The sequence below is a fragment of the Streptomyces sp. NPDC045021 genome, assembly GCF_056432645.1.
Window position 1 is genome coordinate 289,694 of record NZ_JBWKIQ010000010.1, and the last position, 55,358, is coordinate 345,051.

At 68.7% G+C, this 55,358-nt stretch carries 52 protein-coding genes and 11 pseudogenes (2 of these 63 running past the window's edge); 29 read left to right on the plus strand and 34 right to left on the minus strand.

The features are described 5' to 3' along the window. Both AC07DC_RS28445 and AC07DC_RS28450 read left to right on the plus strand, forming a co-directional pair. Positions 1-46, plus strand: the 3' end of a protein-coding gene (locus tag AC07DC_RS28445) for an RICIN domain-containing protein (protein ID WP_478917332.1). It extends 1,751 nt beyond the left edge of the window; only the last 46 of its 1,797 coding nucleotides appear in the window; its start codon lies beyond the left edge, outside the window; its stop codon occupies positions 44-46. Positions 47-354: 308 nt separating this feature from the next. Then, a pseudogene (locus tag AC07DC_RS28450) lies at positions 355-519 on the plus strand (IS701 family transposase); the annotation flags it as partial. Positions 520-642: 123 nt separating this feature from the next. Here AC07DC_RS28450 and AC07DC_RS28455 read toward each other — a convergent pair. Beyond that, positions 643-1,056 (minus strand): annotated as a pseudogene (locus tag AC07DC_RS28455) (transposase family protein); the annotation flags it as partial. A 69-nt stretch (positions 1,057-1,125) separates the two neighbouring features. Further along, a complete protein-coding gene (locus tag AC07DC_RS28460) occupies positions 1,126-1,797 on the minus strand; it encodes a nitroreductase family protein (protein WP_478917333.1) in 672 nt (223 codons plus the stop codon). Positions 1,798-1,865: 68 nt separating this feature from the next. On the opposite strand from AC07DC_RS28460, the gene AC07DC_RS28465 reads away from it, so the two are divergent. Beyond that, positions 1,866-2,258, plus strand: coding sequence for a winged helix-turn-helix transcriptional regulator (locus AC07DC_RS28465; protein ID WP_478917334.1), 393 nt, complete (start codon positions 1,866-1,868; stop codon positions 2,256-2,258). 218 nt (positions 2,259-2,476) lie between these two features. On the opposite strand, the gene AC07DC_RS28470 is transcribed toward AC07DC_RS28465, so the two are convergent. From AC07DC_RS28470 to AC07DC_RS28495, 6 genes and pseudogenes are all read right to left on the minus strand, one after another. Further along, positions 2,477-2,902, minus strand: a complete 426-nt coding sequence (locus tag AC07DC_RS28470) for a DUF4267 domain-containing protein (RefSeq protein WP_478917335.1) — start codon at positions 2,900-2,902, stop codon at positions 2,477-2,479. Between the two features lie 333 nt (positions 2,903-3,235). Beyond that, a pseudogene (locus tag AC07DC_RS28475) lies at positions 3,236-3,439 on the minus strand (anthrone oxygenase family protein); the annotation flags it as partial. Beyond that, positions 3,439-3,754 (minus strand): annotated as a pseudogene (locus AC07DC_RS28480) (transposase); the annotation flags it as partial. The pseudogenes AC07DC_RS28475 and AC07DC_RS28480, both read right to left, overlap by 1 nt. Before the next feature lie 43 nt (positions 3,755-3,797). Further along, entirely contained in the window at positions 3,798-4,184 is a 387-nt protein-coding gene (locus AC07DC_RS28485; protein WP_478917337.1) for a VOC family protein, read from the minus strand. Between the two features lie 138 nt (positions 4,185-4,322). Then, on the minus strand, positions 4,323-4,673 hold the full coding sequence (locus AC07DC_RS28490) for an antibiotic biosynthesis monooxygenase family protein (RefSeq protein WP_478917338.1): 351 nt from the start codon (positions 4,671-4,673) through the stop codon (positions 4,323-4,325). 182 nt (positions 4,674-4,855) lie between these two features. Beyond that, complete coding sequence (locus AC07DC_RS28495) at positions 4,856-5,302, minus strand: anthrone oxygenase family protein (RefSeq protein ID WP_478917339.1); 447 nt, start codon at positions 5,300-5,302, stop codon at positions 4,856-4,858. 91 nt (positions 5,303-5,393) lie between these two features. Between AC07DC_RS28495 and AC07DC_RS28500 the strand changes: the two genes are divergently transcribed. From AC07DC_RS28500 to AC07DC_RS28515, 4 genes and pseudogenes are all read left to right on the plus strand, one after another. Continuing rightward, on the plus strand, positions 5,394-5,972 hold the full coding sequence (locus AC07DC_RS28500) for a TetR/AcrR family transcriptional regulator (RefSeq protein WP_478917340.1): 579 nt from the start codon (positions 5,394-5,396) through the stop codon (positions 5,970-5,972). Positions 5,973-6,340: 368 nt separating this feature from the next. Next, positions 6,341-7,582 carry a UDP-N-acetylglucosamine--N-acetylmuramyl-(pentapeptide) pyrophosphoryl-undecaprenol N-acetylglucosamine transferase gene (locus AC07DC_RS28505; RefSeq protein WP_478917341.1) on the plus strand — a complete coding sequence of 414 codons (1,242 nt, stop codon included), beginning with the start codon at positions 6,341-6,343 and terminating at the stop codon, positions 7,580-7,582. 258 nt (positions 7,583-7,840) lie between these two features. After that, positions 7,841-7,993, plus strand: coding sequence for a hypothetical protein (locus AC07DC_RS28510; protein WP_478917342.1), 153 nt, complete (start codon positions 7,841-7,843; stop codon positions 7,991-7,993). 638 nt (positions 7,994-8,631) lie between these two features. Then, positions 8,632-9,213, plus strand: a pseudogene (locus AC07DC_RS28515) (alkaline phosphatase family protein); the annotation flags it as partial. 75 nt (positions 9,214-9,288) lie between these two features. On the opposite strand, the pseudogene AC07DC_RS28520 reads toward AC07DC_RS28515, so the two are convergent. Together AC07DC_RS28520 and AC07DC_RS28525 are read right to left on the minus strand one after the other, a co-directional pair. After that, a pseudogene (locus AC07DC_RS28520) lies at positions 9,289-9,470 on the minus strand (alpha/beta fold hydrolase); the annotation flags it as partial. Between the two features lie 296 nt (positions 9,471-9,766). Then, positions 9,767-10,357 carry a TetR/AcrR family transcriptional regulator gene (locus tag AC07DC_RS28525; protein ID WP_478917343.1) on the minus strand — a complete coding sequence of 197 codons (591 nt, stop codon included), beginning with the start codon at positions 10,355-10,357 and terminating at the stop codon, positions 9,767-9,769. Between the two features lie 192 nt (positions 10,358-10,549). On the opposite strand from AC07DC_RS28525, the gene AC07DC_RS28530 reads away from it, so the two are divergent. Then, the gene (locus AC07DC_RS28530; RefSeq protein ID WP_478917344.1) at positions 10,550-11,692 is read left to right on the plus strand and encodes an FAD-dependent oxidoreductase; all 1,143 of its coding nucleotides are present in this window, start codon (positions 10,550-10,552) and stop codon (positions 11,690-11,692) included. 292 nt (positions 11,693-11,984) lie between these two features. Continuing rightward, the gene (locus AC07DC_RS28535) at positions 11,985-12,170 is read left to right on the plus strand and encodes a hypothetical protein (RefSeq protein WP_478917345.1); all 186 of its coding nucleotides are present in this window, start codon (positions 11,985-11,987) and stop codon (positions 12,168-12,170) included. Between the two features lie 520 nt (positions 12,171-12,690). Here AC07DC_RS28535 and AC07DC_RS28540 read toward each other — a convergent pair. Together AC07DC_RS28540 and AC07DC_RS28545 are read right to left on the minus strand one after the other, a co-directional pair. Then, complete coding sequence (locus AC07DC_RS28540) at positions 12,691-13,587, minus strand: aminoglycoside phosphotransferase family protein (RefSeq protein ID WP_478917434.1); 897 nt, start codon at positions 13,585-13,587, stop codon at positions 12,691-12,693. Positions 13,588-13,935: 348 nt separating this feature from the next. Beyond that, a pseudogene (locus tag AC07DC_RS28545) lies at positions 13,936-14,713 on the minus strand (SDR family oxidoreductase). 201 nt (positions 14,714-14,914) lie between these two features. Between AC07DC_RS28545 and AC07DC_RS28550 the strand changes: the two are divergent. Beyond that, the gene (locus tag AC07DC_RS28550; RefSeq protein WP_478917347.1) at positions 14,915-15,784 is read left to right on the plus strand and encodes a helix-turn-helix transcriptional regulator; all 870 of its coding nucleotides are present in this window, start codon (positions 14,915-14,917) and stop codon (positions 15,782-15,784) included. 12 nt (positions 15,785-15,796) lie between these two features. On the opposite strand, the gene AC07DC_RS28555 is transcribed toward AC07DC_RS28550, so the two are convergent. After that, complete coding sequence (locus AC07DC_RS28555) at positions 15,797-16,138, minus strand: hypothetical protein (protein ID WP_478917348.1); 342 nt, start codon at positions 16,136-16,138, stop codon at positions 15,797-15,799. 279 nt (positions 16,139-16,417) lie between these two features. Continuing rightward, positions 16,418-16,789: a winged helix-turn-helix transcriptional regulator gene (locus tag AC07DC_RS28560; protein WP_478917349.1), complete on the minus strand. Its 372-nt coding sequence runs from the start codon at positions 16,787-16,789 to the stop codon at positions 16,418-16,420. Between the two features lie 92 nt (positions 16,790-16,881). Between AC07DC_RS28560 and AC07DC_RS28565 the strand changes: the two genes are divergently transcribed. Beyond that, the gene (locus tag AC07DC_RS28565) at positions 16,882-17,721 is read left to right on the plus strand and encodes an SDR family oxidoreductase (RefSeq protein ID WP_478917350.1); all 840 of its coding nucleotides are present in this window, start codon (positions 16,882-16,884) and stop codon (positions 17,719-17,721) included. Positions 17,722-18,195: 474 nt separating this feature from the next. Here AC07DC_RS28565 and AC07DC_RS28570 read toward each other — a convergent pair whose 3' ends face one another. Continuing rightward, entirely contained in the window at positions 18,196-18,927 is a 732-nt protein-coding gene (locus AC07DC_RS28570) for an SDR family NAD(P)-dependent oxidoreductase (RefSeq protein WP_478917351.1), read from the minus strand. A gap of 95 nt (positions 18,928-19,022) precedes the next feature. Between AC07DC_RS28570 and AC07DC_RS28575 the strand changes: the two genes are divergently transcribed. After that, entirely contained in the window at positions 19,023-19,871 is an 849-nt protein-coding gene (locus AC07DC_RS28575) for a LysR family transcriptional regulator (protein WP_478917352.1), read from the plus strand. A gap of 384 nt (positions 19,872-20,255) precedes the next feature. Here AC07DC_RS28575 and AC07DC_RS28580 read toward each other — a convergent pair. The 3 genes and pseudogenes from AC07DC_RS28580 to AC07DC_RS28590 form a co-directional block, all read right to left on the minus strand. Then, a pseudogene (locus AC07DC_RS28580) lies at positions 20,256-20,426 on the minus strand (IS3-like element ISRhosp5 family transposase); the annotation flags it as partial. Beyond that, positions 20,396-20,524 (minus strand): hypothetical protein, encoded by a 129-nt coding sequence (locus tag AC07DC_RS28585; RefSeq protein ID WP_478917353.1) that lies wholly within the window; start codon positions 20,522-20,524, stop codon positions 20,396-20,398. The pseudogene AC07DC_RS28580 and the gene AC07DC_RS28585, both read right to left, overlap by 31 nt. Positions 20,525-20,889: 365 nt before the next feature. After that, entirely contained in the window at positions 20,890-21,747 is an 858-nt protein-coding gene (locus AC07DC_RS28590) for an alpha/beta fold hydrolase (protein ID WP_478917354.1), read from the minus strand. 100 nt (positions 21,748-21,847) lie between these two features. Between AC07DC_RS28590 and AC07DC_RS28595 the strand changes: the two genes are divergently transcribed. Then, a complete protein-coding gene (locus AC07DC_RS28595; protein ID WP_478917355.1) occupies positions 21,848-22,258 on the plus strand; it encodes a winged helix-turn-helix transcriptional regulator in 411 nt (136 codons plus the stop codon). A 365-nt stretch (positions 22,259-22,623) separates the two neighbouring features. Here AC07DC_RS28595 and AC07DC_RS28600 read toward each other — a convergent pair whose 3' ends face one another. Continuing rightward, positions 22,624-23,895, minus strand: a complete 1,272-nt coding sequence (locus AC07DC_RS28600) for an alpha/beta hydrolase (protein WP_478917356.1) — start codon at positions 23,893-23,895, stop codon at positions 22,624-22,626. Positions 23,896-23,948: 53 nt separating this feature from the next. Between AC07DC_RS28600 and AC07DC_RS28605 the strand changes: the two genes are divergently transcribed. Then, positions 23,949-24,536, plus strand: a complete 588-nt coding sequence (locus AC07DC_RS28605) for a helix-turn-helix domain-containing protein (protein ID WP_478917357.1) — start codon at positions 23,949-23,951, stop codon at positions 24,534-24,536. A gap of 161 nt (positions 24,537-24,697) precedes the next feature. Here AC07DC_RS28605 and AC07DC_RS28610 read toward each other — a convergent pair whose 3' ends face one another. From AC07DC_RS28610 to AC07DC_RS28620, 3 genes are all read right to left on the minus strand, one after another. Then, entirely contained in the window at positions 24,698-25,987 is a 1,290-nt protein-coding gene (locus AC07DC_RS28610; protein ID WP_478917358.1) for an FAD-dependent monooxygenase, read from the minus strand. 233 nt (positions 25,988-26,220) lie between these two features. Further along, a complete protein-coding gene (locus AC07DC_RS28615; protein WP_478917359.1) occupies positions 26,221-26,871 on the minus strand; it encodes a response regulator in 651 nt (216 codons plus the stop codon). Continuing rightward, positions 26,859-28,106: a sensor histidine kinase gene (locus AC07DC_RS28620; RefSeq protein ID WP_478917360.1), complete on the minus strand. Its 1,248-nt coding sequence runs from the start codon at positions 28,104-28,106 to the stop codon at positions 26,859-26,861. Before AC07DC_RS28620 ends, AC07DC_RS28615 begins: the two co-directional genes overlap by 13 nt. Positions 28,107-28,292: 186 nt before the next feature. On the opposite strand from AC07DC_RS28620, the gene AC07DC_RS28625 reads away from it, so the two are divergent. The 5 genes and pseudogenes from AC07DC_RS28625 to AC07DC_RS28645 all read left to right on the plus strand — a co-directional run. Continuing rightward, positions 28,293-28,730, plus strand: coding sequence for a hypothetical protein (locus AC07DC_RS28625; RefSeq protein WP_478917361.1), 438 nt, complete (start codon positions 28,293-28,295; stop codon positions 28,728-28,730). A 114-nt stretch (positions 28,731-28,844) separates the two neighbouring features. Further along, positions 28,845-29,656, plus strand: a pseudogene (locus tag AC07DC_RS28630) (IS701 family transposase); the annotation flags it as partial. Positions 29,657-29,748: 92 nt separating this feature from the next. After that, a complete protein-coding gene (locus AC07DC_RS28635; protein ID WP_478917362.1) occupies positions 29,749-30,114 on the plus strand; it encodes a hypothetical protein in 366 nt (121 codons plus the stop codon). Between the two features lie 260 nt (positions 30,115-30,374). Further along, positions 30,375-31,204, plus strand: a protein-coding gene (locus AC07DC_RS28640; protein WP_478917435.1) for an IS5 family transposase whose coding sequence is annotated in 2 segments (ribosomal slippage) — positions 30,375-30,711 and positions 30,711-31,204 — 831 coding nt in all. Because the reading frame shifts where the segments join, the coding sequence is not laid out codon by codon here. A 346-nt stretch (positions 31,205-31,550) separates the two neighbouring features. Continuing rightward, positions 31,551-32,243: pseudogene (locus tag AC07DC_RS28645) on the plus strand (IS110 family transposase); the annotation flags it as partial. A gap of 310 nt (positions 32,244-32,553) precedes the next feature. Here AC07DC_RS28645 and AC07DC_RS28650 read toward each other — a convergent pair. Next, positions 32,554-33,267: a TetR/AcrR family transcriptional regulator gene (locus tag AC07DC_RS28650; RefSeq protein ID WP_478917363.1), complete on the minus strand. Its 714-nt coding sequence runs from the start codon at positions 33,265-33,267 to the stop codon at positions 32,554-32,556. A gap of 95 nt (positions 33,268-33,362) precedes the next feature. Between AC07DC_RS28650 and AC07DC_RS28655 the strand changes: the two genes are divergently transcribed. Further along, entirely contained in the window at positions 33,363-34,850 is a 1,488-nt protein-coding gene (locus AC07DC_RS28655) for an MFS transporter (RefSeq protein ID WP_478917364.1), read from the plus strand. A gap of 300 nt (positions 34,851-35,150) precedes the next feature. Here the strand turns inward: AC07DC_RS28655 and AC07DC_RS28660 are convergent. Next, a pseudogene (locus AC07DC_RS28660) lies at positions 35,151-35,336 on the minus strand (hypothetical protein); the annotation flags it as partial. A 236-nt stretch (positions 35,337-35,572) separates the two neighbouring features. After that, the gene (locus AC07DC_RS28665) at positions 35,573-37,021 is read right to left on the minus strand and encodes a WGR domain-containing protein (RefSeq protein ID WP_478917365.1); all 1,449 of its coding nucleotides are present in this window, start codon (positions 37,019-37,021) and stop codon (positions 35,573-35,575) included. A 334-nt stretch (positions 37,022-37,355) separates the two neighbouring features. Here AC07DC_RS28665 and AC07DC_RS28670 point away from each other — a divergent pair, with 334 nt between their 5' ends. Further along, complete coding sequence (locus AC07DC_RS28670; RefSeq protein ID WP_478917366.1) at positions 37,356-37,556, plus strand: hypothetical protein; 201 nt, start codon at positions 37,356-37,358, stop codon at positions 37,554-37,556. 557 nt (positions 37,557-38,113) lie between these two features. Next, positions 38,114-38,329 (plus strand): DUF6243 family protein, encoded by a 216-nt coding sequence (locus AC07DC_RS28675; RefSeq protein ID WP_478917367.1) that lies wholly within the window; start codon positions 38,114-38,116, stop codon positions 38,327-38,329. Positions 38,330-38,470: 141 nt separating this feature from the next. Here the strand turns inward: AC07DC_RS28675 and AC07DC_RS28680 are convergent, their stop codons facing one another. The 3 genes from AC07DC_RS28680 to AC07DC_RS28690 form a co-directional block, all read right to left on the minus strand. Further along, a complete protein-coding gene (locus AC07DC_RS28680) occupies positions 38,471-38,608 on the minus strand; it encodes a hypothetical protein (RefSeq protein WP_478917368.1) in 138 nt (45 codons plus the stop codon). A 112-nt stretch (positions 38,609-38,720) separates the two neighbouring features. Beyond that, positions 38,721-39,563 carry a hypothetical protein gene (locus tag AC07DC_RS28685; protein WP_478917369.1) on the minus strand — a complete coding sequence of 281 codons (843 nt, stop codon included), beginning with the start codon at positions 39,561-39,563 and terminating at the stop codon, positions 38,721-38,723. A gap of 456 nt (positions 39,564-40,019) precedes the next feature. Continuing rightward, positions 40,020-40,547, minus strand: a complete 528-nt coding sequence (locus AC07DC_RS28690) for a winged helix-turn-helix transcriptional regulator (protein ID WP_478917370.1) — start codon at positions 40,545-40,547, stop codon at positions 40,020-40,022. A 101-nt stretch (positions 40,548-40,648) separates the two neighbouring features. Here AC07DC_RS28690 and AC07DC_RS28695 point away from each other — a divergent pair, with 101 nt between their 5' ends. After that, entirely contained in the window at positions 40,649-42,055 is a 1,407-nt protein-coding gene (locus tag AC07DC_RS28695; RefSeq protein WP_478917371.1) for an MFS transporter, read from the plus strand. A 276-nt stretch (positions 42,056-42,331) separates the two neighbouring features. Here AC07DC_RS28695 and AC07DC_RS28700 read toward each other — a convergent pair whose 3' ends face one another. Beyond that, a complete protein-coding gene (locus AC07DC_RS28700) occupies positions 42,332-43,024 on the minus strand; it encodes a hypothetical protein (RefSeq protein WP_478917372.1) in 693 nt (230 codons plus the stop codon). A 668-nt stretch (positions 43,025-43,692) separates the two neighbouring features. On the opposite strand from AC07DC_RS28700, the gene AC07DC_RS28705 reads away from it, so the two are divergent. Continuing rightward, the gene (locus AC07DC_RS28705) at positions 43,693-44,079 is read left to right on the plus strand and encodes a hypothetical protein (RefSeq protein WP_478917373.1); all 387 of its coding nucleotides are present in this window, start codon (positions 43,693-43,695) and stop codon (positions 44,077-44,079) included. 5 nt (positions 44,080-44,084) lie between these two features. On the opposite strand, the gene AC07DC_RS28710 is transcribed toward AC07DC_RS28705, so the two are convergent. From AC07DC_RS28710 to AC07DC_RS28720, 3 genes are all read right to left on the minus strand, one after another. Further along, positions 44,085-44,594, minus strand: a complete 510-nt coding sequence (locus tag AC07DC_RS28710) for a hypothetical protein (RefSeq protein WP_478917374.1) — start codon at positions 44,592-44,594, stop codon at positions 44,085-44,087. A 409-nt stretch (positions 44,595-45,003) separates the two neighbouring features. Continuing rightward, positions 45,004-45,537 carry a DUF4262 domain-containing protein gene (locus AC07DC_RS28715; RefSeq protein WP_478917375.1) on the minus strand — a complete coding sequence of 178 codons (534 nt, stop codon included), beginning with the start codon at positions 45,535-45,537 and terminating at the stop codon, positions 45,004-45,006. Between the two features lie 83 nt (positions 45,538-45,620). After that, positions 45,621-45,980 (minus strand): hypothetical protein, encoded by a 360-nt coding sequence (locus tag AC07DC_RS28720; RefSeq protein ID WP_478917376.1) that lies wholly within the window; start codon positions 45,978-45,980, stop codon positions 45,621-45,623. Positions 45,981-46,453: 473 nt separating this feature from the next. Between AC07DC_RS28720 and AC07DC_RS28725 the strand changes: the two genes are divergently transcribed. Continuing rightward, on the plus strand, positions 46,454-47,005 hold the full coding sequence (locus AC07DC_RS28725) for a GNAT family N-acetyltransferase (protein ID WP_478917377.1): 552 nt from the start codon (positions 46,454-46,456) through the stop codon (positions 47,003-47,005). Between the two features lie 929 nt (positions 47,006-47,934). Here the strand turns inward: AC07DC_RS28725 and AC07DC_RS28730 are convergent. After that, the gene (locus tag AC07DC_RS28730; protein WP_478917378.1) at positions 47,935-49,149 is read right to left on the minus strand and encodes an RNA-guided endonuclease InsQ/TnpB family protein; all 1,215 of its coding nucleotides are present in this window, start codon (positions 49,147-49,149) and stop codon (positions 47,935-47,937) included. 116 nt (positions 49,150-49,265) lie between these two features. Continuing rightward, positions 49,266-52,187: an AfsR/SARP family transcriptional regulator gene (locus tag AC07DC_RS28735; RefSeq protein ID WP_478917379.1), complete on the minus strand. Its 2,922-nt coding sequence runs from the start codon at positions 52,185-52,187 to the stop codon at positions 49,266-49,268. 339 nt (positions 52,188-52,526) lie between these two features. Between AC07DC_RS28735 and AC07DC_RS28740 the strand changes: the two genes are divergently transcribed. From AC07DC_RS28740 to AC07DC_RS28755, 4 genes are all read left to right on the plus strand, one after another. Then, positions 52,527-52,910 (plus strand): hypothetical protein, encoded by a 384-nt coding sequence (locus AC07DC_RS28740; RefSeq protein WP_478917380.1) that lies wholly within the window; start codon positions 52,527-52,529, stop codon positions 52,908-52,910. A gap of 337 nt (positions 52,911-53,247) precedes the next feature. Beyond that, positions 53,248-53,718, plus strand: coding sequence for a transposase (locus AC07DC_RS28745; RefSeq protein WP_478917436.1), 471 nt, complete (start codon positions 53,248-53,250; stop codon positions 53,716-53,718). Between the two features lie 13 nt (positions 53,719-53,731). Next, entirely contained in the window at positions 53,732-54,982 is a 1,251-nt protein-coding gene (locus tag AC07DC_RS28750) for a HEAT repeat domain-containing protein (RefSeq protein WP_478917381.1), read from the plus strand. Between the two features lie 168 nt (positions 54,983-55,150). Continuing rightward, on the plus strand, positions 55,151-55,358 hold the 5' portion of the coding sequence (locus AC07DC_RS28755; protein ID WP_478917382.1) for a hypothetical protein. It continues 5 nt past the right edge of the window; the window shows 208 of its 213 coding nt (coding positions 1-208); it begins with the start codon at positions 55,151-55,153; the stop codon falls past the right edge of the window.

Genomic DNA, 55,358 nt, shown 5'->3' on the forward strand with positions numbered 1-55,358 from the left:
GTGGACCTGCAACGGCGGCAGCAACCAGCACTGGACCCTCGGGTAGCCCACAACCTGACCCGACACGGCGGTCGCCCGTCATCGCTGATCCAAGGGGGCACGACGCGGCCGATCAGCCTGGATGGGGAGGCCGCCGCGCGCCAAGAGCGGCCGTGCCCTCCCGCTGCGGAGATCACAAGCCGCAGCGGGAGGGCACGGCTCCCGCCCGTCGCCCGCACGGCGATGGTCCGCGAACGGCCCTCCCCCGGCCGCGCGCGGCAGCCCCGGATCTGCCGGGCAGTCAGCCCACGTGCAGTTCCAAAGGCGTGCCCCCTGCGTCGGGGCGCGGAGACGGCGATCTCGAAGGGATGTCCCTGGCGGATCGAGCACGACTACCGAGAGCTCAAAACCTGCCTGGGCCTGGACCACTTCGAGGGCCGCTCGTTCACCGGCCGGCACCGGCACGTCACCCTCGTCACCGCCGCGCAATTGTTCCTCACCGAACAGCGGACGAGCCCAAAAGCCCTTGCCAGGGCCTGACGCTCGACCAGGCCCTGGACCTCCTCCAACACCTCATCGCCACCTGGAACGGCATCTGCCCCGCCTGCCAACAGACCATCCCATGGCAGCCCTTCGACACCACCTAACAAAGCACTACTAGACGAAGCGGGACTGAGAGGCGCAGTGACCGTATCCGGCCCAGCCGGCCAGGTCAGATCGCATCACTGTTGGCCGTGACATGCCGCGGGAAACGGACGTGGAATCCACGATCCAGTGGTTGTCGAACCAGAAGTCCGTATCGACGGCGAGCATTCGTATCGCTTTCTTGACCAGTGGCAACGCGGCCCGTAGCCGCTTGTTGCAGCCGGACTGCTGGGGCAGGTAGGGGAACATCGAGGCCTGGTGTGCGTGCGTGTGGCGCAGCCAGCGTGCCTCGAAGGTGAAGCCGAGCAGTGCCTGTGCGACCGCCAGGCAGACGAGTTCGGAGTCTGTCAACCGGGGTGGTCTGCCCATCCACCGGTCCGACCCCAGGTCGTCGTCAATCTTCACGTACAAGGCAGCCGGCAGGGTGTCCAGGTCATTTCTTCACAGGGCGATCCTTGACACCCTGCTTGCCGTCCCCGGAAGCGGAGTTGGGCACGATCCCTATTCCTGGCGCGCGGTGCTCTGTTGTGCAGTGTGCCGTTCGTAGAAGACGTTGCGTTCCAGGGGACGTCGGCCGGGATGGCGCCGCTCCTCCGCCGGATAGCCGACGGACACCAGCAGTGCGATGGCCAGGTCGTCGCGGTCGTCGATCCCGATCACCTTCTTCACCTTGTCCTCGTCCCAGCCGTTCATCGGCGACGTTGCCAGGCCCATCTCGGTCGCGGCGAGCATTACGAACGAGGCCGCGATCATTGCGTCCTTGACCGCGTACTCGCGGAGCAGGCCGCGCCTTCCGAGGTCTTCCTGGAACGTTGTTGATGCCGCGGAGAACATGGCGATGAAGTCGTCGTTCCATGCTCCGTCGCGCCGGGCCCGGTCGTAGATGTCGCTGTGGTCGTCACGCCAGGACTGCAGCTCCGCGACGAAGACCAGCACGAGGGGAGCTTCCTGCGGCTGCGGCTGTCCACCGGTGGCCCAGGCGAGCCTTTCGCGGCCCTCGTCGCTGGCGACCACGACGATCGACCGGTCCTGCAGATTCCAGCTGGTAGGCGCTTCGACGGCGAGTTCGAGCAACGATGCCAGGACGGCTTCCGGGATCGGATCGGGCTGATAGTGGCGCACCGTGCGGCGCGTGCGGATCGCGTCCGCGACAGAGAGCATGTGATTCGTCATGACACTCACTATTGGAGAGGGACTCTCCATAGGGAAGAGGGCACCTTTTGGTGCGCTACTCTCCCGGCATGAAGACCGTGGTGACATCCTCCGGACTACCGGCCGACGCCTACTCCGCGAAATGCCCGACGCGCCAGGTCCTCGACCACATCGCCGGCAAATGGACGATCCTGGTCGTCGATGCCCTCCTCGAAGGCACCATGCGCTACACCGACTTGAGCCGACGGATCGAGGGCGTCTCGCAGAAGATGCTCACCCAGACACTGCGCAGCCTAGAAGCTGACGGCTTCATCACCCGCACGGTGCACCCGACCATCCCGCCCCGGGTCGAGTACGACCTGACCAAGCTCGGCCAGAGCCTTGCTGAGCCCATCACCGCGCTCCGGCAATGGACGGAAGCCCACATCAACGAGATCGAAGCGGCCCGGGCCCGCGTCACCGCCGAAACCCCAACCCGGTGATCTGCTCCTCCAAACGCACGAGGCAGTGACACTACTCGCGCGCGGGCTCCAGCAGGAAGACGGGGATCACACGGTCGGTCTTCTCATGTCGGCGCGACCGCCGAACAGGCGACCGAGTACGAAACCGGACCGGGCCGCCGCCCACTGGAGGAAGATCGTGCGCCTCACTTTTCCCGGCAGGCGCTGACAGGCGAATACCGACACGCGCCAAGGTGGCGTTAGGCGGGCTGCGGGGCGGGCGTTGCCGGAGCGGCCGCGGCCTTGCGGGTCTCGCGCATTATCAGCAGGCCGTTGACCACCATCAGTGTCGCGGTCAGGCAGTGGACGCCGAGCGCGGTGGCCACGGAGCCGTGGTGGGCCAGCACGGTGGTCATGTCGCCGTACGCGGCGAGGGCCTCCACCAGCAGCACCCAGCCCAGCGCCCGGCGGTGGCCCGTCACCAGCAGGATGCCCAGGACCAGGGCCAAGACGACGTCGCGGATTCCCTTGATGATCAGGAAGCCGTCGCCGTCGCCGGACGGCCAGCTCGGCAGGCCGAAGCCCGGTGCCGTCGTCTGCGGGCTCAGGATGAACTCCGTCCCGAACCAGAGGATGAAGAGGATGAAGGCGGCGGCCAGGAAGGTGTTGATCTTCTTCAGCGACATTGTTCTTCTCCTTGCGAGTCTTCGTCAGCTTGGTGAGCTTCGTGGAGCTTGCTGAGTCGTGTGGGGCCTGATCAGGCCGCGCGGACGCGGCTGATCCAGGGGCGTAGTTTGTCGGGATCGCCGTTGTGGGTTTTGAGCGGCAGCTGCATTCGCGGATGTCGGGATTTCGGTGGCCAATTGCCGCCCGGGGATTGGGGATTGTGCGCGCCACCGGCGCCGCGTCGGCCCGCGGGGTCAGTAATCCGAAGCCCCGTCGGGCCCACCCCGACGGGGCGAAACCCGTCGACACAACGGGGCGAATCGGTGCATGTCGCGGCGGCTTTTGTATCGGGTGAGGGGGGCGACCGGCTGGTCGAAGGAGGCGATGATGACGGCGACGCGGACGTAGTGGAGGCGGTCCCAGCGGTTCATCCGCCGCTTCCAGCCGGCGGGCCGGTTGTCAGGGGTCGACGTCTTGCCCCGGTCGTTGATCGGGACCAGCAGCAGGATCGACATGATCACGCCGGGCAGCAGCGCGCCGGCGGTGACGACGAGGCCGGGATGAACTGGTCGCTGGAGCGCCCGTTACGCCCGTGGACGTGACAGAAGAGCCGCTCTGCCGAGCACGGCGGCTCCGAGCGCAGCCACAGTGACATGTCGACGGACAGGACCAGCCGGCCGGCCGGAGAGCGCGGCAGTGCCAGCCCGACCAGCAGCACAGGCAGCCGGTCGACGTCGATGCAGCCCCCGGTGGAGATCGCCGTACGGCCCGCCGTGCCCCCGTCGGTGTTCGGGCAGCAGCGTCAGGTCGAGCGGTGACGTCACCGGACCGTCCGCGCACGTCACCGCGTCGGTCGCGACGACGAACGCGATCCCGCCACCGGCGAAGCCATGATCCGCTGAGCCGCCATCGGCCTCACAACCCGGTGCCACCCGGGGTGAGGAGTTCCATGAGATGTCCGTCGGCGTCGCGGAAGTAGGTGCCCCTGCGGCCTTCGGTGTGCTTGCTGTGATAGATCTTCCCAATTTCTTGGCATGCGGGATCGCCGTAGTGGGTGATTCCGCCGTGATGGATGCGGGCGAGGGCGGCGTCGAACTCCTGCTCGCCGAGCATGAACGCGTAGTGGTGTGGCTCGAAGTCGTCCAGTTGGTCGTAGTCCAGGCTGACCTGGTTGGCCAGCGTGACCGGCGTGAAGTGCGCCACCGGCGGATCGACACTCAGGCCGAGGATTTCGGCCAGGAACTGCGCCGAGGCTTGCGGGTCACGGGCGGGGACGATCGTGTGATTCAGTTCCACGGTCATAGTGGCTCCTCTTCAGGGACGGGGCTACGCAGGGTGGGGTGCTCGGCGGCCTTGGCGACCCGGCACGGTGCATGGATGCGTGACTGCCCGGGGGGACAGGGCTTCTCCGGATGCCCTCCCCCGGCTACAGCTGCTACGTCATACGTCGATCTGCTCGAAGATGTGCGGGTACGACACGATGTCGTCGGGGAACTCGGCCGCCATGTGCTGGAACTTCGGGCTGCCGAACGCCGTGGCGAGCGCCTCGGTCGACTCCCAGACCGCGACGTTCATCAGAAGTTGACTGTCCGCCGTTCCCTTGTGCATCTGCAGGGAGACGAATCCCGGCTGAGCCTTCATGAACTCCGCCTGCCTCCGAAAGAGGGCCAGGAACGCTTCAGTCCTCTCCTTTGGAACGACGAAGGTGTTGGCCAGGACGATGGGCCCGGTCTTCTCCTTGAACTGCGCGAACATCGGCGTATTCGGGTCGAGACTCTGCAGCTTGGCCATTGTCGGCACTTCCTCTCGCTATCGGTCCGTGGGGTGTCGCCGGCGCCCGCGTCCTGCGGATACCAGCGGAGTTCGAGGGTGTTGGTGTCCGGGTCCTGGATGTAGATGGAGGTGGCGGTGCCACACTTCGGGCGCACGGCCGAGCGGTTGCGGCCGACGACCGGGCGGGTGAGCCCGCGGGCTCAGGTGAGGGCGGCGACCAGCAGGGCGAAGGCGGCGATGATGACGGCGACGCGGACGTAGTGGAAGCGGAGCCAGCGGTTCAACTGCTCCTTCCAGTCCTCGGGTCGGTTATCGGGGGTCCACGTCTTGTTCCGGTTGTTGATCGGGACGAGCAGCAGGAGCGACATGATCACGCTGAGGATCAGCAGCGCGCCGGCGGTGACGACGAGGCCGGTGCCGTGGTGATGCCATCCGGCGATGGCCCAGACAGCGACGAGGACGAGCGAGCCGATGTACCAGAACGGCATCACGGCGCCGAGCATCCGGCCCCCGTGGGCGTGGCCGAGTTGGCCACTGTCCTCGGGAAGGGCGTTGAGGATCGGGTTGATGACGAAGAGAACGGAGAACTCCACCCCCACCATCACACCGACGACCACGGTAGTGACGACCTCGAGTGCGTTGAGCATGATGACCCCTCCTGGGATCTAGCGCTGCTAGTTGATGAGGCAACGCTAGTACTTCTATTGCTCGCTTGTCTAGCAGTGCTAGGATCGGATCATGTCGGTACAGGAACGCAAGGAGCGCGAACGGGCGGAGCGCGAACGCCTCATCGTGGCCACAGCCCGCGAACTCGCCGAGCAGCAGGGCTGGGACGCGGTCACCACCCGCCGGCTCGCCGAGCGCATCGAATACAGCCAGCCCGTGCTCTACAGCCACTTCCGCGGCAAACGCGAGATCATCGGCGCGGTCGCCCTCCAGGGCGCCACCGAGCTGGCCGCGGCGGTGCGGGCCGCGACCGCCGCCGCGGACGGCCCGCGCGCCCGGGTGTACGCCCTCGCCCGTGCCTACCTCGACTTCGCCGAACGCAACCCGGCGGTCTACGACGCCATCTTCCAGCTCGACGGCGGCCTCGCGTACGCACAGGAGGAAACCCCGGAACCTCTCAAGGACGCTTTCGCCGCACTGCTGGAGAGCCTCGACGAGGTCGCCGGGGACGGCGTCGCCCCGGGGCTGTTCACCGAGGTGTTCTGGGCGTCCCTGCACGGTGTGGCGACCCTGACCCGGTCGGGACGGCTGCCGCCGGAGGAGACCGAGCCGAGGGTGGAGCTGTTGGTGGACCGGCTCGCCATCGTCTGACACACCATCCCGGCAGGCACGCAGCCGGGGCCCTCGGGCCCCGCCGCCGCCTGCCTGCCTGCCTGCCTGCCTGCCTGCCTGCCTGCGGCAACACTTCCGGTCACTCGCGTCCACACGGCGCAGCCGCAGATCACAAGCCCCTTACCCCAGACGGGCACCCGCCCCGGCAGCTGCGATGCTCATTGATCACGACCCGTACGCGCCCAACGCCGCGTCAAAGAAGCCCGCACCGAATTCGAGACAACCACCGAAACTCTCGAACCGTGAGCAGGCACGTGCCGTGCCCCAGCACACCGAAAGGGTGAACTCCAGCGCCGGGCACGGTGCCTGATATGGTCCGCAATGTCCGCCTCCGTCGGCCTGATCAGATGGGTAGCCGCCTTGTGAGCACCGACTCCAGCCGTCTTCCGGTGGGTCCCGCGAGGGATCTGCGCCTGATCGTCACCGGTGGTGGGACGGGCGGGCACACCTATCCCGCACTCACCGCGGTCCGGGCACTACAGAGCAGGCTCGCTGCTGCCGGCCGAACGTTGGAAGTCTTGTGGGTCGGAACAGCCGAAAGTCTCGAAGAACGTGTCGCCGCGGCTGAGGGCATCCGGTTCGCGTCGGTCGCGACGGGCAAGATCCGGCGCAGCAGCAACCCGCTGAAGATGGTCTCCCCGGCGAACGTCAAGGACATGGGCCGGGTGCCGCTCGGTGTATTGCAGGCCCGCAAGGTCCTGACCGGTTTCCGGCCGGACGTGGTGCTGGCCACGGGCGGCTACGTTGCCGTCCCGGTCGGCCTGGCCGCGAGAATGTGTCACTGCCCGCTGGTGGTGCATGAGCAGACCGTCCGGCTCGGCTTGGCCAACCGGTCGCTGGCCGGTCGGGCGACCTGCGTGGCGGTGTCGTCCGAATCCACCTTGGAGCTGCTGCCCGAGTCGGCCCGGGCCACCGCGGTCGTCACCGGTAACCCGGTGCGGCCCGAGATCCTGACCGGGCGGGCCGACAACGCCGTTCAGGCTCTGGGCCTGCACGGGTTCGTCCGCCGTCTGCCGACCGTGTACGTCACCGGCGGCGCCCAAGGGTCGCAGCAGATCAACTCCCTGGTCCGTGACGTTCTGCCCTGGCTGCTGCACCGGGCGAACGTGGTGCATCAGTGCGGCCCGGACAACCTCACCGACCTCCAGCAGCACACTGCCGCGCTGCCGGCTGACCTGGCGGCGCGCTATCTGCTGACCGGCTACGTCGGAGCGGAGCTGCCCGACGTTCTCGCGCTGGCCGACGTGGTGATCTCCCGCAGCGGCGCGGGCACCATCGCGGAACTCACCGCGCTCGGAAAAGCTGCCGTCTTCATCCCGCTGGCCACCTCCGCGGGCAACGAGCAGGCGCACAACGCCCGCCATCTGCAGGAGACCGGCGCCGCTATCGCCTTGCTCGGAGAAGCGACACCGGACACCCTGCAAGCCGCGGTCGAACCCCTGCTCGCGGACTCTCACCGTCGCACGGCCATGGCCGGACGCGCCCGTGCAGCCGGCCGCCCCGACGCGGCCGAACGGCTGGTCGATGTGGTGTTGGACGCCGCCGGTAGGGGAACTACGCGAGGTGCCGCCAGGCACCGCGCTCAATGACCTCCACGCACGCAGTGAATGCCCACTCGTCCTGTCCGAAAGGGTCGGCCACGTCGAGGCCGTCGAGGTGCAGGGCCAGGCATGTCCGCAACGGCGTCGTCGGCCGGCTCACACCAGGTGGCCGGCACCGAGCCGCCCACCAGGACGCTCCGCACCTGCCGTCAGCCCGGGACTTGCGAGCACCGACCATCGGCCCAAGTGTCCCGACGCGTCACCAGTTCGAGTGCGCTGCCGCCCGTGCAGTGCCATGGTGGTGTCATGAGCGAGACGTGCCAGGGCTGCCAGGGCCAACGGGTGACGACCCACACCACGGTGACGGTGGAGCTCGATGACCAGGGCAACCAGGTGTCGAAGACTCGCGAGTACACGGCGCCGTGTGGCACCTGCCACGGCAACGGCACGGTCGACTAGGAGGCTGGGATGCGATCCGCTTACTGCTGCGTGATCTGCGGCGTGCACTACCTGCCCCCCGAAGCCATGGAATATCCGGCCCTGCAACTGGAAGCCTCACCCGTGCACTGCGCCAAGCCAGAATGCGCAACCGCGGTAGCAGCTGGGGATGCAGGGCTACCGGTAGAGGTGCTGGCCATGCTCGCCAAACGGGCGGCAGACGCCCAAAGCGAGGCGCGGGAGACGGTACGCAGCGGCGGGAAAGCCCGCGGCAGGCGAGCTGGAGCAGCGCCCGGCGGTGGGCGATCCAAGCTGCGATAGCCGCAGGACAGACAGACCCTGCCTAGCTCGGGAGCATTCACCCCGGACAAGATCCCCCGGCTGTTTCCCGCGCAAGCGGGAGCGGTCCGCACCGCATTGCGCCGCCGGCCTCAGCCGAAGCCGTCCATCCTCCGCATACGGAGACAGCAAAACTGACGACACAACAGGTCCATCACCCAAGGCCAATCCCCCACAGGTGCGGGGAGCAGGGCTAAGGCGAGGTCATCGAGGTAGGTCACTTGCCCCACGTCACAGGCGGGGCACCGGAGTTCAGCGATGACACCCGTCAGGCTGTCGGGTTGAAGCTGGCTGGTCCGGCGGACGACACGGCCGCCGGAATGGTCGTATGCCACGAACCGCGCGTGAGGTGGAGAGCTCCATCCGGGTCCACCGTCGCGGTGGCGCCGTATACGGGTAGGGAGCCGTCTGTCAGCCAGTCCGTCAGCGTCGCGCAGAAGGACGCCGCGGGCGGCTACACCGACGGCGGCCGTGCTCCGAGCGCGGAACTGGCCGACGCCCTGGAGCACACCGACCGCTCCATCGGCACTCTGCTGGCCCGGCTCACGGCCCGTGGCCTGGACCGCAGCACCCAGGTGGTACTCACCGCCAAGCACGGCCAGTCGCCCACCGACCGGGCCAATTTGAAGCTGGTCGACAAGAAGCTGCTGACGGCCGTGGTCAATGGCGTCACCCCCGGCCTCGTCGCCCAGACCACCGCCGACGACGTCGCCCTGCTCTGGCTCACCGACCACAGCAAGGCCCAGGCCGCGGCCGCCGCGCTGCGCGCACACGCCGGCGAGCTCAGCATCGACCGGGTGCTGGTCGGCAAGGACATCACCCGCTGGTTCGGCAACCCGGCCAAGGACTCCAGGACCCCTGACGTGATGGTGCTTCCCCGGCCCGGGACCGTCTACGCCAAGCCCGGCGCGACGAAGATCGCCGAACACGGTGGCTTCAGCGCGGACGACACCCATGTCGCCCTGCTGCTCGCAGGCCCTGGAGTACGGCGAGGTGAATACGACCAGGCGCCGGACGAGGCCGGGTCGGCGCAGCGCGAGCAGGACGGCGGGGGCGGTGCCCGCGTCGATGCCGACCACCGCTGCCGAGGGCTCGCCGAGTGCGTCGAGCAGCCCTTCGGCGTCGGCGGCGAGGTGCCTGCGTCGTAACCCTCGATGGGTGTAGCTCTTCTGGAGGGAAGGGCTGAGCTGGGAGAATGCTGATCCAGCGGTGGCCGGGGGCGGTGTCTGTCTACCGTGGCATCCACCACCGAACTGACTGGCGCCCGTGGTACCCGCCGACCGCCCAGGGCGGCTGGGCCGACTGCCTCGCCCGCCAGAACACCGAAGAGCGCAGGCCCATTCGGGACGCCGGCAGGCAGATACGAAGGCACGAACAGCTCGCGATCAGCGGCATGAGCGGATGTTGAACGAGCGCGGCCCGTTCTGTACGGCAGCTGCCGGCAGCGTGCGAGGGTCAGCTCTGGTGGTGGCTGACGGCTTCCCATCCGTGTTCAAGGAGGTCGAAGGCGCGGGTGATGGCGGCCTCGGGATCGTCCCGGCCCCTGGCCAGTCCCGGCGCTTCCAGGGCGAAGCGGGCCAGGGCTGCGCACGCAACATCGTCCGGCGGAGCGCCGATGTCCGCCGCGATGGCGCCGGCGAGTGCGGTCTGGTGACGCATCCACATGCGGTCGCGGTAGTCGCTCAACACGGGGGTGCTCTCGACAAGCTCGACGAACTGGACGAAGCGGGGATCTTTGGAGTTCGACCGGATGCGGGCGTGCAGGATGTGGTCGCGCAGCGCCGCTGGGATCGACCAACCCTGGGGCCGTTCGCGTACGGCGGCGACCAGGGCCGTCTCCTGGCCGGCGTCCTGATCGAAGACCAGTGCCTCCTTGCCGCTGAAGTGCTTGAACAGGGTCGTGGTGGACACGTCCGCTGCCTCGGCGATGTCCCGGACGCTGACCTGCTCGTATCCGCGTTCGAGAAACAGCGCCAGCGCCGCGTCGGTCAGAGCTTGGCGGGTGGCGGCCTTCTTGCGCTCCCGGCGCCCCATCGTCTCCGTCATGCCCGCAGCCTACCCAATGGATTGACCGGCTAACAAAGTGTACTCGTTGCACTTTTATATTGAGTGTGCTTTTCTGTCGATGTCGGCGCTGCATATCGCCTCGGACGTTCGCCGACCCTGCCGTCCACCAAGCCGACGCCTCAGCACGACCTGCCACCAGCACCCAATGCCTCCACAGATCGGAGCACCACCATGAACACCCCCGCACCCCGCATCGCGATCATCGGGGCCGGACCTGGCGGCCTGACCTGCGCCCGCATCCTGCAGCAGCACGGCATTGCCGCAGCCGTCTACGATGCCGACACCTCCCACGCCGCCCGCGACCAAGGCGGCACCCTGGACATGCACGCCGACTCCGGCCAGGCCGCGCTGCGCAGCGCCGGGCTCCTGGACGACTTCCTGCGCCTGGCCCGCCCCGAGGGCCAGCAGATGCGCCTGCTCGGCTCCGACGCCGCCGTCCTATTCGACAAGGAACCCGAGGGCGAGCAGGACGACAACCCCGAGATCGACCGGGGCCAGCTGCGCGATCTCCTGCTGGACTCGCTGACCCCCAACACCGTGCGTTGGAGCCACAAGACCACGCATGTCGATCCGCTCGGCGACGGCGCCCACCGCCTGCACTTCGCACACGGCGCCACCGCGGACGCCGACCTCGTCATCGGCGCCGACGGCGCCTGGTCCCGCGTGCGCCGCCTCCTCTCGCCCGCCGCCCCCGCCTACACCGGCGTCACCTTCGTCGAAGCCGGCCTTAACGACGCCGACGCCCGCCACCCGGACCTGGCCGCTCTGACCGGCAACGGCACGATGATGGCCCTGGACGACAACAAGGGACTCATCGCCCAGCGCAACAGCAACCAGCACATCCGCGTCTACATCGGCCTGCGCACCGACCGGGACTGGCACGAGCAGGCTGGTATCGACCTCGCCGACACCGCCGCCGTCCAGAAGGCGCTGCTGAAGGAGTTCGCCGCCTGGAGCCCCGACCTGCTCGGCCTGATCACCGACACCGACAGCGGCTACATCAACCGGCCGCTGTACGCGTTGCCGGTCCCGCACACCTGGAAGCACACGCCGGGCGTCACCCTCCTCGGCGACGCAGCCCATCTCATGTCCCCGTTCTCCGGCATGGGCGCCAACCTCGCCATGCTCGATGCCGCAGACCTTGCACTGACCCTTGCCACCGAACACACGATCGGCCAGGCTATCCGCGCCTACGAGGCCATCATGCTGCCCCGCTCCGTCGGAGCCGCCGAAGGCTCAGCCGAAGGACTCGACAGTGCCTTCGCCCCCGACAGCGCCACCCAATCCCTCGCCCACATGAACACCCACCACTGACCACAGGCCCACCCAACCGATCGCCGACCGTTTGCGGTGCTGGACGAAAACCTGCTGCCGTCCGCTCATCGCCCCTCGGACGCTTTCCCGTCTTCTCCCAGCTCAGCCCTTCCCTGTGGGGCGTCAGCGCCTTCAACCTTTCGGAGCCCTCCTGAACCGCCGCCGTATCCTGACGGCCGCCTGTGCGGAACTGCTGCTCACTGCACCACTCGGACAGCGTCACCAAGATGTCCGCGAACACCCCCCCCAGGCTGTCTTCCGCATTGTGGGCGGTGATGGCGCCACCGCGGTGATGACGGGAACCATCGAGGTGACGGCAGGCCAGACCACGGCCGTCGACGGACGTCAGAAGGTCGACCTGACCACGACCGGCCTGACCCTGAGCGGCACCAGCGAAGCCCTGGGCGCCCTGAACATCTCTCTCGACAAGGATCGGCCCGCACTCCACGGCGCCATCGCCAGTCTCGACACCAAGTGACCGTTCCCGGCCGTCGTGGATCTGACTGCCAACCTGCGCGTCACCGCTGCCAGGCTCTCTGACACCGTCCTGGTCAACAGGGGCCCGTCACCTTCCGAGATGGCGCCGCCAACCGGTTTCCCTCCGGCGGGTTCTCCATCCTCGGGCGTGTGGAACTGGACGACATTAATCACCCGACCGGTCCGGCCATCGTCACCATCGAACAGTTCAACAGCGTTCTCACCGAAGCTCGCTGAGAAACCCTCCCGTACGTCGGCATGACACGGGGCGCGCCCGCCCCGTGTCAGCCTCCGCAACCCACCGCCCGGGCGGACTTGCCAGAACCACCGCAGTGCCCCAGCGCCAGTCGCCTCATCGCTCAAACTTCAGTGGCAATCGGTCAAGATCCCCTGTCACAGGACAGTACGGGCGCGGCGCGAGCCCCACCTCACAACTGTCCCGTCTCCAAGGATCTGGTCCTCGTCTCCGGTGATCTGGCCCGATTCGCTTGCGGTCTCAGGTGACCTGGTCTGCCAGCCTGCTAAGTTGATGCCAGGACACGGTCAAGCGCCGCCTGGCCCGCGGGTCCCCATGTCGGCTTGCCGCCCGGCAGGCCCCGATCCCCGGCCCGGCCCATGAGGATGAGGAAGAGGCTCTTCGCGGCAGCCAACCCTCGTGCACGCCGGATCATCGCGTCGTCCGCGTGTGCGTACGCGTCGAAGAACCGTGCAACCGCGCCTGCGGGAAGGAGCATCCAGGCAGCCGTGAGATCGGCCGCCGGATCGCCGGCGCACATGTCACCGAAGTCGATCACGCCCGAGAGTGTTCCGTCCGAGACGACGACATTCGCTGGATGAAGGTCGCCGTGCAGCCACACAGGCGGGCCCTGCCAATCGGGAGCCGCAACGGCCTCGTCCCAGACGTCCCGGATCTTCCGGAGGTCAGCGGTATCGCCTCCGGAGGCGACTTCCTCGTATCCCTTTTCGAAACCGTCCGAGAGCGTCTTGAGGGGAACGCCGCGATCCCGACTGACTGGTGCATCAGCGGGCGCCTTCACGTGGAGTGCCTTGAGGAAAGCCGCCAAAGTGTCGGCCGCGCTGTCGTGGCTGATCGGGGCGCGGTCGGCTGGTTCACCAGGAACCCATGTCGCAATGGTCCATGGCCGCGGGAAGCGTGCGGACACACCGATCCGCATGGGGGTCGGAACCGGTAGTGGCAGACGCGGGGCCAGGGCAGGCAGCCACCAGTGCTCCTTGCGCAGCAGGGACGGTGCACGCTCCGTGCGTGGCATACGCACGGCCAACTCGTCTCCGAGACACCACCGTTGGTTGTCCCAACCGCCGGCCACCTTACGCAGTTCCAGTCCTGCAAGGTCCGGATGCTGCTCACGCACCAGGGAGCGAACCAAGGTCTCATTGATCTCGAAGCTGTCCGTGATCTCACTCAACCATCGATGGCACGGGGCCGATTGTCGATGTCACGGGACGCTGGTTCGCTGACGTGTTTGAAACGGACTGTCGCTCGTTGGGGTGACGCCTTCCGCGTCCGGGGCACGGGGCTCCGAACGCGGTGAGCGCCGCCGGCCCGGTCGGGCCGGCGGCGCTCACCGATCCGGACGAGACGCCGAACGGGGCCAGTTGATGGCGTCGGACGCCGACCCTCAGCAGGTCCGGATCGTCGGACAGCAATGGGTTCATCGGCGAGGCCGTACGCGGGTGCCGTCACCGCGCGACCAGGCGCGGAGACCCAGGACCACCCCGGGCCGGGGCGGACCGGCAGGGAACGGTCAACTGGCTTGGCCGGTCGGCATGATGGTGACCTGCTGGAGGTTGGCCCGCGGCGGGAGGGACGCGACGAACCCGACGGTCTGCGCGATGTCCTCGGGCGCGAGCCACTCCATGGCTACCTTCGATCCCTCCAACCACGCACGAACACCTTCGTCGGTCACGTGGCTCTGCAGCTCGGTACCGACGATGCCGGGCTCGATCGCCGAGACACGCACCTTCTTCGCACCCAGCTCAACCCGCAGGTGCCGGGAGAGGTGGGTGACGTATGCCTTCGTCGCGGAGTAGACAGCGAAGTTCGGGAAGATGTTCTGCGCCGCGATCGACGACGTGTTGATCAGGTCCGCGACACCGCGCTCCTCAGCGGCCTTCACCAGCTGCGGCGTGAACGCGCCGATGACGTTCATCAGGCCGGTGATGTTGAGGTCGATCTGGTGCTGCCACTGCTCGGTGGCCAGCTCCCTCGATCGGGGCGGGGAGCATGACGCCCGCGTTGTTGAGCAGCAGGTCGGCACCGCCGAACTCTGCCGCGACCCGGTCCGCCGCCGCCCGAACCGCCGCCGCGTCGGTCACGTCGGCAGCCAGGGCCAGGGCCTGACCGCCGTTCTTCCCGATCCGGGCCACCAACTGCTCCAGCCGGTCCGCACGCCGGGCCAGGACGACGACACGAGCACCGAGTCCGGCCAGGTGCTCGGCCGACGCCTCTCCGATACCACTGGAGGCACCGGTGACGATCGCGACGCGGCCAGAGAGGGGACGGGCGGAAGTCTGCGTGGTCATGAGACACACCTTTCAAGGTGAGTGAGATGAGGGGCTTGGGGCCGCGGCCTGTCGCCATCGGCTCCTCCACAAGAACACCACCCTCAGACGCCTCACGGGGCGCTGGGAAAGGCCCTGACCAGGCAGGTATCCACAAGGAAGGTACTGGCAGTACCACCCGGCCCAGGACATGTCCCACTCTCGCCCGCCACACTGGGGGACATGGATGACCGTAGTAACGAGCTCGCCGACTTCCTGCGCACCCGCCGTGCCCGGGTCACCCCCGACCAAGCAGGGCTGCCCGAGGACGGCCGGGCCCGCCGCGTGCCCGGATTGCGCCGCGACGAGGTCGCCAGACTGGCCGGAGTCAGTACCGAGTACTACACCCGCATCGAGCAGGGCCGGGCACAGAACCCCTCCCCCGAAGTCCTCGAAGCCCTCGCCGGCACCCTGAGGCTGGACCCCTCCGAGCGCGAGCACCTCACCGACCTCCTGGCACGTCCCGCACGGGCCCGCCGAGCTCCGACCAGCCCCCAGCGCGTGCGCCCCGGACTGCACCTGATGCTGCAGACCCTCGACCACGTGCCCGCGTTCATCCTCGGCCGGCGCACCGACGTCCTGGCCTCCAACCGCCTGGCCCGCGAGGTCCTCACCGATTTCGACGCCCTGCCCGCACCCCGCCGAAACCTGGCCCGCTACTACCTGCTGGACCCCGACGCCCGTGAACGGATCGGCGACTGGGAACAGATCGCCGCCGAAACCGTCGCCATCCTCCGGCTGGAAGCCGGGCGAAGCCCCCATGACCGCCAGCTGGCCGACCTCGTCGGCGAACTCACGCTGAAGTCACCGGAGTTCTCCACGTGGTGGAACGATCACAGGGTGCTGCGCCGGACCCACGGCGCCAAGCACTACCATCACCCCCTGGTCGGCGAGCTGCACTTCTCCTACGAGTCCTTCCAAGTGCCTGGTGACACGGACCAGACGCTGTGCGTCTACAACGTCGAACCCGCCTCCGACACCATCCGAGCCCTGCAGCTCCTCACCGGCTGGACAGCCCCACAGCCGACGGGGAGGCCGGAACGAGGTGCGTAGAGGGCCGGGCCGCTACAGCTCGCGGTTCCGGCCGAGCTCAGCTCCTCGCCTCCCTGCTGACAGGACGGCAGTGACGCCGCTCCCGACGGCCATCGCCAGCGCGTCCACGACGAGCGAGGCGCGATGGTGGTCGGCCATCGAGTAGCCGACGACCTTGAGGGGCTTCCAGCGCGCCGGCGTTGTTTCAGCTCGGCAGCTCGGCGGCGGTGTGCTCGCCGAGTGCGCGTCCGCCAGGGTGGGCAGGCCGTGGGTGGCGGCTTTGTACAGTGCGGGCAGCGCATGAAGGCGAGCGGCCGTGATCTGCGCCGCGGCGGCGTCCTTGCCTTCCTGCGCCAATGCGGCTTCGGGACGCAACTTCGCGATATCCGTACCTGCGCGCACTGACTTCGAGGGCTCGGAGGAGGGGCAGGGGCGAGATCGCCGGAACGGCCTGACCGCCGACTGCTCGGACTCCTTTACTTCGGCCGAGTAGGACCTCGAATAACGTCCCGGAGCACGCCGCTCCCCGGTCACACTGCTGGGGTCAAGGAGTCGCAGGTCACCGAGGAGCATTTTTGCCGCGGTTGCCGGGTCAGCCCCGTGGGTCCCTCCTCGGGCGCACGGCAGTGCCGTCGCCTCAGCCGAGGCGGCGACTTATCCCGCGCTGGGCGGCGACAGCCGCTGTGTGATCCGGTCGAACAGCTCCGTCAGCGGCTCGCCGACGTCCCGGCCGAACTCGGTCAGTCCGTAGGTGACCTGGGGCGGCGTCGTCGGCTCGACCTCCCGCCAGACCAGGCCGTCCTGGACCAGCGCGCGCAGGGTCTGCGCGAGCATCTTCTCGCTGATGCCCTGGATGCTGTCGCGCAGTTCGTAGAACCGGCGACTGTTGCTCCGCAAGGAGATCAGCACCCAGACGCCCCACCTGCTGGTCACGTGGTCGACCACATCGCGCGCGGGGCAGTCGGTGTGAAACACGTCATACCGCTTCTCCGCCTCGGCCTGTCTGTGCTGCACGCCTTCCGCCATGTCATGAGCTTACCTCAAGGTATGTCCTTACCAAAAGTAAGCCCGTGCTCCTAGCGTGCAGGCCACAAAGGACATCCGAAAAGGAGCAGCTCATGATCGTGGTAACCGGGGCTACCGGGAATATCGGCCGGCCGTTGACGCAAACACTGGCCGAGGCGGGCCAGCAGGTGACGGCGGTGTCACGACACACCGCGGCGGTGCCCAACGGCGTCCGCCACATGGTGGCCGACCTGGCCGAGCCGACCGGCCTCAAGCCCGCACTGGCCGGGGCGAAGGCGCTGTTCCTTCTGCTGTCCGGCGACCTGCACGCCACTGGAGCCAACCCCGCCGACATCATCGGAGAAGCTGCGGCCGGCGGGGTCCGCCGGATCGTCCTGCTCTCCACACAGGGCGTGGCGACCAGGCCCTCCGGCCAAACGCGGATCGCGATGCGCGCGCTGGAGGACACGCTGCGGGAGTCCGGCCTGGAGTGGGCCATCCTGCGGCCAGGCGGCTTCGCCTCCAACGCCCTGTGGTGGGCCGATTCCGTCCGCACACAACAGGTCGTCGCCGCGCCCTTCGGCGACGTCGGGCTGCCGATCATCGACCCGGCGGACATCGCCGCGGTCGCGGCGGCCTGCCTGCTGGAGGACCGGCACACCGGCGGCGTGTACGAGCTCACCGGCCCGGAGGTGATCACTCCGCGCCGGCAGGCGGAGGCCATCGCCGCCGCCCTGGGCTCGCCAGTGAGGTTCCACGAGCTCACCCGCGACGAGGCCAAGGCCGCCATGACCCAGAGCATGCCGGCGGAGCTCGCCGACGACACGCTGGACATCCTCGGCTCCCCGAGCCCGGCCGAGCTGCGCGTCAGCCCGGACGTCCAACAGGTCCTCGGCCGCGCCCCGCGCCCCTTCGCCGACTGGGCTGCCCGCCATGTCGCCGCGTTCCACTGAGACCGGTCAGCGCTGCTGGAACTGACACCTTTGGGGGGCCATGCCCCTCCTCGTGCCGCCGTTCGGAGCGATGCCCTGATGGTGGCCCTGGTGACCAGATCCCAGGCAACTACGGCTCGTTGTCCTAGCAGTTGGCCGGGAGTCGATTGGCTGTGTTGTCGTCCCGAGGCCAGGACCGAGTGTCCTCCGGACCGTACGCGGCTTGGGGTCGAGGGGTCGCAGGTTCAAATCCCGTCGTCCCGATGGTGCGACCAGCGGGTTTGTCGGCATCGACAAGCCCGCTGGATGCGTTGGGAGTACAGGTGATGGCCGGCCCAGTGACGGCAACCCGGCACCAAAGATCGTCCTCCGGAGCGGCACCCCTGGTCAGGAGTACCGCCACGAAGGTCGTCCGGCAAGGCCCAGGGCTCGCAGAGACGTCAGGCGGCCTGCGGCGAAGCCGCCTCAGCCGGCGGCTGATGACGGCCGTGCACATCACCAGGGCACTACGCCGGCGTCATCGAAGAACTTGCCGGTCGGGCCGTCATCGGGCAGGGTCGCGAGTTTGATGGCGATCGCTGCGCCCTGTTCGGGGGTACGCACGCCGCGGAAGCCGTTGAGGTCTGTCGCGACGTAGCCGGGGCAGCCAGCGTTGATCAGGATGCTCGTGCCGTTCAGCTCCCGGGCGTACTGGAGGGTGACAGCGTTCAGGAACGATTTCGACGGCGCGTACGCCACGGCCACCGGACCCGTCGTCTGCTCAGCAGCGACTCCTGACTGCCGGGTGAGAGAGCCGACACTGCTGGACATGTTCACGATCCGCGGTGAGGCGGAGCGGCGCAGCAGCGGCAGCATCGCGTTGGTGACGCGGATGACGCCGATCACGTTGGTCTCCACGACCGTCCGGATGGTGGCGGGATCGACCTGGGTGGGCTCCTGCGGCATGCCGCCGGCGATGCCTGCGTTGTTGACGAGCACGTCGAGGCGCCCGGCCTGTGCCTCGATCAGCCGTGCGGCGGCGGTCGCGGTCGCGTCGTCGGTCACGTCCAGCGGTACGCCGAACGCGTCGACGCCGGCCGCGCGCAGTTTCTCCACCGCGGCCTTACGGCGCTGGTCGTCGCGGGCGCCGACGCCGACGCTCCAGCCGAGGGCTCCCAGGCCCGCGGCGATCTCGTAGCCGATTCCCTTGTTCGCGCCGGTGACCAGCGCAATCGTTCGTTCAGTCATAGGGACCATGCTGCCCTCGGGCCCCGGCGGGGGTCCAACACCGATTGGGTGGGCAGCGATACCTTCAGGGTATGGATCTGAAGTAGCGTGGCCGGATGGAGACCCGGGAACTGCGATACTTCGTCGCTGTCGCTGAAGAGCTGCACTTCGGGCGCGCCGCGCAGCGGCTCGGGATCGCGCAGCCGCCTTTGTCACGGGCGATCCAGCAGCTCGAACGCCGACTCGGGGCAATGCTGTTGGATCGGACCAGCCGCACTGTCACGCTGACCGAGGCCGGCTCGGTGCTGTTGGTCGAGGGCCGGGCAGCCCTCGACGCGGTCGACGCTGCGGAGCGACGGACCCGCCGCGCCGCCCTTTCCGTGACCGGCCGCCCCGGCCTGGTCCTGGTCACGAAGGCCAGCGCGTCCAGCGAACTGCTGGCGAAACTGCTCGACGCGTACGCTGCCGAACCCGGCGCGGTCCCCGTCGAGGTCATCCTGTGCGGCCCGGCCGAGCAGGCACGACTCCTGCGCGAGGGCCGGGCCGATGTGGCGCTGCTGCACCGGCCGTTCGACTCGACGGCCGGGTTCCACACCGAAGAGCTCAGCGCGGAGGGCCAGGTTGCGGTCCTGCCGGCCGGGCATCCGCTCACCGCCCGGGCCCATGTGCACATGGCCGACATCGCCGGGCTGCCGGGCCTGCCCCTGCCACGCTGGCCCGACCCCGACGGCACCTACCCGCCCGGCCCCGGCCCGCAGGTCCGTGACCACGCACAGTTGTTGCAGCTCGTCGCGCTCGGCCGTGCTTGCGCGGTCTCACCGGAGTCGTGCCGAGCTCAACTGCACGGTGACCTCGCGGCCGTGCCCGTGCTGGACGCGCCGACAGTCACCACCGTGATCGCCTGGCCATCGCACAGCCGGTCCAGAGCCGTCGCCGACCTTGTCCGGACCGCGACACATCTCTAGCCAGTAGTTCCCACATGCCTGGCCAGGTTCCACCTGTCGTGTCCCGGCTCAACCCAGCACCCCGGGGCACTCAACCGTCGGTGAGAATGCTCAACCGACGCTGCGACAGGTCAATCGTCCCGGGGTCCCGGCGCCGGTTGATCAGCACGGGACCCGGGAGCCATGACGTCCCCGGGTCCCGCTGTGCACTTCGCTGACCGACGGTTCAACGACTGGCCGAGGCAGGTGTCACGCCCACTCCAACCCCAGCTCCGCCAAAGCGGCGCACTGCGGGGCGGTGAGCTTGTCCCGCCTCGAACTGGTGTTGCTCAGGAAGATGCCCAGCTTGATGACGTGCTCCTGGCCGACGACGGTGATCCGCTCTTCGTGCCCTCCGCCGATCCGGTCCTGCCGCTGCCGGGCGGCCCGGGCCTCGGCTCCGGCGAGCCACTTGTAGTAGCTGGACCGGTTCACGTCCAGGACCTGGCAGAGCCGCTTCAGCTCGTAGGTGTCCCGGTGGTCGTCAACGAACTGAAAGCGGCTCCTCACCAGTTCGTCTCCCCGGCGAAATACACGGCATCGACCTTGAACTCGTCCGAGTAGTCCTTCATCGCCATCGACGGTCTTCTCGCTTGCTCCGGATCAAGCAGCTCCAGTATCAGCGTGTCCACCACTCAGGGGGAGACCCCACCGCCGATGCGCAAGCCGGGAATGCCACATACAGCCCCATGATCATCCGTGCCGCCTGGGGTGGCACGAGCAGCGTGGCAGATGCCTCCAGAGCCCTCGGGTTCTCCCGCGCAAAAGGCTACGCCCTTGTCCGCCGAGGACAGTTTCCGTGCCGCGTGCTCCAGGTCGGCCGTGGAACGCGCGTAGTCACCGCCTCCCTGCTCCGCGTGCTCGAAAGCGGAGAACCTGAGTACAACCGGGGCCAACCCCTAAGTCGTCACCGTGCGCAGCCTGATCCGGCGGTCCTGGACAACTCAATGCTGGGACGAACGCCCGAACCGCCGACCGTGATCCTTCGGCCCCGCTTCAGTCACTTCGGCAGATCGGCGGAGAGGAAGGGAGCAAGGAGCGCGAACAACGCGTCGGGGCGGTCGAGGGGGATGATGTGGCCGCAGTCCTGGAGATGGTGTCCGATCAGGTCATCGGCGATGGGACGGAGTTGGCGTTCGAGCCCGGTGCCGACGGGGTGAGAGCCGACGGCCATGGTGGGCATGGTCAGCCGTGCCGTCGCGACGGCGTCCTGGATCTGCTGCGCGCTGGTGGGCAGGGCCCGGTAATAGGAGAACGCGCAGCGCAGGGCCTCACTGCCGGTGTACGCGTGGACGAAGGCCGCACGGATGTCGTCGGGTACTCCTCGCCCGAGCGTCCCCGAGTCGAGGAAGAAGTCGATGTACGGGGCCTCGTTGCCGGCCAGGACGGTCTCGGCGAGGCCGGGGACGGCGTGGAAGCCGAACCACCACGGGGCACCGCCCGCGACGGCGTGCTCTGTTCCGGGCAGGCGGCCGAGCAGTGCCTCCATCACGACCAGGCGCCGGACGAGGCCGGGTCGGCGCAGCGCGAGCAGGACGGCGGGGGCGGTGCCCGCGTCGATGCCGACCACCGCTGCCGAGGGCTCGCCGAGTGCGTCGAGCAGCCCTTCGGCGTCGGCGGCGAGGGTGCCTGCGTCGTAACCCTCGATGGCACGTGCACTGGCACCGAAGCCTCGAAGGTCCGGGGCGATGACCCGGTACTGCCCCGCCAGTCGGCCCATGATGCCGCTCCAGAGTTGCCAGGTGTGCGGGAAGCCGTGCAGCAGGAGAACCGCAGGTCCGTTCCCGGCGATTGCGACATTGAGTTGGACGCCGTTCGTCTCGATGTGGCGCAGGTGGTGTGCGGTGGTGACGGGCATGACGGCTCCTCCGGATGGTTACCATTGGTGACCACAGAACGATAGGTAACTGTCCGACCGCTTCCTAGACGGCACTTTCAGGGAAGGTGGTGAGCCACAGGTGACCACCCGAGGAGGCCGGGCCGCCGGTCGCGGGGTACGCGGCGATCTGTTCGATCCCCATTGCCCGACGCGGCAGTTGCTGGACCGCATCGGCACGAAGTGGACGTCCATGGCCGTCAAGACTCTCGCCGATGCCGCACCGGACGAGGTGCGCTTCGCGGAATTGAGACGCCGGATGCCCGGCGTCTCGCAGAAGATGCTGTCCGTGACGCTGCGACGCCTGACCCGCGACGGGCTGGTGTCGCGCCGGGTCGAACCGACCGTGCCGCCGCGGGTCTTCTACCGGCTCACCGGACTCGGGCTGTCCCTGGAAGCCGCGCTTGCGGAGCTGCGGACCTGGGCGGAGGAGCACATGGCCGAGATCGACCGCGCCAACGAAGCCGCCGACCAGGAGGCCGACGAGGGGTAGTCAGGCCGGTTCCGCGCTCAGCGGTCAGCGGTCAGCGGTCAGCGGTCAGCGGTCAGCCACTGGATGGGTCCATCCCCGGGCGGGCGGGGAGCAGCCTTCGTGATAGCCGGCCTGTGCGCGGAGCAGGGGTCCATCCCCGCGCAGACGGGGAGCAGACACCGCGGTGGCGGCGGTCCCAGTCCATCGAGGGTCCATCCCCGCTGTCCCGGCGCAAAGGATCTGGTTTCCGAGACCGGCTCTGACCTGGATCGACCAGATCAAGTGAGATGCGGAAGCATGGAAAATCTCAGGTGCTCTGGTCCGGGGAGAGCGGATATCCGTGCCCGCCTCAGGTGATCTGGTTCGCCTGGGGCGTTTCCGCCCGCTCATCGGGTTCGCGCTGAAGGCTGGCAGTCCAGCCACGCGGCGACGTCCGTGATGACCGCCGCGTCGACGTGCTGGGGTGCCATGTACCCGGCGGGCGTCGACGGTCCTGTCCCTGGGAAGAAGAGGTGGTCGTCGGCTTCGTGGATCTGGATGGTGACGCCCGGACGCCCGCTCAGTCCCTTTCGCCACAGGGACAAGTCGTGCTCGACGGTGACCTGGTAGTCGCGTCCCCCCTGAAGGATCAGCAGCGGCCTGTCCAGGCGGGCGGCGGCGGCAACCGGGTCATAGGAGCGCAGGTCCAGCCAGTACGAGGCAGGAAGACCGAAAGGCAGGTCCTCCCGGGGCGTACGGGGTGACAGGGCGGTCTCGACGGTCGCGGCCTGCCGGGTGATCTCCGCAAGGACCGCCTCGGAGCGCGGGCCGGGGTCGAGGGCCGCGAGGTGGCCCACAACCCGGACGGCCGCACGGTGCATGGGCTCGGCGTCGCCCGCCAGGATCACGACGCCCGCGACGGACGGCTCGGCCTCGGCAACCCGTGGGGCGACCTTGCCCCCCATGCTGTGCCCGGCGATGAACACCCGGCTGGAATCGATGCATGGCTCCTCCTGGAGCAGACGCACGGCGGCGACGGCGTAGGGGACGTACTCGCGTGTCATCGTGAAGTCGTCCGCGGCAGCCACCTCCGCCGCGTGTGTGAAGGTCACCTTGTCGTGGCGCAGCACCGCCACGCCGCGGCTGGCCAGCCCCCAGGCGATGTCCTTGAGTGGCTTGTTGGGTCCGCTGGTCGCGTCCCGGTCGAAGGGACCTCCGCCACTGAGAAGCACGACTCCGGTCCACGGGCCGTCGCCACGCGGAACAGTGATGGTGCCAGCCACTGCGAGAGCACCGGCTCCGATGGTGACGTCGTGCTCCTCGAAGGCGTGCGGAACCGCGTAAGGGGGCGGCGTCCACGGTTGGCCGGCAGGGGGCGCGAGGCGCAGCCCGTTCAGCAGGCCGGCGGAGTCGACCGACATGACGACGGTGAACTCTCCCCCCTCGCAGGCCACGGGAATGCTGACTCGGATCAGGTCCGGCCGCAGGCTCTCGCTCGACGGTTCGCCGAGGTTGGTGACCGGACCGGTTCCCGAGGTCTCGGCGAGCCAGGCCGCCTGGAGGGTCTCGGCGGTCAGCGCAGCACGCAACGGCGGGCTGAATAGGGCAGCGATCTCCCTGAAACGGCCATCGCGTGCCCACTCGACCACCAGCACAGCGGTCTCTTCCGCAGTCTGCATCCCCTCACCTTTCTTAGATTTGAGAAAGGTAGCACGCATGAGAAGGTGGGGTGATGGACACCTTGGAACTCCTGGCGCACCCTGTCCGCCTCCGCGTGGTCCACGCGCTGCGCGGCGGGCGGGCCCTGACCACCGGGCAGTTGTGCACTCTGATCCCGGACGTGTCCAAGGCGACCGTCTACCGACACGTCGACCTCCTCGCCGAAGGCGGCATCCTCGACGTCGCCGACGAGCGACGGGTGCGGGGCGCCGTCGAACGCACCTACCGGCTACGGCAGGAACACGCGAACATCGACGCGGAAACCGCGCGGGCGCTCACCCCGCAGCACCACGAGCGGGCATTCGCAGCCGCCACGGCCGTGCTGGTTGCGGAGTTCGGTGCCTATCTGGAGCGCGAAGGCAGCAATCCCGTGGACGACCTCGTCGGCTATCGCCAGCACGCGATCTGGCTCAGCAAGGACGAACTCGTAGCACTGATCGGAGCGATGCAAGCCGCCATCGCACCCCTTCTTGCCAACGAACCCTCCCAGGAGCGCACCCGCTACCTCCTCAGCCCCATCCTGTTCCCCGCCGAAGAGGCCGAACAGCAAGACCCGCTGCAGCCGACACCCCCTCGCGGTGAACCAGATCATCTGAGATGACGAGCGAATCAGACCATCTTGTCAGTTTTCCGAGCCAACACCGCCTCATCGGAAGGTGGCCTGGCCGCCGAACGGTGCTTCAACGCACCATGCGGCATGAGCGGAGGCCGTCCGGCGGTGTCCCACCGAAGCGTGGTCCCTCTCGACACGTTATGTGACACCTACGGCTTGGCCGACGAGGTGATAGGCGATCCGGTCGGGGCTGCGGAGTCCGGCACCCCCGCGTAGTCGGGCAGCTCGACGCCGTTGATCGCGCGCCCGACCAGCTCGGTGAACCATTCGCTGGCGAAATCGGGGCGCGGCTCGGCGTCTGGCCCGGGGACGTCGCGGCTGCGGCCGTTCAACCGGCCGATCTCCTGGTTGGCCTCGACGAACGAGCGCATCCGCGCCTCGTAGCGGGCGAACCCGGCGTCGGGGTCCCATTCGGCAGCGGCCAGCTCTCCGGCCAGCAGGTAGGCACCGACCAGGGCCAGCCCGGTGCCCTGCCCGGACATCGGCGACGAGCTGAACGCCGCGTCCCCGAGCAACCCCACCCGTCCACTCGACCAGCGGTCCATCACCACCTGGGCGACCTGGTCGAGGTAGAAGTCCGGGGTGTCGTCCAGGTGCGCGAGGATGTCCGGGGTCAACCAGCCCATGCCCGCCATCCGCTCCCGCAGTAGGACCTTCTGGGCCGCGACGTCACGGTAGTCGAAGTCGAAGTCGGCCGAGGCGAAGTAGAACATGGTCATCGCCCGGGTGGCGTCCTGGATGGGCCGCAGGAGGGCGGAGCGCCCGGACTCCTGATCCTGGTACTCGAGCAGCCAGCGGTCCAGCCCGAACTCGTTAGGCACACTGTAAAAGGCCAGCACGTGCCCGAGGTGGCGGAGGAACCGCTCATGCGGCCCGAAGACCATCGCTCGCAGCTCCGAGTGCAGCCCGTCTGCCCCGACCACCAAGTCGAAGCGCCGCCGGTTGCCGCCCGCGAAGACCACGTCGACCCCGTCCGCGTCCTGGGCGAGCCCGGCGATTCGGTCGCCGAAGACGTACTCGACGCCGTCGCGGGTGTCGTCGTAGAGCACCTGGGACAGGTCCCCGCGCAGGATCTCGATGTCCGCGATGAACCCGTCGCCACCGTCGTCGTCGGCGCGGAAGGTCTCCAGCACCTGCCCGTCCGCGTCCACGGTGTGCGCGCCGGCGGTGTCGGTGCACGCCGCGCGCACCGCCGCGTCCAACCCCATGCGCTCGATGACCTCCTTGGCGACCCCGCGCGCGTCCACCGCCTGCCCGCCGGGACGCAGCTCGGGAGCCCGCTCCACTACGGTCACCTCAGCCCCCCGCCGGCGCAGCCAGTGGGCCAGCGCGGGTCCCGCGATGCTCGCCCCCGCCACCAACACCCTGGGACCGCTCACCCGCGCCCCCTGCCCGCCCGTCCGGATCGCGTGCCCCTGGTCGGAGTCGTCGACGCTCATCACAGCCTCCATCTGCTTCCTCCCGCGCTGGAACGTCCCCAGCACAGGCCCACCGCTGTCGGTGTATCCAGCCGTATCGACCACGGATCCGCACAGAACTCATCGGTCACGGCAGACCTTGATGTGAAACGCCAACTCCGATGAGACTCACATCAACCCAGACTGGTGTAAACCAGGCGAACCAGCCTGTCAGCTGGTACTCCAGCCGTAGATCGTGCTCACGGATGGGAAGGTCAGGCCCGGGACGCTCCGAGGAACCGCAGCACGGCCAGGACGCGGCGGTGGTCCGCGTCGACCACGGGCAGGTCAAGCTTGGCGAAGATGTTGTTGATGTGCTTCGCCACGGCGCTCTCGCTGACCACCAGCGCCTGCGCGATGCCGGCATTGGAGCGCCCCTCGGCCATCAGGCCGAGCACCTCCCGTTCGCGGGGGGTCAGCCACGCGAGCGGGTCGCTGTCGCGCCGCAGCAGCAACTGGGCGACGACCTGCGGGTCCAGGGCCGTGCCCCCGTCCGCCACTCGCCGGACCGCCGCCACGAAGTCGGCGACATCGGCAACCCGCTGCTTGAGCAGGTAGCCCACACCGCTGGTGTTCGCAGACAGCAGGTCGGCCGCGTACCGCTCCTCCACGTACTGCGAAAGCAGCACCACCGGCGTCCCCGGCCAGCGCCGACGGATCTCCATCGCCGCCCGCACCCCCTCGTCGGTGAAGCCGGGCGGCATCCGGACGTCGATCAAGGCAAGTTCGGGCCGGTGCTCCGCCACTGCCGCCAACAGCCCTTCCGCGTCGCCGGCTTCCGCGGCGACCTGGAACCCGCCCATCTCCAGCACCTTGATCAGGCCGACCCGCAACAACACCGAATCCTCGGCGATCACCGCGCGCACGGCAGCTCCGCGGTGATGGTGGTGGGCCCGCCAACGGGGCTGCTGACGTGGAAGGCCCCGTCGAGGGAGCCGACCCGCTTGGCCAGCCCGGTCAGCCCCGTGCCGGCGGCGGCGTCGGCACCGCCCAGCCCGTCGTCGGTAACGCGCACTCGCAGCACCTCGCCGACCTGACGGACTATCACCTCTGCACGCATCGCGTTGGCGTGCTTCGTTGCATTGGTCAGCGCCTCAGAGATCACGAAGTACGCGACTGACTCCACGTTGGGCGCCACCCGCTCCTCCAGATTGACCCTCAGCCGCACCGGCAAGGGCGTGCGGGCAGCCAGCCCGGACAACGCCGCGTCCAGACCTCGGTCTTCGAGCACGGCCGGGTGCAGCCCCCGCACCAGGTCATTGAGTTCGGCGATCGCCTCCTTCGCCTCCAGGTGCGCTCTCGCGATCACCTCGCGGGCATCACTCGGCAGGTCCGGGCGGGAGGCAATGGCCAGACCCAGGTTGACCGCGAGAGACACCAACCGCTGCTGGGTGCCGTCGTGCAGGTCGCGCTCGATCCGGCGGCGCTCCGCGTCGACGGCCTCGATCAAGTCGGTCCGGCTCACGGCCAGCTGATCGACCCGCTCCTGGAGCCGCTGCGCCCTGCTGGGCCCGAGCAGGCCCAACGCCAGCCGCGCCTCGGCCCGGGCTACTGCCCGCGCGGTCCAGGGCAGGGCGCACAGGAGGAGGAGTCCAGCCGCTGTGTAAGCCGGCAGCTGGGTCAGGTAGCCGAACCAGTCCTGGCGGATTGCGGTTGGCAGCGCCCATGACCAGGCGTAGGCGATGACGCCCGCCAGGCACGCCGCTGCCACCGCGAGCACCAGCAGCTCCAGCAGCGCGAGCAGCGGGCCCAGCAGGAGGTGGTAGCCGATCTTGCGCCAAGGCCGCGTCGCCGCGAGCCACCGGGCGGTCGAGACCCACGTCCATTGTTCCGGCGCGGTGGGGGTGAGCCGGGGGACGTCCACACCGATGAGCACCCGGTAGCGAGCCCGCTGAACGGCCGTCAGCACCGGGGTGCCGAGCAGGACCAGGGCGGCCGACATGGAAACCGTAAGGAGCCAGTTCCCCGTCCTGGCGGTAGTCGCCGCCGCCCAGGCCCACACGGGCACCAGCGCCAGGTGCGGCAGCACACCAGCGGCAAGAAAGCCGGTGTCCCGCTGCGCCCGGAGGACCGTGCGTCTCAGTCCAGCTGGAATCGTCATGGCACGACGCTAGGGCACCGCAGGAGGACGGTGCCATGAAACCTGTACCCGATCTCATGGTGAACCTAGTACCCGCTGTAGATCTTGATCTTGGCCTGTGGGCGGACAGCATCTCGGGGCGGTAGGTCGGCTGCTGCTGGCCGCTGGCAGGTAGACCGGGCCCGGTGGAACATGCCCGATGCCCCGGTGAGCATCGTCATCAAGTTCTTCGGGGCACCGGACGCCGAAGCTGCCGCTGCTGTCGCGGAGGGTGGTCCCGACGGGGTCTTCGAGTCCCTGACCTTCGGCAACTTCGATGTCGAGGAGGCTCTGATCGAGTGGGAGGGCATCTTCACCGATCGGAGCTTTGAGGAAGTCCTTGACGACGATGTTCCCGAGACTGTTGTCGACCCGGACGACGGCGAGGGTCCGCTCGTCCTCGCCGTCTCCGGCACCCTTCGAGATGCCCTGTGCACTGCCGTCGAGCACCGGCTCGCTGAAGTCAGCCGGCTGTGGGTGGCCGAGCGGGCGGCAGACGGCGAGGTCTTCGACCCCGAGATCGCCGTGTGGATCCTGAGCGGCTTGGCCGACCTGGCCCGTGCCGTCCGCGAGGGAGACGAGAACCTGTACTGCTGGGTGGCGTAGAAAGGGCACGGCCACCGTTGATCATCGTCGGTTGTGTGGACAGACGAAGATCAGCCGAGGGCGGTGGGCCACAGCGTAGACCCTGCCCGGTGGCAGCTGGTGTTCGACGACCTGATGGCGAGGGGGGCGAGGCGGTTCGCCCGGGTCGAGCCGCGTCGCAGGGCACGGGCCTTCGTGCTGGGCCTGCTGGCAGAGTTGCCGCGGAAGAACTGCTGGACGATCGCGGAGCATGCCGGTGACAGCAGTCCGGCCGGTATGCAGCACCTGCTCAGCCGCGCGTCCTGGGACGCCGACGGAGTCCGCGACGACATACGGGACTTCGTGGTCGAGCATCTCGGCAACCAGGACGCCGTCCTGGTGGTGGACGAGACCGGTGACCTGAAGAAGGGCACCGCGAGCGTCGGGGTGCAACGCCATTACACCGGGACCGCGGGGCGAATCGAAAACGCCCAGGTCGCCGTCTACCTCGTCTACTCCACCCCGGTCGGGCACGCTGCCATCGACCGGCGCCTCTTCATCCCACGCTCCTGGACTCAGGACCCCGACCGGTGCCCGGCCGCAGGCATCCCGGACCACACGGGGTTCGCCACCAAGCCCGCCCTGGCCACCGAGTTGATCACCCAGGCCCTGGACGCCGGCATCACGGCCTCATGGGTCACCGGCGACGAGGTCTACGGCGGCGACCCCCACCTGAGCGCCGAACTGGAGCGCCGTCAGGTCGGCTACGTCCTCGCCGTCTCACGCAAGCGACCGATCCCGACCCGCGCGGGCGTCTTCACGGCCGGCATGCTGGCCCACTGCCTCCCGAAGACTGCATGGCAGCGACTCTCAGCCGGAGACGGCGCCAAGGTCACCGCTTCTACGACTGGGCCCAAGTAGAGATCGACAGCCCGGCGAGCAGCACGGGTCACCGGTCGTTACTCATTGCCGAACCTGGCCAGCCCCGCCAATGCCCCGGCCGCGGTGACGAACTCTGGTAGCTTTCAGGATCATCCATGCGGCGCCTGGGGGAATAGTTATGCGTAAAGGAATGGGAGTAGCGGGCCTTGTCCTCGCGGCGGCTCTGATCACGAGCGGCTGTGGCAGCGACAGCAAGCCCGACCCAGTGAAGGCATCCGGCACGATGGGGCTGGACGGCACCTGGGCTTCGGATGCCGGAGCCGACTACGTGTCCTTTAACGTCACCAACGCGTCAGCCTTGATGTCCACCCCACGTACCTGTTCCGGCAGCGTGGCCAACAACGGCAGCATTGTTATCAGGTTCGACAGGTGTACCGACGGCAACACCGATCGCGCGTCCGGCCAAGCCACCCTGAGCGACGACGGCAGGACACTCGACGTTACATGGCAGTTGGGAAACAAGGAGACCTTCAAGCGTCAATAGGTGCCTGGCCTCGCGCTTTCACGAGCGGGCTTGCCCGGTCCTTGATCAAATAAGCAGAGAGCGCTTCTGACCTGCAATGCAATGACGGGACCTGTCCAGGGTCCTGTTCGCCGTAAGGAAAGAAGCACCTCCAGTCGAAGTAGCGCATCCGGTCGTACCGACCTGTCCAGGGCGACGGTGGCGCGTGGCCTCGCAGGCCGGCGGGGTTGCTGCTAGGCGGTGCCTTCAAAAGATCTTGAGTAGTGGATCATGGTCGGGTGATACGTCGACATGAACTGTCCGATGCTGAGTGGGAGTTCGTCCGTCCGCTGCTGCCCGTGTCGTTGCGAGGTAGGAGACGGGTGGACGACCGCACCGTGCTCAATGGCATTGTTTGGAAGTTCCGTACCGGCACGCCCTGGCGCGATGTGCCCGAACGGTACGGGCCGTGGGCCACGCTGCACACGCGGTTTCGCCGGTGGGCGTTGGACGGCACGTTCGAGCGGATGCTGCAGGCCGCGCAGGCCAGGGCGGACGCAAACGACGATATCGACTGGCTGGTGTCGGTCGATTCCACCGTGGTCCGCGCCCACCAGCACGCCGCCGGGGCGCGAAAAGGGGGCTTCGCAGCCCCGGCCTCGGACGCTCCCGAGGCGGTCTGACCAGCAAGATTCACCTGGTCTGCGATGCGGTGGGCCGGCCGCCGGCTTTCACGATCACGGGCGGCAATACCAACGACTACACCCAGTTCACCGCCGTGATGGAGGCGATCCGGGTGCCGCGGATCGGACCGGGGCGCCCGCGGGTGCGGCCCGACCATGTGCTGGGCGACAAGGGCTACAGCTCGTGGGCGATCCGGGACTGGCTGCCGCGACACGACATCGGCCACACCATCCCCGAACGCGCCGATCAGATTGCCCACCGCCTACGGCGCGGGCGCCGCGGCGGCCGCCCGCCGACCTTCGATGCAGAGCTTTACAAGCACCGCAACGTTGTCGAACGCTGCTTCAACCGCCTGAAGCAGTGGCGCGGCCTGGCCACCCGCTACGACAAGACCGCCGAGTCCTACCAAGCAGCCGTCACCCTCGCATCACTCCTCATGTGGGCATGACCTTTGAAGACCACTCCTAGGCCGCCGCCTGAGAATCGCCAGATCTGCGCGCAACACAGTGAGACGCTGAAAGGACCAGCGAGAACGGACAGCGCCCGACCTGCGTACTCAATGTTCCCTACGTTGTTCTGCGGGACTGGGCGAGCCCTTCGTATGGTTGGCGCCTACCCAGGGGCGTCAGCTGTGGCATTCAATGTTCTGCCACTTGTGGCTTCCACTGATTGGCCGCCTGACGCCCCACGACAACTCGGCTGCCAATTAGGAATTGCGAACGATCGCTCCGTAGGGAATCGACAGCGAGGTCGTCCGTCGGGAGGTACCACCACCCACCGCGCGGAGGCACCCCATGGCGGCTATCTGGGCCGGCATCGAGGCAGGCAAAACCCACCATCACTGCGTCGCGATCGACGAGAGCGGCCGTCGGCTGCTGTCCCGACGCGTCGCCAACGACGAACCCGAACTGCTCGAACTGCTCGCCGACGTCTCGGCCTTGGGCGACGAGGTGACCTGGGGCATAGACCTGGCCGACGGCGGAGCCGCTCTCGCCATCGCGATCCTCCTCAACCACGACCAACCGGTTCTCTACCTCTCCGGCCGGGCCATCCACCGCGCCTCCGAGGGCTACCGCGGCGAGGGCAAGACCGACGCCAAGGACGCAGCCGTCATCGCCGACCAGGCCCGTATCCGCCGCGACCTTCATCCCTTGCGGACCGGCGACGGGACCGTCACCGATCTGAAGATCCTCACGGGCCGTCGCATGGACCTGGTCGCCGACCGCACCCGCACCGTCAACCGGCTCCGCGCCCAGCTCACCGGTATCTTTCCCGGCCTGGAGCGGGCGCTCGACCTCACCAACACCGGCCCTCTCATCCTGTTGACCGGGTACCAGACACCTGCAGCCATTCGCCGGCTCGGGGCCAAGCGGTTGGAGACCTGGCTGCGCAATCGCAAGGTTCACCACGCCGATCAGCTCGCCGGGACAGCCCTCCAGGGTGCCGAGCGCCAGCACACCAGCCTCCCCGGGGAGAAGCTCACCGCCCACCGCCTGGGCGGACCTCGGGATGGGACTGGGCGTGACGGCGCGTTTCTGGCCGCCGGACCGGAGCTGTTCGGCAGGGCGTCTTCCGGGGTACCGGGGATGACGCCCTGGGACCCCGGTGGGTCATCGGCGGTTGATATGGATCGTCACCGTGGCGACCGTGCCGCCGGCGAAGACGCTGCCACCGAAGACGGCGACGGGGGCGACTTCTTCCGGGTGACTGCTGACCATCAGCAATCTGCCGGTGGAGGTGGTGACGCTCTTTGTGAACCGATCGGTCAGGGGTAGGACGTGAACGGGTGAATCGACATCACGCTCCGGCCTGAAGGCGCAGGCCTGCCAGCGTCAGATCCAGTCCGGCGAGGAACTGCTCCTTGTCGTCGTGCCCGTCGAACTCGTCGACGATGTCGTGCACGAACGGGAACTCCTCAGCGTCGAGCGCACGCCACGCCTCGGCGTAGCGGCCGAGGAACTCGTCGCGGTCCACGCTGCCGTCGAGCACCTCTTGGGGCGGTTCCTGTCCCAGGTCGGCGGCGTTGCCGACCACGACGCCCACGATCGCCGACACGGCGTGGAACCGCTGGCGTGGTGTGAGGTCGAGTCGAAGGGTCTGGCGCCCCAGCTCCTCGTAGAGTCGCAACGCGTTGCCCGGGACGTCGATGTCGTGCATGAAGTGCGCGCCCAGCCACGGTCGGTCCACGATCGCGTCGAACAGCGTGACGGCCATCACGCGCAGGTCATCGATCGGGTCGCCGCTGCTGGTGTGCCCTTCGACGGCGGTCAGCACCCCGCCGAGCACGTGATCGATGGCGCGCTCGAGGAGCTCGTCCTTGCCGGCGACGTACCAGTAGATGCTGCCGACGCCGGTGCCGAGTCGGGCGGCGAGGGCGCGCAGGGTCAGGGCCGGCTCGCCCGCCTCGTCGAGCAGGGCCACGGCCGCGGTGAGAACGGCCTCGAGGGAGTGCGAGGCACGTTGACGTCCCCGGGAAGGACGATCGGCGGGTCGTGGTCGCGGGCTTGTCATGGTGCCCATCCAATCACAGCTTGCATCATTATCGAACCTCGTTCTATCGTAGAACGTCGTTCGATAGTCGGCGACGTTCCGAGAGAAGGCCCGCCATGACCACGACCGGCACCACGCCCGCAGCCTCGCGCACCTATCCGTCGCTGCGCGCGGCATGGATACCCCTGGCCGCGCTCTGCCTGGCCTTCTTCGTCGAGATGGTCGACAACACACTGCTGTCGATCGCGCTGCCCACCATCGGCCGGGACCTCGGCGGCACCACCACCGCGCTGCAGTGGATCACCGGCGCGTACTCACTGACGTTCGGCGGCCTGCTGCTGACGGCAGGATCGATGGCCGACCGGCTCGGACGCCGACGGGTCCTGCTGGTCGGCCTGGCGGTGTTCGGTCTCCTGAGCCTGGCCGTCGTCGCGGTCACCACCACCGGACAGCTCATCACACTGAGGGCCGGCCTCGGCATCGCCGCAGCCGCGATGGCCCCCATCACCAACTCACTGGTCTTCCGGCTCTTCGACGACAAAGCGCTGCGGATGCGCGCCATGACCCTGATGATCGTCGTCGGCATGTCCGGCTTCGTCCTCGGCCCGCTGCTGGGCGGCACCGCCCTGGCCCACGTGCGGTGGCAGTGGCTCCTGCTCGTCAATGCCCCGATCGCCCTGATCGCAGCCATCGGCGTCCGTCTCGGCGTCCCGGCCGACCGGCCGCAGGACCTGACCCACGACCAGCTCGATCTGCCGGGCGCCGCCTTGAGCGTCACCACCATCGGCCTCGCCTGCTACTGCCTGACCAGCGGCGTCGAGCACGGCTGGCTCTCCACGCCCACCCTCGCATCGATCCTCGGCGCCATCGCCGCGGGCAGCGCGTTCGTGTGGCACGAGCGCCGCAGCGCATCACCCATGCTGGACCTGCGCCTGTTCTCAGGCGGCACCGTCCGCGGCGCCGCCATCGCGCAGATCGGCACCGCCATCGCGATGGCCGCCGTGATGTTCGGGCTGATCCTCCACTTCCAGTACGCCTACGGATGGAGCCCCGTACGGGCCGGCCTGGCGAACCTGCCGATCATCGTCACCATGATCGCCGCGACCCCGCTGTCCGAATGGCTCGCAGCAAGGTTCGGCCACCGCATCGCCTGCCTGATCGGCGCGGCCTGCCTGGCCGGCTCACTGGCCGGCCTGTCCTGGAGCGTCGACCACGGATACACCGCCATCGCCCTCTGCCTGATCGTGATGACCATCGGACTACGCACCGTCATGACAATCTGCGCCATCGCCCTCGTCGACGCCATGCCCGACAACCGCACCTCGATCGGCACCGCGCTCAACGACACCGCCCAGGAAATCGGAAGCAGCATCGGCACCGCCCTCGTCGGCACCCTGATCGCCGCCCTGGTCACCACACAACTGCCCGCAGGCACCTGGAACGACACCCTGGTCGCGTCGTTCTACCACGGCGAACGCATCACCTACGCCGCACTCGCGGTAATCGTCGGCCTGATCACAGCCGGCGGAGCACTCACCCTCACCAACTCCCACACCACCCAAGAACCCACCCAAGACATCCAAGAAGCACCCACAACAGCCTGACCACACACCCCCCGGCCAACCCCCGTTCCACCCACGCCAGCCACACGACCCGGACCTCCCCCGACCGGGCCGGACAAACCAACCACCGCGGCGCAGCGCAGCGCGGCGAGGCGAGGCAGGGGCGGCCGGGGCGAGGAGCGCCGGCGGCGGTGACACGGTACGGGTGGCGGCCAGCATCACGTACGCCGCCACCGCACCGGCGTGCGGTGGCGGGCACCGCGCGGTCCAGGCAGCCGATCCCTCCGGCGACACCGTCGTCATGCCTCCGCCACCCGGCCCGACGTGAAGTGGACCGACAGTTCAGCTCGACGCGGGTGTGCGCCGGTGATCCCCGGTCAGCGGCGGCCGGCGGCCGGCGGCCAGGATGACGAGGAACGGGCCGCCACCCGCCTCGATGTCGGCGCTCACCGGCAGCCCCGGTGCCAGCCGGGAGAACCGGTCCACCAGCCAATCCGCCCCCTCTTGGGCGTCCCGCCTCGTCGCACAACAGCGCGGCAGGAGTACCGGACCGCCGGCCGTACAACGACAGGGGGCAGCCCCGGCGCCGCCGCGCAAGCCGAACCGGCCGGGGCGAGGCCGCGGCCGGGCAGCAAGGCGGTGCAGGCGGCACGCGGCCCGCCGCTGGTGGGCGGCGCGGCGGCGGACGCGGGCGGTCCGCGGAGGGCAGGCAGCGCAGCCCGGCCAGGAAGGGGAGCAGGGAACCGCGGGCACCGTCCGCAGCCCTACACAAGCCTCTTTATCTCGCCCCGCACCCGGTAGAAGCCGCCGGAAGAGGTGTGCAGCGCGTCCACCACATAGCGGGCGCCGATCTGCCGTATTGAGCGCGGGAACTGGACGTGCCACGTCGGCTCAAAGCCGTCCGAGACGACGTGGACCCGCATCCGCCCGCCAACCTGCACGCACTCCACGACGATCCCGTCCCCCGGCGCGGGCACCGCGCTCACCGTCGCGACGGTCGCCGCCGGGGTGTAGGTCGGCAGCGCGGCTGCTTCCTTGACATCCCTGGCCACCGGCACCGTGCCGGTCTGCGCCGCCGCGATCGCCGCCGCGCTCGCGTCGATGCAGGCCAGTGAGCCGTCCGTCGTCACGATGTACAGCTTCTCGTCCCGGTACTGCATCGAGAGCGCCGAGCCCCCGCCCGTGCCCAACTTCCACAGCCGGGTGCCGTCCGCGTCGAAACAGTAGACCGAGGAGGCGGAATCGCCCGCGAAGACGTACTGGCCGCCCTGGGACGTGGCACAGGAGTACACCGCGGTGTCACAGGCGTACGTCGCCTCGATCCGGCCCGTCCCTTTTGATAGTCGCTCCACCACGCGCCGACCCGTGCCCGCGTACACAGCGGTGTCCTCCTGCCACCCGAACAGCACGTTCCCCGTGGTCCGGGTGTGCCACAACTCCCCGCTGCCGTCGGCCGCGTAGGCCGTCACCCCGTGGTTGTGCCCGTGGAAGACCGCACGGTCGTCCGCCCGCACCATCCAGGCACTCGAACCCGCCGACCTGCGCGACCACTGGAACTCGTCCTCGTGGTCGATGACGGTCAGACCGCCGTTGCGGTCGGCGACGTTCAGCACGCCCTCGTGGATGTCCAGCCAGAAGATGTCCACGTCGTCGGCGATCTCATAGGCGGCGAAGGGCACCTTCGACGACAGGTCGTACACCTTGCCGTCGTCACACCCCGCGTAGATCCAGAAGTCGTCCGCCACCAGGCACTTGACCCCGTCCGGCAGCGAGAACCGGGCCAGCACCTCGCCGTCGTGGCCCAGGGTGTAGACATCGCCGCGCTGGTTCCCCACCCAGCAGCGGTCCTCGTCGATGTGGATCCCGAAGGCCGAAGCGCCTGTACGGAACCGCCACAACACCGGCGCCGTCGCCCGCGCCGTGGAGGGCGCCGAGGTCACCTGGCGTCGCGTCACAGGACGCGCGGCGCGCTGCCCCGGCACCGCCGGCGCGTATCCCTTCCGGACCTTCTCGCCTATCTTCTTCGCCGCCGCGGCCTTCGCCCTCTCCGCTGTGGGGAACGTGGAGACCTGGTGCTGTCCGCCCGCGCCGATCCGCCCGTATCGCACGGAAACCGCCGTGCCGTTGACGGTCACCTCGTAGAACTTGTGCGCCCCGCCGTCGTCCTGCGACAGCTCCAAATACGTCGTCTCTTCCGCCTGCGCAGGCGCCATGGCACACCCCTCCCCACGGACCGGCCAGTGCGGCCGATCTTCAGTGATCTCAACGTAGCCGCCACCACTGACAATCGGTCACACAGAGTTGTGCCCGCAGGTCAAGCTCAGGAGAAGTGAAGCGAGCAAGGAGGCCGTTGCCCGGCTTCGCTACGTCCACGTGATGTGTGAGGTGGAAGCGCGGTGAAGCCCGTCCCGGGGCAGCCACGCGCCCGCGCAGCCGCGCCCTGGGCGTACAGCGGGCCTGGCGGCGCCGCAGGGTAGGAGTCGGCCGGTTCATCCACCGGAATGGCTGGTTCATCGGTCAACTCTGCGTGGACGGAACAGTCACCTCATGGGCATCGAAAAGTTCAGCGAAGAACGCCTGCAGGAGGGGGCGGGCTTGCTCCCGGTCGCTCAGTTCCGTGGAGCCGAAGCGGAAGACCTCGCGTCCGGCGAGCTTCAGCTCGCGGTCGCCGCGCATATTGGCCGCGTAGGCCTGGCCGGTTCGCCCGCGAAGGACGCCATCTCGCCCCGACCGGCCGCCGCAGTCTGAGGGACGGGTCCGTCCCGGACCCAGCCAGCGCGCAGCAGGGGAAGGCAGCCCCGGGGAGGGCCAGCCCGCCCGCGGGAAGCGCCGGAACGTCGTTCACCCTCTACATGAGCGTCAGGATGTCGGGCCGCAGGCTGGGGAAACACTGTGCACAAGATCGATACCGGTCGCCGCCCGCGCCAGGCCAACCTGCAACTTCAGGCGGATGAGGATCCGCCGGGCAATGCGTGTCAAGGGCGCGGCGACGCCCGCGGCGGCTCAGTAACGCCCATCTGGACGTGCCCCGGGCGGCCGGCGACCACCGGCGGGTGCTGGCGGTGCTGAGATTCCCGGAAGGAAACGGCTGACCCCGGGAGCTCGCCGAAGGCCCGGCCGACGCCGGCGCGACGAAAGGGTTGGTGTGCGGGGCCGACGGAACCGGGTAACGTCTTTGTCATGTTCTTCCAGACACCGATTTACGAGTGAGAGCGTGATGGGCCCCTGCTGACGTCCTTCGACGTCGCCGCCCGTCCCCCACCGATGAATCCGTAGATCACTTCACATCATTACCGGGAGAACCCGTGACCGTGAGCAAGAACATCAACAACCCCGTGGGCATGGGCGGCGGCCAGCGCAAGAGGCTGTCCCGCGCCGAACGGCAGAACAACGGTCCCCACCGCAACCTCGACCGCCAGGGTGCAGCCGACCAGAAGGCGGAGCTGGTGCGCAAGATGCGCGAGAAGGCAGGCGCAGCGGACGGCGCCGGGCAGGCGGGCGACGACACCGCACAGAGCTGACGCACCGCCGCCGCAGGGCGGCACCGCACGGGGCAGGGCCCGGACCGCGACGCGCGGTCCGGGCCCTGCTGCCGTATCGGGGCTCTGCTGCCGTACCGGGCGCGGCCGGTCCCGCTCAGCTCTCCGCCGACCACCCGCGTCTCAGCTGACCACCCGGGGCAGCCGCAGATTCGGCAGCCCCGTCACCGCCACCACCCCGAGCTGCACCAGCAGCTCAGCGCGTTTCCGTTCGAGGCGTTCGTGACCACGCAATACATGCGGATCCCAACTGTCTGGCATTCGGTCAAGGTGCTGTTTCACTCGGCCCTGTCGGATCAGTCGGCGCGGCTGCCCAATGGGGGCCACGGCCCGTCGGGCCATGGCCCGTCGAAGGCCTCTCCGCAGTCGCGGATCAAGCCCGCTCCACCACCAGGGCCTCGCCGATGACCAGACAGTCCTGCGTGTCGCGGGCCTGCGGGAAGCTCTGCGGCCTGAGCTGCAGGCCGGCACCTGCGAGCGCTGCGACCACCCGCGCTGCGAGTTCCGTGCGCCCGATCTCCGGGATGGTGCTGAGGTTGAAGAACAAGTAGGTCCGTGTGTCGTCGTCCGGGCAGACGACGACCGGTCCCTTCGGACCATCGCAGGGGATCCCAGCGCCGGCGATTGCTTGGATCGTCCGGCTGTGGACCTCCGCCGCGTTCTTCAGGTCGACTGCACGTGCCGCGGCGTGGATCGCGGCGCAGAGTTCGGTGGCGGCCGGTATCGCCGCACTGACCGGGATGGTGAACGACCCCATCATGACGGTGTCGGTTGCTGATTCGTACCGAAAGCTCCAGGGGTCGCGGGTCACGTCGTGCGGCGCGCCGACCTTGCGGGCTACGGCCGGTGCTCCGCCGCCCTTGCCGCGTGCCCAGTCCTCGAAGTGGGCCAGCCCGTCACGGACATGCTTGATGTCGGGCAGGGCGGCCTCATAACGCTGTTGGGCCTGTTCAAGCGCATCGACGACGGTCGGACTCATTCCGAGATCCTTGAGGGCGATCTGTTCGAGCTTCACCGCCGCGAGCAACTGGCGCAGTGCGACGACCAGCGTCCGTGCGTCGATCTGGCGAGAGCTGAACCAGCCGGTCGGCTGGTCATCGCTGTGCATGCGCTGGATGGTCAGGACGACGGTGGCCTTAAGCCAGCCCGCCTCCGACGCCGCAATCGCGTACGGGTTGTCTGCTGGTGACCAGTCGTCCGGAAGGCTGTCGCTCATAGCGACATTTTGGGCCACCTCCCCCATCGGCCGCTGCGGTTGTTCAGCTGGAGCGTGCCTCTTTGACTCCCCCCGCGATGGGGCGTCGTGCGAAAGTGACGGTCATGTCGAACCTGGGTCATCGCTTCCGATCTTTCGGAGTCGCGCTCACTCCGACGCGCTTCGCTGCGTGCCGAGAGACGGACGCACCTGCTTTGGAGCATGCCCTGGCAAACGGGACCACACTCTGCGGCATACACGGGAACGAGGTGACCGTGTATCGGCACCTGTTCGTTGCACGAAAGGCTGGGAGATGTTCGGAGTGCAGGGCGAGGGCAGCCGACGCTCCTCACGCACCTTGAGTTAGAGGCCTCTCCTCCACCGGGGAGCTTGTAGGAGAACTGGGCAAGCTCCCAAGGGACTGCGCTGCCTATCCGGCCAATCGGGCGACCCTTTCACTCCTGATCGCTGCTGAGTTCAGGAGCCTTCGATCGGCCCGGCCCGATCCCATCCAGGCGCCCGCACGTCGATCGTGAGACCTCCCGATCCGACCTCCTCGCCGCAGGTCCGGCACGTCGACGTCAGATCGAGGTCGTGCTCGGCGTCGTGCTCGGAGCCGGGCCCGCCGCGATGGCGGAAGGCGACCGGCGGAGTGTCCACCGCCCAGCGATCGCCCCAGGCCAGCAGCGCGCGCATCACCGGTGCGAGATCGCGGCCGGCCTCCGTGAGGTGGTATTCGAAGCGCAGTGGGCGCTCGCTGTAGGCGCGGCGCTCGACCACGCCCGCCTCTTCCAGTGCGCGCAGTCTGGCGGCGAGGCGGTCGCGGGGGGCGCCGGTGTTGCGGACGATCTGGTCGAAGCGCTGGTTGCCGTAGAAGATCTCGCGGATCGCCAGGAGGGCCCAGCGTTCGCCGACGAGTTGCAGCGCGGCGGCCGCGGAGCACGGCCGACCGGGCACTTCGGGGTGCGGAACCGAACTCTCGCCCTGCTTCGTGGTCGCGGTCATGTTCCCATCCTCTCCCGCGTCCGTTGCGTTTTCAAACCCACACGGCTACCCTCCGATCCATGTCAGTTGGACTTCCAAACCCACAAAGGGCGTCCCGAGCCGTGTTCGCGACGGTCACGGCCGCGGTCTTCATGTCGAACCTCGACCTCTTCATCGTCAACGTGGCCCTCCCGGCGATCGGCCGCTCGTTCGGCGGCAACGGCCTCGGCTCCCTCTCCTGGGTCCTCAACGGTTACGCGATCGTCTTCGCGGCGCTCCTCGTAGTCGCCGGCCGCGTCGCCGACCGCTCCGGCCACAAGCCGGTCTTCCTGACCGGATTGGCGGTGTTCACCCTCGCCTCGGTCGGCTGCGCACTCGCTCCCAACGTCGGGACGCTGGTCGCGGCACGGCTCGTGCAGGCCGCCGGCGCTGCGCTGCTGATGCCGACGTCACTCGCGCTGCTGCTCGACACGACGGCGCCCGAGAAGCGCGCCGGGGCAGTGCGGGCCTGGGCGTCGATCGGCGGGATCGCCGCCGGACTCGGGCCGGTGGCCAGCGGGCTGCTGGTCGAGGCCGGATGGCGCTGGGTGTTCATCGTCAACGTGCCGGTGGGGATCGCGGCGTTCGCGCTCGGCGTCAAGGTACTGCCGTCGCCCGCACGCGCCGGGGCGAAGAAGAGTCCGCTGCCCGACCTGTTGGGCGCCGCCCTTCTCACAGGATCGATCGCAACGCTCGCACTCGGCCTGGTCAAGGCCCCCGACTGGGGTTGGACGAGCGCCGGCACCCTCGGCGGCCTGGCTGCCGCGGTGCTGCTCGGCGTCTGCTTCGTCCTGCGCTCGGCACGCCACCCCGTGCCGATCGTCGAACTGCCGCTGCTCCGGGTTCCGGCGTTCGCATCCGCCGCGGCCGCCCTGACGCTGTTCACCGTCGCGTTCGCCGGGATGCTGCTCGGCGCGGTGCTGTGGTGCCAGGGCGTGTGGGACTACTCCGCTCTGGCAACCGGCTTCGCCATCGCGCCGGGACCGTTGCTGGTGCCGCCGGTCGCGTTGCGGATCGGGCCCGCCGTCGCCAGATTCGGTGCGGGCCGCATCGCGCTGGCGGGAAGTGTCCTGTTCGCGGCCGGCATCCTGTGGTGGGCCGCGACGCTCGACACCGGCTCGGCCTACGCGGCCTCGCTCCTGCCCGGCATGATGCTGACCGGCCTCGGCGTCGGCATGACGATCCCGGTCCTGACCGGGGCATCAGCGGCCGCCCTGCCGCCGGCCCGCTTCGCCACCGGCTCGGCCATCACCTCGATGGGCCGCCAGATCGGCGCGGTCCTCGGCGTCGCAATCCTGGTCGGCATCCTCGGCACCCCCGCCCCCGGACACGCTGTCGCCGCGTTCCAGCACGGCTGGTACGCGGTCGCCGTGGCGTCCCTGCTCGCCGCGTGCGCGACGGTCCCGCTCGTCCGCAAGCCGCGACCGGCCGCCGCCAAGGCGGCCGACGCCGCACAGGCCGCGGAAACCGCGAAGGCCGGCGCCGCCTGAGAAGCAAGCCCCGTCCGTCGATGGACGGACGGGACTCGCACTCGCCCGAAGGGCCGCTCATGGGCCGCGCTCTCAGGCGCGCGGCCCCGCGAACCCGGATCAGCTCGCACGCGCAGCGCCCATGCCCTCCGGGTCGATGGTGTGGAAGACCGATCCGGTGTGGCGGCCGGATGTCGAGGTGGTGTTCCACCGAGCTGGGCAGGACGCGCCGGCGCGGTTGTGCGGGGCCGGACCACAGAGCCCTACGCGGCGCTTTACGCGGCCGGGCCCCGGCCATCAGACCTGAGCCGGTGCACTTCCGCTGGATGGGTCAGCGCCATGGGCGGCCCGGGCCCGCCGGAGCGCTCCCCTCACCCTCACCAGCGCGGCGACGGTTCCGGCGCCAAGGGGAACGACCGGCCAGTACGCGATGCTGTTCCCGAAAGCCGCGCACACGATGAGCACGAAGATCGCCGCCACCCCGACGACGAACCCGAACCCCCAGGGCCCCCGCCGGTGCTGCCGCTCCAAACGAACCCGGCCGCCGAGACCGGCCAGGTACGCGGCGGCGGTCATGGCGACGGCGATCAGATACCCCATGATCAACGGATACAGCACGACCAGCGTGATATCCCATCCCCCTGGGTGCCAGCCGAGCCACACATCACGTCCGTCGATCTCCACGACCCGCCCGTGCCACAGGCCCGCCTCCACCCGCTGTCCCTCCTGGAGGTCATTCGCGGAATCACTCGGGACGCCGTCCACCGTCTTCGTCCCGTCACCCACGCGCAGTTCGATCGTGTACTTGGTGGTGACGATCCAGATGCCGCTGCCGCCGTCCTGGCCTCCGCCGTCTATCCCACTCGTCGTGTGGGACGTCAGCCTCGTGATGGTGGCCTCGGCCCTGTGCAGCGTCCCGTTCGACCGTGCGTGCGCGACACCCGACTCCTCGTAGGTGCGCATGGCGAGCAGCAGGATCAGGGCAGCCATCACCAGACGAAACACCCAGCGCAGCACATGGCCTCGCACTGTCCTGGGCCGCCTCGCGCCCGGTCTCGTCCGCGACGCCGTGTCCCCGGTCTGCTCCTGCGTCATCGGGCCCCCTCACCTTCCCGTCGGGAACAGACGAAAGCCGCCCCACCGGATCACACGCCGCACAGCTGACCATGGTTGCGGTCGCCCACCCGGCCGTGACCGCGTCACGGAGGGTAGATGTCCCAGGCCGTGGACCTGGTGGGTGAAGGGTTCGGGGTCGACCGATCCGCGTCGCACTGTGCGGGATCCTGCGACGGGAGCATCCGGTACGCGCCGATCCGCTCCGTTACGAACCGCACGTCCGCGTCCCGGCAGTGACCAAGTCCCTTGTCCTCCGCGGCAGTTCCTCGCCGACCTGTGACGTCCGCGTGTCGGATTGAGCCTCGTGCAGTTGCCCGAAGACGATCAGATGCCCGTGCGTCGTGGCTGACAGCTCGGAGCCGTGTAAGAGGTCGTGCTCCGCTTGAAGGAGCTGTTGTTCCCGTCGATCGCGAACGTCGTAGCGTCCAGCTCCCCCTGGCCGACCAGCCACCGGTTCGCCGAGCGCACCCGAACCACCCACGCCAAGGTCCACGCGCTGGTGGAGGCGGGGCACAGCCGCCGCAATCCAGCGGCAACTCGGCATGACCAGCCGCGCCGTCGAGCGATACAGCGACGCCGCCCGGCCGGAAGACCTCTGCACCGGCCAGTGGCAGAACCAGACGTCCGTCCTGGACGAGTGCAAGACCTACCGCGACGACCGCTGGAACAACAACTGCGCCGACACCTGGAAGCCCTGGAAGGAGATCATCCCACTCGGCTACACGGGCAGCTACCAGCGGTTTCGAGCCGATTGCTGCCACCAGGTTCAGCGGTCGCGCCCTCCCCGGCATACCGCACACATGGTCAGCGGTAGTTGCTACTTCGACTCCTGGCCCCTGTCATTGCGCCGGGCCTGCTCCATCGCGACCCGGGCCGCGGGTCGTCAGCGCCACCAGTGGCGGTCCCGGCGCTACGCTGACAGCTTCTGACGAACTCAGTCGGAGGGGAGGGCCGCGCAGCCGACTGCGGAGGCTATTCGACTGGTCAGGGTCTTGGTGAGCTCGATGCGCTTCTTGTCATCCCTGGTGCGGTACAACTCCACGTTGAGCTTGACGCTCTTGCAGGTCCACCAGACTTCGACGCCTCGGCCGTCATCGGCGAGGTCCATACTGCCCTCGCCTCCGGCCGCAGTGAAACGCATGCTCGCTGGCCGCTTGGCGTTTTGCCTGGCGGTTTTGTTGATGTTGTCGGCGTCGCTGACTTCAGTGAGGTACCTGCCGATCCACTTGTCGCCGGACTTCACACCGCACGACGCCCTGTTGTACAGGTTGGGGCGCATCGGCAGATGGACGCCGTCCCACTGGCTCGACAGATCGCCGGCACCCACTGCGTCAAACCACCAGCTCGCCATCGTGGCACCGCACAACTTGGCTCCGGCGGCCGGTGGCTCCGGCTGCCCGCCGCAGGCGGTCGCGGTCACAAGCAGCGGCGAGAGTGCCAGCAAGGCAGAGTATCGGCCTATTCGACGCATGTGATGAGCCTCCGTGGTCGCAGTCCGCCTCGTGTCTGTTCAACTGCTCGGGCAGCACCGGAAGAACCTACTCTGCCGTCATTCGCGGAAGTCGGCTTCAGGCCTGCACCATTCTCGGGGACGAGACAATACAGAAGGCCAGTTCCACCGGCGGAGGGCGAGGCTGGTGTTCTGACCTGGAGCAGTTCTGGCCGCCCCGACTCGGGAAGCCAAGGCTGCGCAGTTCCCCGCCGAGCATGCGGTGACGCCGCGTCCCGCCGACCGGACCGCTCGCCGCTCCCCGCCGGCCTCGCTGAGGGCGGCCTGGGCGGCGGAGTCGATGTCCAGGCCGCCGGGTCTTGTTCGCGATCCAGTCGGTGACATAGGTGCAGCGGTCACCTGCTCATACATCCTGCGTCCACACCCCGACCGGGTGCTCCTGGGGGCGCAGCCACAGCCGAGGCTGGCGGCTGAGGAGATCCTCTCCCGCAGGCTGCCAGGGGAAGGCTCCCTCCCGGTTGGGCCAGGCGACCTGGAGGAACGGGAACGGCGGCTTGCGGTAGAACCGGATCGCGCCGCCGAAGAATGCCCGGTACCAGCGGTAGTCGACGGCCTTGAGCACGACCGGGACGCTAGCGACGTCGCGCCGCTCCTGATCAGCCTCCAGAAGCTGCCCGTCGACGGCTCGCTGGGCGAGGTCGTTGAGGATCGTGTGCATCATGGTGACGTCGAGGCCGAACATCGCCAGCTCAGGTATCCGATGCCGGTGCCACAAGCCGATGGTGTACGCCCACCCGGGACCGTGCTCATCGGCAGGGACCATCGTGACCTGCCAGCCGTGCTCCTCGATCGTGTTGACGGTCGCCCGCAGGCGGGGCTCCACATCGGGGGCGTCCCCACACAGGACGCAACAGCAGACGGTGTGATCAGTGGCCATGACCGCCAGGCTAAAGGACCGGGTTGGCCCGACATCCACCGGGAGAAAGCTCGATGCCGACTTCATCCGCTCCCGCGCCATCGTCACGGCCGGAGTTGCCGTGCCTGCGGGTCAAAGCAGTTGAGACCCATCGACGACGCAACCCCCGCCGCGTAGGCAGACGCCTCCACCGCCATGCGCCAACGCATGGGGAAGTAGATCAGCGGACCGCAGGCCTCCCCGATCAGCGGACCGGTTGACCAAGGCGAGATGTCGTCCTCGTCCTCGGTGAGATCCGGCCACCGTTCCAAGAGCGCGGAGACGAAGGCCGCTATTCGCTCCACCGGAGGAACCGAAGGCTCCTCCGTCTCGATGTACCGCTCGTACAGATCGGTGAAGCACTGGGCCGCAGCGGCGTCATCCGCCGGCCGCTCGCCCTCCCACACAGCAAGGTCATAGCTCATAGGTGCAGCCTGCCACCCCCCACCGACAGCAGCACCAAAGGGCCAAATCGCCTGCGCCGACGAGAGACAGGGACCAGATCGCCAGAGCGGGACACGAGCCGGTCATCCGCGAGCGCCAGGCCGCCGCGCTCGACGCGTGAGTGCCACGCTGTCACGCTCCCTGCTGCACAGGGTGCGTTCAGGGGGTGTCCCACCCTGGTCAGGGTGTAACCAGGGCAGCGTGACAGGCACGCGTTACACCCCGCGTGACACCTGGCCTTACACTCCGCCGGTCCCGTCCCGCTGCCTACGCGGGCTGCGCAGCGCACCGCGCAGCCCGCGGTTGCGTGTCGCCTGGTTCTGGCGGCACGCCCAGCAGGAGGCGCCGTCCTCGGACGGGACGGCGACACCGCCGGTCTCCTCAGCGTAGGGAGGGATCGGCCGCTGTCGGCCAGTCTTGATCGCTTGTGAGCCCGCTGGCTAGGTTGGCTGGCATGACCGACCACAGAGCCGTCGCCTGGCCACCTGCCCCGATCAAGACCGAGCGGCTCGTACTCCGCGAGTCCGAGGCCCGGGACCGTGCGGCAGTCATCGAGCTGAACGCCTCGCCGGAGGTGGGCACCTACCTCGGTGGCCCTCGACCGCGTGCCGAGCTTGAACGCATCGTGCCCGAAGTGCCCGGGCGGCGCCCTGGCTTCTTCGTGGTCGAGCTCGACGGAGCGGTGATCGGCACGATCGAGCTAGACCCGCACGCCCCCGAGCTTCCGGGCAGCAACCACCGTCGGGAGGCTGGGGGAACCGAGCTCGGCTACTTGTTCCTGCCGGAGGCGTGGGGACGCGGGTACGCCTCCGAGGCGTGCACAGCGGCACTCAAATGGTTTGCCGGTGCGCTTCCCGATGAGCCGGTGGTGCTCTACACCCAGACCGCCAACGCCCCCTCGATGCGCCTCGCGGCGAAGCTCGGGTTCACCGGGTTAGAGCGATTCGAGGCGTACGGCGCCGAGCAGTGGTTCGGCGTGTGGTCTGCGGTCACGCCGCCCGTTTGAGCTCGTGCCCGGCAGCCGCGCAGCACGGGACGAGGACCTCGGCCGGAGGATCCACACGCAGCGGCTGGGGGCGGCGGCCCGGGTGGGGGTTCCGCGCGGTCCGGGGTGGCCGGCGGCCGCGCGTTCTGCGGATATCGTCCCGTCCGGAAAGTCAGATCTCCGGCGGGCGCACAGTCGGGGAACGAGAGCTCCGAGGCGATTGGAGTTCCATCGTCTTCGGTGTGATGGCCGCGTCAGCGCCGTCCATCGGAGTTCTGGAACGCTACCGGGCACGCGCTACCAGAGGTCCCCGATAGCGCCACCCTCGGGCAGCATCGCCCGGTGCGGTTGCCGCATCCCTCACCGGCGGAACGCCGGAGCTCAGTCTTCGGCTGTTCCGGGACCGTTACGGTCTGCCTCGCGTGCTCGCCGACGCTTTGTCCTCGGACGGGTATACCCCGCCAGGGCAAGACCCGCCTGAACCACGATCAGGACGAACACCACGATCGAACCCACCCGCCCCGCGCGTCCACTCCGCAGCGCTTGCACGCCGAACCACACCAGCGCACTGCACCACCACAACACCAGAGCGAATCTCCGCACCCACGCAGGTACGCGGCTCACCGCCGGTCACGACCACGGCCGGGGAACAGTACGGCGAGAGTCACTACCACCACCGTCCCGAAGGCCAACCCGCCCCAGGACCATCCCCCCACAGGCTGGTGCGCGACCAACCCGTACACCGCCATGCCCAGACCACCCCCCACGAAGAAGAACCCACCGCTTCGAAGAGCCAACCACCACCGCGCGCGAACTATCCCTGAGGTCACGACGCACATCATCCACCCCCCGGCAGCAGCGCTATCTCCGGCCACAGGACCGGGCACCCTCAGCACCCGGGAACCTGGCATCTTGACATCCTCCCCGCCCTAAAGGGCAGGGATTCCTTTTCAGGTGGCTTGGCCGGTCGTCCGGCTGCCGGGTTCCTGCTTCACGGACCGGCTGATGCCGAGGTCTCCACAGGCCGAGACGGCCAGTCCGGCCGCCTTGATGTTCTTCGCCGCGTTGACGTCCGCATGATCTACGTTGTCGCACCCGGGGTTCTTGCACCTAAAGACCGCTTGGCTCTCACGGTTGTCTTCGGTGATGAACCCGCAGGCGTGGCAGCGCTGCGAGGTATACGCGGGATTGACCTTGACAACACGGGTGCCCGTGTACCGGGCCGCGTTGGTGAGGGCGAGTTCCAGGCGGTGCCATCCCTTGTCGAGGATCGCCCGGTTCAGGCCACGCTTCTGGGCGACGCGCACGCCCGGAGCAGCCGTGGTGCCCGCAGCAGACTTCGACATGTTCCGGGTCTTGAGATCTTCGAGGACGACGAGGGCGTTCTTCGTCACCAGGAGACGCGCGCTCTGTGCGCAGAAGTCTGCGCGCCGGTCGCTGACCCGGGACATGATCCGGCCCATGGCCGTGACCGTCTTGCGCCGGTTGGCGCTGCCCTTCTTGGTGCGGGCGAGCTGCTGTTGCAGCCGCCGGTATCGCACACTCTCGCCGGCGGTGATGAACGTCCGGTCGAAGAACTCTCCATCGGACGTGACGGCCGCGACCTTCACACCCCGATCGATGCCGACCGCCGTGGACGGCATGGCGTGCCGCTCAGGCGTGACGGCCCGATCGTCCACGACGAACGACACGAACCAGTGACCGCCCTTACGCGAGAGGGTGGCGGACCTGATCTCACCACCGAGGGGGCGTGACCAGCGGAAACGAACCCATCCCAGTTTCGGAAGCTTCATCCGGCCCCACCGACGTCCCAGCCGCTCCACGGTGATCAGGTTCCCGGCAGGAAACCGGAACGACGGGGACCAGCGGGCCTTCGACCGCCACCGCACTGTGAACGTGCCGTGCTCCCGGCACGCCTTGTCGAGATCCTTCAGTGTCTGCTGCAACACGTGCGACGGTGCATCCTTGAGCCACTCGTGCTCACCCTTGGCGTCGGCCAACTCCGCTGCCTGCGGCACGTAGTTCATCCACCCACCGCGACGACGGTACTCACGACGCTGTTCGAGTCCGGTGTTCCACACCGACCGGCAAATGTCCGCGAACCCCTGTGCCTGCACGGCTTGCTCGCCGGTCAGGTCCAAGCGGTACCTCCGTCCGGACAGCATGCGAAACACCCCCCTTTCGACTGGTGCGATCAACGTAGTACACGCCACTGACAACGGTGCCGACCGATCGGGCTATCCCCGCCCTGACGGACAGGGCTTGCGCCCACATTGGGTGATCACGGCGACGAAGGTGGCGCTGAAGCCTTCGTCTGGTGCTTGTCACCGATCGTCTGCCACAACCGCTGCGCCCGCTCGCGGTGCCGGCGCGCCAGGTCGTGGACGCCGGCGGCGGCGTCCAGGTCGCCGATCAGTTGCCAGCACGCGGACTCGTCCTGGCGGTCGCCGTGCCGGTGGAACAGGTCCGCCGCGCGCTCCAAAGCCGGGGTGGCTCGGTCCCGGTCGTGCTGACCGGCGTACACACGGCCGACTTCCAGCAGCGTGTACGCGACGCACCGCTCGTCGGACAGTTCCTCGAAGGTGGCCAACGCCTCCCACAGGCAGCGCAGCGCCTCGTCCGGATCACCGCGCTGATCGTGCAGCCGGCTGAACCGCCGCAGCACAACCGCCACCCGATGTCCGTCGTCGAGCGCCCTGGCCTGGCGCAGGGCCTCTCCGAACCAGGAGTCCGCCTCGTCGAGCTCGCCGCTCATGAGCCGCATCACGGCCATCGAACAGGACAGCTGCGCTTCAAGGTGCCGGTCGCCCTCACCGACCGCGATGGCCAGCGCCTGCTCCACACGGTCCGCGGCTTCGCCGTAACGGCCCTGCACCCGGCTGACCGTGCCCAGCATCGCCACCGACAACGCCTCGCCGCGCTTGTCCGCGCCGTCCTGGCACAGCCCGACGGAGGACTCCAGGGCACGGGTCGCCCCGTCGAACTCGTCTCGGTAGATGTGCAGCTGGCCAAGACCGCGCAGCAGCACGGATGCGCCGCGCGCGTTGCCGGCGGCCTCGGCCGCGTCCAACGCGAGCCGGTGCCCGTGCTCCCAGTCCTGATACAGGCACCGGTGATCGTAGTAGGTCACCGTGCCGGCCGCCAGCTCCCAGGCCAACTCGTCCAGTCCCCAGTCCACGGCCAGTTTCACCGCGCCGAGCAGGGTGTCGCGTTCCGCGTCGAACCAGCCGGCCGGGTCGGCCATCAGCCGGTCCCCGACCGCGTCGGGCAGCGACCGGCGCGGCGCAAAACCGGGCTCGCAGACCAGCAGCCCGGCCGGCAGCCGATCGGTGCCGCGCCCGGCCAGATCGAGCCACGTGGACAGCACCCGGACCATCGCGTCCCGCTTGTCCGCCGCTGGCAGCGGGGCGGCGATCTCCACGGCACAGGTCCTGATCAGATCGTGCAGCCGGTAGCGCGGTTGGCCGATGGCGTCGGTGGCGGTGAGCCGCACCAGGCTGGCGTCGACGAGTGTGTCGAGCACCTCCTCGGCGTCCGAGCGGTCCAGCAGCGGGCCGACCACCCAGCCGGGCAGGGTGTAGGGGCCGAGCAGGCCCAGCAGGCCCAGCGCGCGTACCGCGTCGGCCGGCAGCAGCCGCAAGCTCAGTTCGACGCTGGCCCGCACGCTGAGATCTCCGATCCTCAGCTCGGCCAGCCGCCGGGACTCGTCCTCGATCCGTTCCCGCAGCACCCGCAACGACCAGGCCGGGCGGCCGGTGAGCTTGGCGCTGGCGATCCGGATCGCCAGCGGCAGGTTGCCGCAGCAGTCGAGGATCGTGTCGGCCTCCGCCGGTTCCCGCTCGACGCGCCTGCGCCCGACGATGCCGGTGAACAACTCCTGCGCCTCTGCCGGGCTCAGCACGTCCAGGTCGATGTGCCGGGCGCCGGGAAGCTGCGTCAGCAGGGTGCGGCTGGTGATCAACACGGCGCAGCCGTCGGCCCCCGGTAGCAACGGACGCACTTGATCGGCGTGACCGGCATCGTCCAGCACCACCAGCATCCGGCGGTCCGCCAGCAACGACCGGTAGAGCGCGGCCCGTTCGGACAGGCCGTTCGGGATCGCGCTGCCGGCGATCGAGAGTGCGCCCAGCGCCTCGGCCAGCATCAGCGCCGGGTCCCGCGGCTCGTCCGATGTCCCGGCGAGGTTGAGGTAGAGCTGGCCGTCGGGGAAGGTGGCACTCGCCAGCCGCGCGGCGTGCGTCACCAGACAGGACTTGCCGACACCGGGACCGCCCACGACGACGGCCACCGGGGCCCGGTTCGGCGCCGACGCGTCGAGCAATCGGGCGAGCTCGGCCAGCGCGTCGGCTCGGCCCACGAAGTCGGGGACATCGAGCGGCAGTTGGCGCACCGGCATCGCCATAACCGGTTCGGTGGCCGCCGCGCCAGGACTTTTCGGTCGTGTGTCCGAGGGGCCGCTCGCCGGGACAGGGGCCGCCAGGGCCGGATCGGCGAGCAGGATGCGCCGATGCAGCGCCTGGATCGGCGGGGTGGGATCGACGCCGAGTTCGCCTGCCAGTGTCCGGCGCAGCCGCTCGTACACCTGCAGCGCCTCGCCTTGTCGCCGGCAGCGATAGAGGGCGACCATCAGGTGCTCAGCGACGTGCTCGTCGTACGGGTGCTCGCGTAGCAGGGCGGTCAGCTCCTCGATCACCTCACGATGCCGCCCCAGGTCGAGTTCAATGCTCAGACACCATTTGTGCGTGGCCGCGCGCTTCTCGTTCAGCCGTACCGCATCGAACTCCAGGACCCGGCTGGAGATGTCGACCAGGGCGTCACCGCGCCAGCAGGCCAGCGCACGCCGCAGCGCGACAGCTGTCTCGAACGGGGCCGTGTGCCGTTCGGCGAGGTACCGCTCGTGGTCGAACTCCAGGAGGTCGAGCTGATCCGGGGCCAGGTGGATCTGGTAGCCGCCGCGCCGCGTGCTGATCAAGGATCCGGGTGCTCCGCACGCGGCAAGGTTGCGGCGCAGCCCGGAGAGAGCGTCCTGGACCTGACGGACCGCGGTGGCGGGTGCTCTCCCGTCCCACATCACGGAGACGAGCCGTTCCATGGCGACGACGTTGTTGGAGTCGACCAGAAGCGCGGCCAGCATCTTGGCCTGCCGCGGTCCGTCGATCCGAACCTCGCGCCCGGTGATCTGGGCGTGTAACGGCCCCAGCACGCCGAATTTCACGTTCCCCCCGGAACTTCACGATCAGCCCCGATCCCCCGGCTGACCTCGCACTAGGACGAATCTAGGACGGCCGACGGACCCGTGTCCATAGCGTCTCCGTGGGGCATACAGCCATTCCTGCGCAACGAAAGGAACAGGAATGAAACGTTCGGCCAAGGCAGCAGCAACGGGCACGACGATGGCCGTCGCCGCTGTCACCACGCCCCCCGAATCCGGACACATCAGCAACAGCTTCTCCATCCATCGTCATTCGGAGCAGAACCGAAAGAACGGACGCGGCTGCCCCGCGCGAAGCGTGTGTTCTTTTCCTATTTCCAGGAGGCAGACATGAGAATCAAACTCGGACGTCGCACGGCGACCGTCACAGCGGTTGCGGCACTCGTCGCAGGCGGCCTGGGCCTAGCATCAGGCAGCGCATCGGCATCGTCGAACGTGCAGGTCTGGCTCAACGGGACACACGGCGTGGGCGTCTACCAGGGGGCAGCGAGCAACACCCCCAAGGTCGCCGCTGACCTCTTCGCCCCCGCCTCTGTCCATACCGACTGCTTCGTGAGCGGCCAGACCATCAACAACCAGGGAAACGTCTGGTACCACGTGTATCAGGAGCACTACAGCAACGGCAGCACGACGTACCAGTACGGGTACGTGTACGCCCCGTACGTGGATGACAGCAACGCCTTCCGCAACGGCCTCATCCGGTGTCCCTGGTAGGTAGCCATTCGGGTCAGGTGCCCACTCCCCCGGTGGGCACCGCTCCCGCTCAGCACACCCCGTCACCGGAACCCCCATCTTCCTCGACCACTCTCAGCGCCAGTGCTCTGCTGCTTCGCGCTCCAGGACAGCCTCATACACCGCCCGGTCGTGCCGTTCCTCAATCGCCCGGCGGACCAGGGCCGGCAGCACGTCCGGGGGCAACGCCTCCCCGCGAGATCGCTCGCCGCAGCTACAGCGGCGCTGCGGCCCCGTCCGCGACTTCCTCGCCCCGCACCGCGCCGCCGACCGCGAGCACCGGGCCGGACCACGTTCCAGACCTGCGGTACTCGGTGTCCTGGAGGTCACCCGCTGCCTCACCCGCCGCCCGGAGAACCTCACCGAGGACCAGCGGACCCAGCTCAATGCAGTCCTGTCCCGCTGCCCGGGACTCGAGGCAGCCCACCGGCACATCCGTGCCTTCGGCTCTCTACTCACCTCCGGCACCGACACCGGCCTGGACACCTGGATCGAGACCGTCCGCACCAGCAGCGTGCCCGCCCTGCCCAGCTTCGCCCGGGGCCCGGCCGCCGACCTCGACGCCGTCCGCGCCGGACTCACCCGCACCTACAACTCCGGCGTCAACGAAGGCCGCGTCACAGACCCGAAGCTGATCAAACGCCAGATGGAAGGGCGGGCGCAGATCTCCCTGTTGCGGAAGCGGGTCCTACTCGTCGCAGTCTCTCGCCGAGTGCCTCCCGTACCGGAGGATGGCTTCTGCCAAGACCTGCGGCTGATCCACCCCAGGCAGAGTGTCGGAGCGGTGTGAGACATTGCCGTTCGTGACCACTGACATGAACGATGCCCTGGCCGGGTTGGATGCGATCGACTGGACGGCGTTGCAGCACGCCTACGGCGCCGCAGGTGACGTTCCAGGCCAGCTGCGGAGCCTGGCTGTCGAGGACGCAGACGAGCGAAAGAAAGCCTTGCACCATCTGTACGGCAACATCTTTCACCAGGGAAGCCGCTACCAGGCATCGGCGGTGGCCGTTCCGTTCCTGGCCGCACTGGTAGCCAACGCAGCACTGCCGGGCCGCGCAGAGGTCCTCGAGCTGCTTGCCTCCCTGGCCATCGGGTACGACGAGACGCACTTGCCGGGTGGAGTCGACGTGATCGGCTGGCGGGAGGACGTCAGACAGTTCAGAGCGAAGGATCCGGTGCAGATGGCTGCCGAGTACGACGAGTGGGTCGGCCAGGCACGCGATGAGGGCGAGCGGCGTGTACGCGAGATGCGGCGCGCGATGTTCGACTTCGTGGGACAGCTCCGGGCAGCTGACGCCGAAATAGCGACCTACGACGCAGTGCGGCGGGAGCTACCGGGCCTGTACGCGCTGTTGGACGACGACGATCCGGCTGTGCGTGCGGCAACGATCTACCTGCTGGCCTGGTTTCCGGAAGAGTCGAAGCACACACTGCCGAAGTTGCTGCGGCTGCTCGATCGAGAGACGATTCCGGAGCTCGTCTCCACGACACTCATCGCTGTGGGCTTGCTTGGCGACGTGGAACTCGTCCACCGCCTGCAGCCGTTCCTGGGCGTCGAGGAGCAACTGGTGCGATGGGCAGCGGCGACCGCCCTCGTACGCGTGGATTACGCGGGGTCGGAACCCGCTCTGGGCACTCAGGTTCTTTCCGAACTGGCCGCTACCGAAGCCGAACCGCCACGGTTCGGACCACCCGGTATTGCGTTCTACGACGGCGATCTGCGCGGCTTCGCTGCAACGAGCCTGACCCTGCTGGGCGATCGCTACCCTGTCGAGGCACTGGACGCTGTGACAGAGGGCCTGGCCGCCGCCTCTGGCCCGGCCAGCTTCGCGATCACTGCAGCTGCCCTGCGCCTGGCCTTCCGAGCGCCGCGCCAGAGCAGCCTCCCCGTGTTTGCAGACCTGGAGAGCCGACAGCCGCACCTGGTCCGTGTCTTGGCCGCGCTCGACCAAGACACCTGGAGGTGGGCCAACTTCCTAGAGATCCTGCGAGCATGGGGCCTTCCCCAGGACCGAGCCGCAATGCGCATTTTCGCGGGGATGCCCAACTAGCAGAAAGGCGCCGGAGCAGGTCACTTTGCTGCCAGGGCGTGGAACCGGCACCGCATCAGCGTAGTCCTCGCATGCTGCCCGATTCACGTGCCGCCAGTGATCCACGATCAACACCTACGAAAATCGTGTAGGAGCCCAAAAGACGCGTTCGAAGCCAGCCGGGTGCCGGTGGACGGCGAACTGGTCGGACGGGCGGTAGTGGCGGTAGTGCTCGAGGATCTGCTGGAGTTCCTGGCGCTGGCGAGCCTGGCCAGCAGCCGCGACGTGCTGCGGGACCCGGCAGTGGTGGAATGGCACGGTCGGTCACGGACCCGAGACCTGGAGCGCCGCGCCGGTGACCGACCCATGACCGGCGCGGACAGTGAATTCTGGTTGC

Bases quoted from the DNA above. Each gene is read 5' to 3' on its own strand.
- AC07DC_RS28590 (WP_478917354.1), bottom strand. From the start codon at position 21,747: ATGCCCGTCACCACCGCACACCACCTGCGCCACATCGAGACGAACGGC.
- AC07DC_RS28465 (WP_478917334.1), top strand. From the start codon at position 1,866: ATGAAGACCGTGGTGACATCCTCCGGACTACCGGCCGACGCCTACTCC.
- AC07DC_RS28470 (WP_478917335.1), bottom strand. From the start codon at position 2,902: ATGTCGCTGAAGAAGATCAACACCTTCCTGGCCGCCGCCTTCATCCTC.
- AC07DC_RS28715 (WP_478917375.1), bottom strand. From the start codon at position 45,537: ATGGCCACTGATCACACCGTCTGCTGTTGCGTCCTGTGTGGGGACGCC.
- AC07DC_RS28460 (WP_478917333.1), bottom strand. From the start codon at position 1,797: ATGACGAATCACATGCTCTCTGTCGCGGACGCGATCCGCACGCGCCGC.
- AC07DC_RS28670 (WP_478917366.1), top strand. From the start codon at position 37,356: ATGGGCATCGAAAAGTTCAGCGAAGAACGCCTGCAGGAGGGGGCGGGC.
- AC07DC_RS28560 (WP_478917349.1), bottom strand. From the start codon at position 16,789: ATGGCGGAAGGCGTGCAGCACAGACAGGCCGAGGCGGAGAAGCGGTAT.
- AC07DC_RS28600 (WP_478917356.1), bottom strand. From the start codon at position 23,895: ATGCAGACTGCGGAAGAGACCGCTGTGCTGGTGGTCGAGTGGGCACGC.
- AC07DC_RS28605 (WP_478917357.1), top strand. From the start codon at position 23,949: ATGGACACCTTGGAACTCCTGGCGCACCCTGTCCGCCTCCGCGTGGTC.
- AC07DC_RS28530 (WP_478917344.1), top strand. From the start codon at position 10,550: ATGAACACCCCCGCACCCCGCATCGCGATCATCGGGGCCGGACCTGGC.
- AC07DC_RS28500 (WP_478917340.1), top strand. From the start codon at position 5,394: ATGTCGGTACAGGAACGCAAGGAGCGCGAACGGGCGGAGCGCGAACGC.
- AC07DC_RS28725 (WP_478917377.1), top strand. From the start codon at position 46,454: ATGACCGACCACAGAGCCGTCGCCTGGCCACCTGCCCCGATCAAGACC.
- AC07DC_RS28720 (WP_478917376.1), bottom strand. From the start codon at position 45,980: ATGAGCTATGACCTTGCTGTGTGGGAGGGCGAGCGGCCGGCGGATGAC.
- AC07DC_RS28665 (WP_478917365.1), bottom strand. From the start codon at position 37,021: ATGGCGCCTGCGCAGGCGGAAGAGACGACGTATTTGGAGCTGTCGCAG.
- AC07DC_RS28485 (WP_478917337.1), bottom strand. From the start codon at position 4,184: ATGACCGTGGAACTGAATCACACGATCGTCCCCGCCCGTGACCCGCAA.
- AC07DC_RS28730 (WP_478917378.1), bottom strand. From the start codon at position 49,149: ATGCTGTCCGGACGGAGGTACCGCTTGGACCTGACCGGCGAGCAAGCC.
- AC07DC_RS28535 (WP_478917345.1), top strand. From the start codon at position 11,985: ATGACGGGAACCATCGAGGTGACGGCAGGCCAGACCACGGCCGTCGAC.
- AC07DC_RS28565 (WP_478917350.1), top strand. From the start codon at position 16,882: ATGATCGTGGTAACCGGGGCTACCGGGAATATCGGCCGGCCGTTGACG.
- AC07DC_RS28690 (WP_478917370.1), bottom strand. From the start codon at position 40,547: ATGACCGCGACCACGAAGCAGGGCGAGAGTTCGGTTCCGCACCCCGAA.
- AC07DC_RS28550 (WP_478917347.1), top strand. From the start codon at position 14,915: ATGGATGACCGTAGTAACGAGCTCGCCGACTTCCTGCGCACCCGCCGT.
- AC07DC_RS28680 (WP_478917368.1), bottom strand. From the start codon at position 38,608: ATGCCAGACAGTTGGGATCCGCATGTATTGCGTGGTCACGAACGCCTC.
- AC07DC_RS28635 (WP_478917362.1), top strand. From the start codon at position 29,749: ATGCGTAAAGGAATGGGAGTAGCGGGCCTTGTCCTCGCGGCGGCTCTG.
- AC07DC_RS28740 (WP_478917380.1), top strand. From the start codon at position 52,527: ATGAGAATCAAACTCGGACGTCGCACGGCGACCGTCACAGCGGTTGCG.
- AC07DC_RS28510 (WP_478917342.1), top strand. From the start codon at position 7,841: ATGAGCGAGACGTGCCAGGGCTGCCAGGGCCAACGGGTGACGACCCAC.
- AC07DC_RS28525 (WP_478917343.1), bottom strand. From the start codon at position 10,357: ATGACGGAGACGATGGGGCGCCGGGAGCGCAAGAAGGCCGCCACCCGC.
- AC07DC_RS28495 (WP_478917339.1), bottom strand. From the start codon at position 5,302: ATGCTCAACGCACTCGAGGTCGTCACTACCGTGGTCGTCGGTGTGATG.
- AC07DC_RS28575 (WP_478917352.1), top strand. From the start codon at position 19,023: ATGGAGACCCGGGAACTGCGATACTTCGTCGCTGTCGCTGAAGAGCTG.
- AC07DC_RS28610 (WP_478917358.1), bottom strand. From the start codon at position 25,987: ATGAGCGTCGACGACTCCGACCAGGGGCACGCGATCCGGACGGGCGGG.
- AC07DC_RS28655 (WP_478917364.1), top strand. From the start codon at position 33,363: ATGACCACGACCGGCACCACGCCCGCAGCCTCGCGCACCTATCCGTCG.
- AC07DC_RS28490 (WP_478917338.1), bottom strand. From the start codon at position 4,673: ATGGCCAAGCTGCAGAGTCTCGACCCGAATACGCCGATGTTCGCGCAG.
- AC07DC_RS28705 (WP_478917373.1), top strand. From the start codon at position 43,693: ATGACCAGCCGCGCCGTCGAGCGATACAGCGACGCCGCCCGGCCGGAA.
- AC07DC_RS28505 (WP_478917341.1), top strand. From the start codon at position 6,341: ATGGGTAGCCGCCTTGTGAGCACCGACTCCAGCCGTCTTCCGGTGGGT.
- AC07DC_RS28570 (WP_478917351.1), bottom strand. From the start codon at position 18,927: ATGACTGAACGAACGATTGCGCTGGTCACCGGCGCGAACAAGGGAATC.
- AC07DC_RS28700 (WP_478917372.1), bottom strand. From the start codon at position 43,024: ATGGCTGCCCTGATCCTGCTGCTCGCCATGCGCACCTACGAGGAGTCG.
- AC07DC_RS28620 (WP_478917360.1), bottom strand. From the start codon at position 28,106: ATGACGATTCCAGCTGGACTGAGACGCACGGTCCTCCGGGCGCAGCGG.
- AC07DC_RS28685 (WP_478917369.1), bottom strand. From the start codon at position 39,563: ATGAGCGACAGCCTTCCGGACGACTGGTCACCAGCAGACAACCCGTAC.
- AC07DC_RS28650 (WP_478917363.1), bottom strand. From the start codon at position 33,267: ATGACAAGCCCGCGACCACGACCCGCCGATCGTCCTTCCCGGGGACGT.